The organism is Comamonas sp. GW821-FHT11H03 (assembly GCF_058807955.1).
In genome coordinates this window covers 1-56,485 of the sequence record NZ_JBXARF010000004.1, presented here as the reverse complement: position 1 = coordinate 56,485, position 56,485 = coordinate 1, and the positions used below count along the sequence as shown (strand labels likewise).

General features: G+C 59.4%; 49 protein-coding genes, 1 tRNA gene and 3 pseudogenes (1 of these 53 cut by a window edge). 35 read left to right on the top strand and 18 right to left on the bottom strand.

Annotation, left to right across the window (positions count from 1 at the left end):
• The 3 genes in view from AC1RTQ_RS10620 to AC1RTQ_RS10610 are tightly spaced (at most 18 nt apart) and all read left to right on the top strand, a layout consistent with a single transcriptional unit that may run on beyond the window.
• Nucleotides 1-1,226, top strand: partial view of an efflux RND transporter periplasmic adaptor subunit gene (locus AC1RTQ_RS10620; protein ID WP_492875566.1) — the 3' portion only. It extends 73 nt beyond the left edge of the window; the window shows 1,226 of its 1,299 coding nt (coding positions 74-1,299); the start codon falls outside the window, past its left edge; the stop codon is at nucleotides 1,224-1,226.
• 18 nt (nucleotides 1,227-1,244) lie between these two features.
• Entirely contained in the window at nucleotides 1,245-4,412 is a 3,168-nt protein-coding gene (locus tag AC1RTQ_RS10615) for an efflux RND transporter permease subunit (RefSeq protein WP_492875564.1), read from the top strand.
• Nucleotides 4,413-4,423: 11 nt separating this feature from the next.
• A complete protein-coding gene (locus tag AC1RTQ_RS10610; protein ID WP_492875562.1) occupies nucleotides 4,424-5,848 on the top strand; it encodes an efflux transporter outer membrane subunit in 1,425 nt (474 codons plus the stop codon).
• Between the two features lie 126 nt (nucleotides 5,849-5,974).
• On the opposite strand, the gene AC1RTQ_RS10605 is transcribed toward AC1RTQ_RS10610, so the two are convergent.
• Together AC1RTQ_RS10605 and AC1RTQ_RS10600 are read right to left on the bottom strand one after the other, a co-directional pair.
• Nucleotides 5,975-6,613 carry a TetR/AcrR family transcriptional regulator gene (locus AC1RTQ_RS10605; RefSeq protein ID WP_302090394.1) on the bottom strand — a complete coding sequence of 213 codons (639 nt, stop codon included), beginning with the start codon at nucleotides 6,611-6,613 and terminating at the stop codon, nucleotides 5,975-5,977.
• A gap of 170 nt (nucleotides 6,614-6,783) precedes the next feature.
• Nucleotides 6,784-7,284, bottom strand: a complete 501-nt coding sequence (locus AC1RTQ_RS10600; RefSeq protein ID WP_492875560.1) for a flavodoxin family protein — start codon at nucleotides 7,282-7,284, stop codon at nucleotides 6,784-6,786.
• A gap of 551 nt (nucleotides 7,285-7,835) precedes the next feature.
• On the opposite strand from AC1RTQ_RS10600, the gene AC1RTQ_RS10595 reads away from it, so the two are divergent.
• The 6 genes from AC1RTQ_RS10595 (at nucleotide 7,836) to AC1RTQ_RS10570 (ending at nucleotide 19,781) form a co-directional block, all read left to right on the top strand.
• Entirely contained in the window at nucleotides 7,836-10,976 is a 3,141-nt protein-coding gene (locus tag AC1RTQ_RS10595) for a bifunctional diguanylate cyclase/phosphodiesterase (protein WP_492875558.1), read from the top strand.
• 51 nt (nucleotides 10,977-11,027) lie between these two features.
• Nucleotides 11,028-11,357 carry a YnfA family protein gene (locus tag AC1RTQ_RS10590; RefSeq protein WP_302090396.1) on the top strand — a complete coding sequence of 110 codons (330 nt, stop codon included), beginning with the start codon at nucleotides 11,028-11,030 and terminating at the stop codon, nucleotides 11,355-11,357.
• Between the two features lie 251 nt (nucleotides 11,358-11,608).
• Entirely contained in the window at nucleotides 11,609-15,136 is a 3,528-nt protein-coding gene (gene smc, locus AC1RTQ_RS10585) for a chromosome segregation protein SMC (RefSeq protein ID WP_492875556.1), read from the top strand.
• Between the two features lie 36 nt (nucleotides 15,137-15,172).
• Nucleotides 15,173-16,513, top strand: a complete 1,341-nt coding sequence (locus AC1RTQ_RS10580; protein ID WP_492875554.1) for a cell division protein FtsZ — start codon at nucleotides 15,173-15,175, stop codon at nucleotides 16,511-16,513.
• Nucleotides 16,514-16,577: 64 nt separating this feature from the next.
• Nucleotides 16,578-18,704: an NAD-dependent DNA ligase LigA gene (gene ligA, locus AC1RTQ_RS10575; RefSeq protein WP_492875552.1), complete on the top strand. Its 2,127-nt coding sequence runs from the start codon at nucleotides 16,578-16,580 to the stop codon at nucleotides 18,702-18,704.
• 30 nt (nucleotides 18,705-18,734) lie between these two features.
• Nucleotides 18,735-19,781 (top strand): patatin-like phospholipase family protein, encoded by a 1,047-nt coding sequence (locus AC1RTQ_RS10570; protein WP_492875550.1) that lies wholly within the window; start codon nucleotides 18,735-18,737, stop codon nucleotides 19,779-19,781.
• Nucleotides 19,782-19,824: 43 nt separating this feature from the next.
• On the opposite strand, the gene AC1RTQ_RS10565 is transcribed toward AC1RTQ_RS10570, so the two are convergent.
• The 3 genes from AC1RTQ_RS10565 to AC1RTQ_RS10555 form a co-directional block, all read right to left on the bottom strand.
• On the bottom strand, nucleotides 19,825-20,175 hold the full coding sequence (locus tag AC1RTQ_RS10565) for a DsrE family protein (RefSeq protein WP_492875548.1): 351 nt from the start codon (nucleotides 20,173-20,175) through the stop codon (nucleotides 19,825-19,827).
• Nucleotides 20,176-20,250: 75 nt separating this feature from the next.
• A complete protein-coding gene (gene dsbG, locus AC1RTQ_RS10560) occupies nucleotides 20,251-21,129 on the bottom strand; it encodes a thiol:disulfide interchange protein DsbG (RefSeq protein WP_492875546.1) in 879 nt (292 codons plus the stop codon).
• Between the two features lie 23 nt (nucleotides 21,130-21,152).
• Nucleotides 21,153-22,520 (bottom strand): prolipoprotein diacylglyceryl transferase family protein, encoded by a 1,368-nt coding sequence (locus AC1RTQ_RS10555; RefSeq protein ID WP_492875544.1) that lies wholly within the window; start codon nucleotides 22,518-22,520, stop codon nucleotides 21,153-21,155.
• 238 nt (nucleotides 22,521-22,758) lie between these two features.
• On the opposite strand from AC1RTQ_RS10555, the gene AC1RTQ_RS10550 reads away from it, so the two are divergent.
• The 4 genes from AC1RTQ_RS10550 (at nucleotide 22,759) to AC1RTQ_RS10535 (ending at nucleotide 27,149) form a co-directional block, all read left to right on the top strand.
• A complete protein-coding gene (locus tag AC1RTQ_RS10550; protein WP_302090404.1) occupies nucleotides 22,759-23,433 on the top strand; it encodes a response regulator in 675 nt (224 codons plus the stop codon).
• Entirely contained in the window at nucleotides 23,433-25,256 is a 1,824-nt protein-coding gene (locus AC1RTQ_RS10545; RefSeq protein ID WP_492875542.1) for an ATP-binding protein, read from the top strand. Before AC1RTQ_RS10550 ends, AC1RTQ_RS10545 begins: the two co-directional genes overlap by 1 nt.
• Before the next feature lie 178 nt (nucleotides 25,257-25,434).
• Entirely contained in the window at nucleotides 25,435-26,154 is a 720-nt protein-coding gene (locus AC1RTQ_RS10540; RefSeq protein WP_302090406.1) for a c-type cytochrome, read from the top strand.
• A 17-nt stretch (nucleotides 26,155-26,171) separates the two neighbouring features.
• Nucleotides 26,172-27,149, top strand: a complete 978-nt coding sequence (locus tag AC1RTQ_RS10535) for a c-type cytochrome (protein ID WP_302090407.1) — start codon at nucleotides 26,172-26,174, stop codon at nucleotides 27,147-27,149.
• Between the two features lie 285 nt (nucleotides 27,150-27,434).
• On the opposite strand, the gene cyoE is transcribed toward AC1RTQ_RS10535, so the two are convergent.
• The 5 genes and pseudogenes from cyoE to AC1RTQ_RS10510 all read right to left on the bottom strand — a co-directional run bounded on the left by cyoE (nucleotide 27,435) and on the right by AC1RTQ_RS10510 (nucleotide 30,605).
• A complete protein-coding gene (cyoE, locus tag AC1RTQ_RS10530; RefSeq protein WP_302090408.1) occupies nucleotides 27,435-28,340 on the bottom strand; it encodes a heme o synthase in 906 nt (301 codons plus the stop codon).
• A 24-nt stretch (nucleotides 28,341-28,364) separates the two neighbouring features.
• A complete protein-coding gene (locus tag AC1RTQ_RS10525) occupies nucleotides 28,365-29,543 on the bottom strand; it encodes a COX15/CtaA family protein (protein ID WP_492876117.1) in 1,179 nt (392 codons plus the stop codon).
• Nucleotides 29,544-29,942: 399 nt separating this feature from the next.
• Nucleotides 29,943-30,095: pseudogene (gene rdgC / locus AC1RTQ_RS10520) on the bottom strand (recombination-associated protein RdgC); the annotation flags it as partial.
• 115 nt (nucleotides 30,096-30,210) lie between these two features.
• The gene (locus AC1RTQ_RS10515; protein ID WP_492875539.1) at nucleotides 30,211-30,384 is read right to left on the bottom strand and encodes a hypothetical protein; all 174 of its coding nucleotides are present in this window, start codon (nucleotides 30,382-30,384) and stop codon (nucleotides 30,211-30,213) included.
• Nucleotides 30,385-30,467: 83 nt separating this feature from the next.
• Nucleotides 30,468-30,605, bottom strand: a complete 138-nt coding sequence (locus AC1RTQ_RS10510) for a hypothetical protein (protein ID WP_492875537.1) — start codon at nucleotides 30,603-30,605, stop codon at nucleotides 30,468-30,470.
• A gap of 177 nt (nucleotides 30,606-30,782) precedes the next feature.
• On the opposite strand from AC1RTQ_RS10510, the gene AC1RTQ_RS10505 reads away from it, so the two are divergent.
• Nucleotides 30,783-31,214 carry a hypothetical protein gene (locus AC1RTQ_RS10505; protein ID WP_492875535.1) on the top strand — a complete coding sequence of 144 codons (432 nt, stop codon included), beginning with the start codon at nucleotides 30,783-30,785 and terminating at the stop codon, nucleotides 31,212-31,214.
• Nucleotides 31,215-32,270: 1,056 nt separating this feature from the next.
• On the opposite strand, the gene AC1RTQ_RS10500 is transcribed toward AC1RTQ_RS10505, so the two are convergent.
• Nucleotides 32,271-32,450 carry a hypothetical protein gene (locus AC1RTQ_RS10500; protein ID WP_492875533.1) on the bottom strand — a complete coding sequence of 60 codons (180 nt, stop codon included), beginning with the start codon at nucleotides 32,448-32,450 and terminating at the stop codon, nucleotides 32,271-32,273.
• Between the two features lie 403 nt (nucleotides 32,451-32,853).
• Between AC1RTQ_RS10500 and AC1RTQ_RS10495 the strand changes: the two genes are divergently transcribed.
• Nucleotides 32,854-33,063: a hypothetical protein gene (locus AC1RTQ_RS10495; protein WP_492875531.1), complete on the top strand. Its 210-nt coding sequence runs from the start codon at nucleotides 32,854-32,856 to the stop codon at nucleotides 33,061-33,063.
• The gene (locus AC1RTQ_RS10490; protein WP_492875529.1) at nucleotides 33,057-33,299 is read left to right on the top strand and encodes a hypothetical protein; all 243 of its coding nucleotides are present in this window, start codon (nucleotides 33,057-33,059) and stop codon (nucleotides 33,297-33,299) included. Before AC1RTQ_RS10495 ends, AC1RTQ_RS10490 begins: the two co-directional genes overlap by 7 nt.
• Nucleotides 33,300-33,325: 26 nt before the next feature.
• On the opposite strand, the gene AC1RTQ_RS10485 is transcribed toward AC1RTQ_RS10490, so the two are convergent.
• Nucleotides 33,326-33,664 carry a hypothetical protein gene (locus AC1RTQ_RS10485; protein WP_492875527.1) on the bottom strand — a complete coding sequence of 113 codons (339 nt, stop codon included), beginning with the start codon at nucleotides 33,662-33,664 and terminating at the stop codon, nucleotides 33,326-33,328.
• Nucleotides 33,665-33,750: 86 nt separating this feature from the next.
• On the opposite strand from AC1RTQ_RS10485, the gene AC1RTQ_RS10480 reads away from it, so the two are divergent.
• Nucleotides 33,751-34,323 carry a PLxRFG domain-containing protein gene (locus AC1RTQ_RS10480; protein ID WP_492875525.1) on the top strand — a complete coding sequence of 191 codons (573 nt, stop codon included), beginning with the start codon at nucleotides 33,751-33,753 and terminating at the stop codon, nucleotides 34,321-34,323.
• 122 nt (nucleotides 34,324-34,445) lie between these two features.
• The gene (locus AC1RTQ_RS10475) at nucleotides 34,446-34,910 is read left to right on the top strand and encodes a GNAT family N-acetyltransferase (protein ID WP_492875523.1); all 465 of its coding nucleotides are present in this window, start codon (nucleotides 34,446-34,448) and stop codon (nucleotides 34,908-34,910) included.
• A 277-nt stretch (nucleotides 34,911-35,187) separates the two neighbouring features.
• Here AC1RTQ_RS10475 and AC1RTQ_RS10470 read toward each other — a convergent pair whose 3' ends face one another.
• A complete protein-coding gene (locus AC1RTQ_RS10470; protein WP_492875521.1) occupies nucleotides 35,188-35,571 on the bottom strand; it encodes a c-type cytochrome in 384 nt (127 codons plus the stop codon).
• Nucleotides 35,572-35,697: 126 nt separating this feature from the next.
• Between AC1RTQ_RS10470 and AC1RTQ_RS10465 the strand changes: the two genes are divergently transcribed.
• The 3 genes from AC1RTQ_RS10465 to AC1RTQ_RS10455 all read left to right on the top strand — a co-directional run bounded on the left by AC1RTQ_RS10465 (nucleotide 35,698) and on the right by AC1RTQ_RS10455 (nucleotide 38,341).
• Entirely contained in the window at nucleotides 35,698-36,063 is a 366-nt protein-coding gene (locus AC1RTQ_RS10465) for a hypothetical protein (protein ID WP_492875519.1), read from the top strand.
• Nucleotides 36,064-36,353: 290 nt separating this feature from the next.
• Complete coding sequence (locus tag AC1RTQ_RS10460) at nucleotides 36,354-36,596, top strand: hypothetical protein (protein WP_492875517.1); 243 nt, start codon at nucleotides 36,354-36,356, stop codon at nucleotides 36,594-36,596.
• Complete coding sequence (locus tag AC1RTQ_RS10455) at nucleotides 36,593-38,341, top strand: methyl-accepting chemotaxis protein (protein WP_492875516.1); 1,749 nt, start codon at nucleotides 36,593-36,595, stop codon at nucleotides 38,339-38,341. Before AC1RTQ_RS10460 ends, AC1RTQ_RS10455 begins: the two co-directional genes overlap by 4 nt.
• A gap of 288 nt (nucleotides 38,342-38,629) precedes the next feature.
• Here the strand turns inward: AC1RTQ_RS10455 and AC1RTQ_RS10450 are convergent, their stop codons facing one another.
• Nucleotides 38,630-38,848, bottom strand: coding sequence for a hypothetical protein (locus AC1RTQ_RS10450; protein ID WP_492875514.1), 219 nt, complete (start codon nucleotides 38,846-38,848; stop codon nucleotides 38,630-38,632).
• Nucleotides 38,849-39,045: 197 nt separating this feature from the next.
• On the opposite strand from AC1RTQ_RS10450, the gene AC1RTQ_RS10445 reads away from it, so the two are divergent.
• The gene (locus AC1RTQ_RS10445) at nucleotides 39,046-40,779 is read left to right on the top strand and encodes a GGDEF domain-containing protein (RefSeq protein WP_492875512.1); all 1,734 of its coding nucleotides are present in this window, start codon (nucleotides 39,046-39,048) and stop codon (nucleotides 40,777-40,779) included.
• 94 nt (nucleotides 40,780-40,873) lie between these two features.
• Here the strand turns inward: AC1RTQ_RS10445 and AC1RTQ_RS10440 are convergent.
• Nucleotides 40,874-41,059 (bottom strand): annotated as a pseudogene (locus AC1RTQ_RS10440) (thermonuclease family protein); the annotation flags it as partial.
• Nucleotides 41,060-41,320: 261 nt separating this feature from the next.
• Here AC1RTQ_RS10440 and AC1RTQ_RS10435 point away from each other — a divergent pair.
• Nucleotides 41,321-41,394 (top strand) — tRNA-Gly (locus AC1RTQ_RS10435).
• A gap of 27 nt (nucleotides 41,395-41,421) precedes the next feature.
• On the opposite strand, the gene AC1RTQ_RS10430 is transcribed toward AC1RTQ_RS10435, so the two are convergent.
• Nucleotides 41,422-41,937 (bottom strand): site-specific integrase, encoded by a 516-nt coding sequence (locus tag AC1RTQ_RS10430; RefSeq protein ID WP_492875510.1) that lies wholly within the window; start codon nucleotides 41,935-41,937, stop codon nucleotides 41,422-41,424.
• Between the two features lie 72 nt (nucleotides 41,938-42,009).
• Between AC1RTQ_RS10430 and AC1RTQ_RS10425 the strand changes: the two are divergent.
• From AC1RTQ_RS10425 to AC1RTQ_RS10395, 7 genes and pseudogenes are all read left to right on the top strand, one after another.
• Nucleotides 42,010-42,810 (top strand): annotated as a pseudogene (locus tag AC1RTQ_RS10425) (phage terminase large subunit family protein); the annotation flags it as partial.
• Nucleotides 42,811-42,813: 3 nt separating this feature from the next.
• The gene (locus AC1RTQ_RS10420; RefSeq protein WP_492876115.1) at nucleotides 42,814-45,165 is read left to right on the top strand and encodes a terminase gpA endonuclease subunit; all 2,352 of its coding nucleotides are present in this window, start codon (nucleotides 42,814-42,816) and stop codon (nucleotides 45,163-45,165) included.
• A gap of 50 nt (nucleotides 45,166-45,215) precedes the next feature.
• Complete coding sequence (locus AC1RTQ_RS10415) at nucleotides 45,216-45,563, top strand: Mor transcription activator family protein (RefSeq protein WP_492875508.1); 348 nt, start codon at nucleotides 45,216-45,218, stop codon at nucleotides 45,561-45,563.
• 1 nt (nucleotide 45,564) lies between these two features.
• Complete coding sequence (locus tag AC1RTQ_RS10410) at nucleotides 45,565-46,227, top strand: AAA family ATPase (protein ID WP_492875506.1); 663 nt, start codon at nucleotides 45,565-45,567, stop codon at nucleotides 46,225-46,227.
• A 54-nt stretch (nucleotides 46,228-46,281) separates the two neighbouring features.
• Complete coding sequence (locus tag AC1RTQ_RS10405) at nucleotides 46,282-47,202, top strand: AAA family ATPase (protein ID WP_492875504.1); 921 nt, start codon at nucleotides 46,282-46,284, stop codon at nucleotides 47,200-47,202.
• Nucleotides 47,192-48,286 carry a hypothetical protein gene (locus tag AC1RTQ_RS10400; protein ID WP_492875502.1) on the top strand — a complete coding sequence of 365 codons (1,095 nt, stop codon included), beginning with the start codon at nucleotides 47,192-47,194 and terminating at the stop codon, nucleotides 48,284-48,286. The genes AC1RTQ_RS10405 and AC1RTQ_RS10400 overlap by 11 nt, the downstream gene beginning before the upstream one ends.
• Nucleotides 48,287-48,585: 299 nt before the next feature.
• Nucleotides 48,586-49,371: a Rha family transcriptional regulator gene (locus AC1RTQ_RS10395; protein ID WP_492875500.1), complete on the top strand. Its 786-nt coding sequence runs from the start codon at nucleotides 48,586-48,588 to the stop codon at nucleotides 49,369-49,371.
• A gap of 141 nt (nucleotides 49,372-49,512) precedes the next feature.
• Here AC1RTQ_RS10395 and AC1RTQ_RS10390 read toward each other — a convergent pair whose 3' ends face one another.
• On the bottom strand, nucleotides 49,513-50,454 hold the full coding sequence (locus AC1RTQ_RS10390; protein WP_492875498.1) for a hypothetical protein: 942 nt from the start codon (nucleotides 50,452-50,454) through the stop codon (nucleotides 49,513-49,515).
• 123 nt (nucleotides 50,455-50,577) lie between these two features.
• Here AC1RTQ_RS10390 and AC1RTQ_RS10385 point away from each other — a divergent pair, with 123 nt between their 5' ends.
• The 3 genes from AC1RTQ_RS10385 to AC1RTQ_RS10375 all read left to right on the top strand — a co-directional run bounded on the left by AC1RTQ_RS10385 (nucleotide 50,578) and on the right by AC1RTQ_RS10375 (nucleotide 53,373).
• Entirely contained in the window at nucleotides 50,578-50,856 is a 279-nt protein-coding gene (locus tag AC1RTQ_RS10385; protein ID WP_492875496.1) for a hypothetical protein, read from the top strand.
• Nucleotides 50,857-50,858: 2 nt separating this feature from the next.
• Nucleotides 50,859-51,674 (top strand): phage portal protein, encoded by an 816-nt coding sequence (locus AC1RTQ_RS10380; protein WP_492875494.1) that lies wholly within the window; start codon nucleotides 50,859-50,861, stop codon nucleotides 51,672-51,674.
• Between the two features lie 88 nt (nucleotides 51,675-51,762).
• Complete coding sequence (locus AC1RTQ_RS10375; protein ID WP_492875492.1) at nucleotides 51,763-53,373, top strand: Fic family protein; 1,611 nt, start codon at nucleotides 51,763-51,765, stop codon at nucleotides 53,371-53,373.
• Nucleotides 53,374-53,486: 113 nt separating this feature from the next.
• Here the strand turns inward: AC1RTQ_RS10375 and AC1RTQ_RS10370 are convergent, their stop codons facing one another.
• Nucleotides 53,487-54,254: a Rha family transcriptional regulator gene (locus AC1RTQ_RS10370; RefSeq protein WP_492875490.1), complete on the bottom strand. Its 768-nt coding sequence runs from the start codon at nucleotides 54,252-54,254 to the stop codon at nucleotides 53,487-53,489.
• 174 nt (nucleotides 54,255-54,428) lie between these two features.
• Between AC1RTQ_RS10370 and AC1RTQ_RS10365 the strand changes: the two genes are divergently transcribed.
• A complete protein-coding gene (locus AC1RTQ_RS10365; protein ID WP_492875488.1) occupies nucleotides 54,429-55,427 on the top strand; it encodes an IS5 family transposase in 999 nt (332 codons plus the stop codon).
• A 346-nt stretch (nucleotides 55,428-55,773) separates the two neighbouring features.
• On the top strand, nucleotides 55,774-56,485 hold a 712-nt coding region (locus AC1RTQ_RS10360; RefSeq protein WP_492875486.1), incomplete at its 3' end, for an ESPR domain-containing protein.

The following is a 56,485-nucleotide window of genomic DNA, read 5'->3' as shown; positions in this document are numbered from 1 at the left end:
GGCAGGGTCATCACCAGCAGCGCTGGACGCTGGCTGTGGGGGCCATGCTGATCGCCGCAGCGCTGGCGGGCTGCTCCAAGCCCGAGGCGGAGCAAAAAGGCCCGGTCAAGTCCGACCCCAAGGTCGGCGTGCTCACCTTGCAGTCGCAAAGCCAGCAGCTGGATGCCAGCCTGCCAGGGCGTACCCGTGCCTTCATGACGGCCGAAGTACGCCCCCAGGTTTCGGGCATCATTCAGCAGCGTTTGTTCACCGAAGGCGCTCAGGTCAAACAGGGTCAGCAGCTCTATCAGATCGATGCCGCATCGCTGAAGGCTGCCGAGGCGAGTGCAGCAGCCGCCGTGGCCAAGGCTGAAGCCAGCCAGCGCACGCTGGCGGCAACGGCGCGGCGCAATGCCGAGCTGGTCAAGATCGACGCGATCAGCAAGCAGGCCTTTGACGAAAGCCAGGCGGCGGCCGCCCAGTCCGCTTCGGACGTGGCCGTGGCCAAGGCCAATCTGGAAACAGCACGCATCAATCTCAAGTACAGCCGCATCGAGGCTCCCATCAGTGGCCGCATCGCGCTGTCTGCCGTCACGCCGGGCGCGCTGGTCACGGCCAATCAGGCCACGGCGCTCACCACCATCGTGCAGCTCGACCCCATGTATGTGGACTTCACCCAGTCCAGCACCGATCTGATGCAGCTCAAGCGTGATCTGGAGTCCGGCCGCTACCAGAAGGTGGAAGGCAACAAGATTCCCGTGCGCATCCAGCTCGACGACGGCAGCGACTACCCGCATCAGGGCAAGCTGGCCTTTGCGGGCGTGATCGTCAACGACACCACCGGCACGCTGACCCTGCGCGCCGAGGTGCCCAATCCCGACGGCATGCTCATGCCCGGCATGTATGTGAAGGCCTTGCTGCCGACGGCTCTGGCACCCGATGCCTTGCTGGTGCCGCAGCAGTCGGTAACCCGCGACCTGACCGGACGTGCCAATGTCATGGTCGTCAAGGATGGCGATGTGGTTGAAAAGCGCGATGTCGAGCTCGATCGCGCCGTGGGTGCTTTCTGGTTGCTCAAGACGGGCCTGAAAGCCGGCGAGCGTGTGATGGTGGATGGCTTTCAGCGCATCAAGCCCGGCGACAAGGTCCAGACCGTGGAGGTGGATCTGAAGGCCAAGGCCGAGCGCAAGAGCCAGCGTGGCGAGCCGCCTGTCCAGGCCGCTGCCGATGCGCCTGCCAAGAAGTAAGCAAGGCAGGCGACATACATGGCTCAGTTCTTCATCAACCGGCCCATCTTCGCGTGGGTCATCGCCATCATCATCATGCTGGCCGGGGCTTTGTCGATCAAGCTGCTGCCACTGGAGCAGTACCCCGAGATCGCTCCGCCCCGCGTGACCATCGGCGCCCAGTACACGGGTGCTTCGGCCGAGACGGTCGAAAACTCGGTGACGCAGATCATCGAGCAGCAGATCAAGGGCATCGACAACATGCTCTACATGAGCTCGACCAGCAATGCGTCGGGTCAGGCTCGCATCACGCTGACCTTTGCTCCGGGCACCAATGTCGACGTGGCGCAGGTGCAGGTCCAAAACAAGATTCAGGGCGCGGTCAACCGCCTGCCGGACTCCGTGAAGACGCGCGGCGTCTTCATCAACAAGGGCGGCCAGGATTTTCTGGTCACCTACAGTTTTTATTCGCCCGATGAAGATGTGACCGCCGTGGACATCGGCGACTACATCAACAGCAATCTGGTGGACATCATCGGGCGCATCGAAGGTGTCGGTGACATCAACGTCTTCGGCACGCCCTATGCGATGCGCATCTGGATGGACCCGGCCAAGATGGAGAAGTACGGGCTGATTCCGTCCGATCTGAGCAATGCGCTCAACGCGCAAAATGCCCAGGTATCCGCAGGTCAGCTGGGAGCCTTGCCTGCGGTGCAGAACCAGCAGCTGAATGCCACCATCACGGCGCGCACCAAGCTCAAGACCGTGGAGCAGTTCGAGAGCATCGTGCTCAAGTCTTCGAATGACGGCTCTGTCGTCACCATCAAGGACGTGGCCCGGGTGGAACTGGGCGCCGACAATCTGTCCATCCAGGCCAAGCTCAACGGCATGCCGGGCGCAGGCATGGGCATCATCTTGGCCGACGGTGCCAACGCCATGGCGGTGTCGGATGCAGTGGCCGCCAAGCTGGCCGAGCTCAAGCCCTTCTTTCCCAACCAGATCGACTATTTCGTGAGCTCGGACTCCACGCCCTTTGTGCGGGCCTCGATCAGCGAAGTGGTGCATGCGCTGGGCGAGGCCATGGTGCTGGTGGTGATCGTGATGTTCGTGTTCCTGCAGAACTTCCGCGCCACGCTGATCCCCGCCATTGCCGTGCCGGTGGTTCTGCTGGGCACCTTCGGCGTGCTGTCCGTGGCGGGCTTCTCCATCAATACCCTGACCATGTTTGCCATGGTGCTGGCCATCGGCCTGCTGGTGGACGATGCCATCGTGGTGGTCGAGAACGTGGAGCGGGTGATGCACGAGACAGGCAAGTCTCCCAAGGAGGCGACGCGCCAGTCCATGAAGGAAATCACGCCTGCGCTGGTCGGCATCGGGGTCACGCTGTCGGCGGTGTTCGTGCCCATGGCCTTTTTTGGCGGCTCCACGGGTGTGATCTATCGCCAGTTCTCCATCACCATCGTGGCGGCCATGGCGCTGTCCGTATTCGTGGCGCTGACGCTGACGCCGGCGCTGTGCGCGACGCTTCTGAAGGCCCCGGATCTCAGTCACGGAGATGGCCACGAGCGTCCCATACGCTCCGGGGTTCTGGGCATCAACGACCGGTTCTTCCGCTGGTTCAACCGCAATTTCGATGCGGCTGCCAACCGCTACCAGAGCACGGTGGCCTTCAGCCTGGGCCGGGCCAAGCGCATGATGCTGATCTTCCTGGCCGTGCTGGCCGCAGTCTGGTTGCTGATGGCCAAGCTGCCCACCTCGTTTCTGCCTGACGAGGACCAGGGCTTTGTCTATGTCAACGTCAATCTGCCGTCTGGCGCTTCGGACGCCCGTCTGCAGGAGGTCCTGGACCAGGTGCGCGAATATCTGGCCAAGCAGCCGGATGTGATCAGTTTCAACCAGGTTTCCGGCCTCAACGGCGACCAGAGTTCTGCGCGCGGCTTCATTCGCCTGAAGCCCTGGAGCATGCGGCCTCTGCCTTCGCAATCGGCCGCAGCCATTGCGAACAAGGCGACCCGGGAGCTGGCCGGCATCCGCGATGCCCGTGTGCAAGTGGTGCTGCCGCCTGCAGTGCGCGGCCTGGGTTCGAGCTCGGGCTACAACTTCATGATCAAGGACATCAACGGTGTGGGCCATGAAGCGCTGCTCGCCGCGCGTGATCAGGTACTTGGCGAAATGCGTGCCAACAATCTGCTGACGGCTGTGCGCACCACCAATCTGGAAGACGCCAGCGAGCTGCGCGTGGATGTGGATGACCGCAAGGCTGCCGCTCTGGGGCTGGCGTACACCGATATCAACAGCGTGCTCTCCAGCGCCATGGGCGGCACCTATGTGAACGACTTCCTGAACAACGGTCGCGTCAAGCGTGTCTACATCATGGGTGATGCGCAGTACCGCATGCTGCCCAGCGATATTGCCAAATGGACGGTGCGCAACAACAAGGGCGAGATGGTGCCTTTCGGAGCCTTCTCCAAAACCTACTGGGCCTACGGCTCGCCCCAGCTGCTGCGCTATAACGGCAGCCCTGCCTATGAGTTTGAAGGCCGTGCTGCAGCGGGCATCAGCTCGGGTACCGCCATGGAGACGGTGGAAGACATCTTGAAGAAGCTGCCCAACGGCATTGCCTACGAATGGACGGGAGCCTCCTTGCAGGAGCGCCAGTCCGGTGCGCAGGCGCCCATGCTGTATGCCATCTCGATTCTGTTCGTCTTCCTGTGCCTGGCCGCACTCTATGAAAGCTGGACGGTGCCGCTGTCGGTGATGCTGGCTGTGCCGCTGGGTGTGGTGGGCGCGCTGCTGGCGACCTATACGCGCGGCCTGACCAACGACGTGTATTTCCAGGTCGGCCTGCTCACCACCGTAGGTCTCGCGGCAAAGAACGCGATCCTGATCGTGGAGTTTGCGGTGCAGCTGCAGGAGCAAGGCAAGAAGCTGTTCGATGCGACGGTGGAAGCCGTGCGTCTGCGTCTGCGTCCCATCCTGATGACTTCTCTGGCCTTTGGTTTCGGTGTGATTCCGCTGGCCATCGGCACCGGCGCAGGTGCTGGTGGCCGCAATGCCATCGGCACGGCCGTGCTGGGCGGCATGGTGGCATCGACGGTGCTGGGCATCTTCCTGGTGCCGGTGTTCTTCCTGCTGGTGCGCAGCTGGTTCAAGAGCCACTCGCGCAGCGATGAGGCGCATGACGTCAACAAGGAGAGCGCAGCATGAGGCGCCTGAGCATGAAATTTTCGACCATGGCGGCCGCTGCGGTGACGGCCTTGCTGGCGGGATGCAATCTGGCGCCGGTCTATAAAACGCCTGATCTGCCCGTGCCCGAGACCGTCTCCGGCAATGCCATCCCGGCCCAGGCCAGCGAGGCGGCGCTGCAACAGGCCCAGGCTCTGCAATGGCTGCACTCGCCGCAGCTGCGCGAGGTGGTGGCGCTGGCGCTGAGCAACAATCGCGATCTGCGCGTTGCGCTGGAAAACATCGAGAAGGCCCGGGCCCAGTACGGCATCACCAGAGCCGACCTGCTGCCGGGCATCACTGCCCAGGCGCAGAGCAATCGCACGCGCACTGCAGGCGATCTGACGACGGCCGGGCGTTCCAGCATCACCGAGCAATACACGGCCCAGCTGGGTTTCGCCAGCTACGAGTTGGACCTGTGGGGGCGCATCCGCAATCTGAGCGAAGCCTCGCTGCAGCAGTTTCTGCAAAGCCAGGACAACCAGCGCAATGTGCAGATCGGTCTGGTGGCCGATGTGGTCAATGCCTGGCTGACGCTGGCTGCCGATCAGGCGCGCCTGCAGCTGGCCAAGGACACGCTGGACAGCCGCATCAAGGCTTTCGAGCTGACAAGGCGCATGTATGAGCTGGGCTCGACCTCCGGCCTGGTGCTGGCCCAGAACCAGACCACGGTCGATACGGCGCGCGGTGATGTGGCCAGTTATACCTCTCAGGTCGACAGAGATCGCAATGCCCTGCAACTGCTGGTGGGCGGCTCGGTACCTGCACAACTGCTGCCCACCGCCCAGACCCTGACGGGCGCGGCAGACACGGCGGCTCTCAAGGCTGTGCCTGTGCCTCTGCCCTCATCGGTGCTGCTCAGGCGCCCGGATGTGCAGGCTGCGGAGCGCAATCTGCAGGCCATGAATGCCAATATTGGCGCAGCCAGAGCGGCGCTGTTTCCCAGCATCACGCTCACCGGCAGTGTCGGTTCTGGAAGCAACGAGCTGGACCGCCTGTTCGGCAACAACAACAGCACCTGGAGTTTCATCCCTCTGGTCAAGCTGCCGATTTTTGATGGCGGGCGCAACCGCGCCAATGTGCAAGTGGCCGAAAGCAATCAGCGCATTGCGCTGAGTCAGTACGAGAAGTCCGTGCAGACCGCCTTCAAGGAGGTGGCGGATGTGCTGGCCGACCGCGCCCAGTGGGATGAGCGGCTGGCCGCCCAGACCAGCATGGTGGCCAATACGCAAAAAGCCTTCGATTTGTCGAATGCTCGCTTCAAGGCCGGCGTGGACAACTATCTGACGGTGCTGGATGCGCAGCGCAGCCTCTATACCGCGCAGCAGACCTTGATAGGCCTGCGCCTGTCGGAGCAACTCAACCGGGTGACCTTGTGGAAGGCATTGGGTGGGGAAGAGGCCGCACAGCCGGTTTGATGGAGGCAACTCGCTCCAGAAACAAAGCCGCAGCCCGAAAGACTGCGGCTTTGTTTTTGATAGCTACTATCGCTTTGCCAGTAAGCGATTAGGCCGGATTTCATTGAAATTCCGGCGCGCCAACACTCAAGGCATCTTGAACAGCAGAGCCACCTGAAGCCGGAACAGGGTCCCGGCATTCATGGGAACTTCGGGGTGAATCACGGTGTTGTTCATCATGGCCAGCCACAGAGGCGCGAGCAGCAACTCCGGATGCTGCACCAGCTCGGGTGCCTTGAGCTCGTTGCGTTGGGCGGCCAGCTGCGCGAGCCGGGTGAAATGCTCGAGCAAGGCGTCGTGGACGTAGCGGCGATACATCTGCGCCAGCAGCGGAAACTCCAGGCCTTCGGCGACGACCAGTCTGGCCGTGGCAGAGCGGCCGCTGCTGTCAATGACCTCAGCCGCGGCGCCCACGGTGCGCAGAAGATACTCGCCCACCGATTCATGCTCGTGCATGGGACTGGACTGCAAGGCCACGGCGGCCGAGGCGATATGTGTCTGGATGACGGCTTCGAACAGGGCTTCCTTGCTGTCGAAATAGCGAAACAGCGTGACCTTTGACAGTCCTGCGCGCTGTGCCACCGAAGCCGTGGTGCCACGCGCATAGCCGTGTTCCAGAAATTCTGCAAACGCAGCCGCCACGATGGAGCGGCGCGTGGCCTGAGTCTTTTGCGGACTGGGGCCGCGAGGCGTGCGCTTGGGACGTGCGGTGTCTGGTTCAATCATGGACGCAAGAGCTGGTGAAGTCGCAGACTATGCCTGCTTTGGGGGCGCGCATCGGGGAAAAGCATGTGCGCGCAATGATGGCACATTTATACAAGCCGATTCGAAGGCCCCATTCTTGCCCTTGTCTGGAGTCTGTCCTGTCCAGAATGATGCGGGTAAACCCTGGTTTTCTAGAAAATGCCCAAGGCCAGCCCCGTGGCCAGTGATTGCCCCAATTCTTCGCAGCGCTGCAAATCGGCGGCCTGTATCTGTTTGGGGGCGAGTATGGCCTCCGGTGTCTGGGCATGGGTGCAGACGATGAGTGGCTCTGCCACGGCCTTCAGACGCCAGCCGGTGGCAATGCGCTCCATCTGCCTAGCTGCGTTATGACCGTCACTGCCCGCACAGACCAGACTGGCATAGGGGCGGCCCTGTATCCGGTCGAGCACGCCGTAATAGCTTCGGTCGAAAAAATCCTTCATCAGGCCGCTGATGGCGGCCAGATTCTCCGGAGTCGCAAACAGATAGCCCTGGGCTTGCAGCAGGTCTTGAGGGCCCGCGTCGGTCGCGTGCAGCAAGCGGACCTGGACGGCGGCTTCCTGGCGCGCACCAGCACTGGCTGCTTCGACCATCTGGAGTGTGCCGCCCGTCAGGGAGTGGTAGACGATCAACAGGGTCGGGCGTTGGGGCATGGTTGCTTTATTGCCGGTGGCAAACCACAGGTGCCTGCACGCGGGAATAACCGGGTAGGGCGCTGCGGTTCTGCATAATTGTTGCTAAAAAGATACGGATTATCGTGGTTTGTAATGCGGCCTGAATGGGACTAAGCTCCGACAAATATTGACATTTGTCAATTTTGCGACCCGAAGTTGCTCTTGATTTTGCAGCGCTTTGTATTGGGTACACAAGCTTATGCCTATGATTTGATCTAAATCTAGATGCAATCATGCCAAGCCTTTCAGGGTAATCACTTGGTGTGAATGTTCTTTGGATGTAGGTTTGCTCCTACAAACTATGTCGATCCTCATGTTGGCTCATGGTGCCGCAGCCTTTGCTGAAAGGCGCCACTGCCGACTGGAGCCATCTCGCAACTCAGTAATCTTGTGTTTTTTGCATGTCGCAATTCGCAACTCAGCCAGTGATGAAAGTGCGTAAACCCTGGTTGGCGCTGCTGGCATTGGGTTTTGGAATTTCCTGTGGCGGTTTGGGGGGCTGGATGCTCCATCAACGCCAGGAGTCGCGCATGCAACAGCGCTTGCAGCTCAGTGCCGATATGGCGATACGAGCTCTGGAGCAACGCCTGGGTAGCTATGACCGTCTGCTCGTCAAGCTCGCCGAGCAAATGGGCAGCAATGCGGATGCGGGCCAGCAGGTGTTTGCCCAGCATGCCCATGCTCTGCTCAGTCAGGATAGTCTGGTGGGGCTGCAGGCCCTGAGTCTGACCCGTGCAGTGACTGCGGAGCTGCACACCGATCTTGCGCGTGATTCACAGGCCTTCGAGGTTTCCTACGTCTGGCCGCTGATAGGCAACGAGGCACTGGCGGGAAGCAACGCGCGTCAGCCGGCGGCGGCATTTCATTCCTTGATGCAGGCATGGAACTCTCGCCAGATGTCGATATCGGCTCCATTTCGCTTTCTGCAACTGCCCGATAGCCCCAAGGGCGTGGTGTTGCAGGCTCCGTTGTGGACTGAAGCAGAGGAGGGGGGCGCCGCCGCTATCGGGGAATCTTCCCGAAAGCCGCTCGGAACGCTCAATGCACGGATCCGTCTGGGCGAATTTGCGAGGGGGCTGGTTCCGGCCAACCTCTACCCTCAGGTAGCCTTCAAGCTGGTGGATCTCAGCCCAGCCGATCCATCGCCAAAGGCCGGTGGGGACCACAAGAGACTGAGCACGCCGCTGTCGATGCTTGCCGGTGGTTCGGAGATTTTATTCACTGGCTCACTGTGGGCGGAGGCGGAAACCCATCCCGAATTTGCCTTGATCAAGCCGCTGGAGCGGCAGATACAGGTGTATGACCGCATCTGGTCGCTGCAGTTCAAGCCCGCGCTCAGCACTCAGAGACGGCTTGAGCGGTATCTGCCCTGGCTGGTATTGAGCCTGGGCCTGCTGGCGGGGCTGCTGCTGGCTGCCTGGGTCTCGGGCTGGTGGCAAAGCCGCTGGAGCTGGAGCCGGCGCCTCAAGTTCAGTGCTCAGGCAAGGCAGGAGAGTGATGCGCGCTTTCATGCCATGTGCGAGCAGGCTGCCATGGGCGTGCTCGAGCTTGATATCGCCACGCGCAGCGTACTCAAGGTCAACCAGCATTTCTGTCGGTTGCTGGGCTATGAGACCCAGGAAATTCACAGACGCAGCGTGCTGGAGCTGGTCATGCCCGAAGACCAGGCGCACTGTGCGCAACTGCTTGAAGGACTGGACTTGCAGCAGTTCCAGCACAACGCGGGCGAGTATTGCCTGCGTTCCAAGGAGGGCGCGCCAGTCTGGGTTGAACTCAATGCGTTTCTGACCGGACGTCATGAATCCCGGCGCCTGCAGGTGCTGGTGCAGGACATCAGCGGGCGCAAGCGCCTCGAGCAGATGGAGCGGCTGGGTCATCAGCAGTTGCGCAATCTCATGCAAAGACTTCCGGTGGGTCTGGTCATGGAGGATCTGGATGGGCGCCTGGTCTACTGGAACGAAGAGTTTCTGCGTCTGGCCGGCCATGGGGGCAAGCCCAGCGTATCAACCCAGCAGTGGTGGGAGCGCATGTTCCCCGATGCCGCTGAGCGCGAGCGCGTCATCCAGCGCTGGGAAGTCGCCAGGGCTCAGGCCCGCCGGACGTTGCAGCTGAGCCAATCCGAGCGTGCCGACGGTGTGCAGGCTCAGTGGGACGAGCTAGCCACCGAGGCGTCGGCTTGCATGGTGTCTGCGCAGACATTGATGCTCAGGGGGATAGACGGTCTGCGACGTCCGGTTGCGGTCAGTGCCGTGTTGCAAGCCGAGGGGTGCTTGATGGTGCTGCAGGATCAGAGCCAGCGTATGGCGGCCGAGCAGGAGGTCCGCCGTCTGGCCTTCTATGACGCCTTGACTGGTCTGCCCAACCGGCGCCTGCTGGCTGATCGGCTGCAACAGGCTCTGGCCGTGGCGCAACGCAAGGCGCATTTTGGTGGTGTGGTGCTGCTGGATATCGATAACTTCAAAGCCTTCAACGAGACCTATGGTCTGGATCAGGGCGATTTGCTGCTGCAGTCGATGAGTCAGCGCATCCGTGGTCTGCTTCCTTCAGGGGCCACGATTGCTCGCCAGGGCGGCGATGATTTTGTACTGCTGATCGAGGACCTTGGCAGCGATTCCGTCGCGGCTGCCGCCAGGCTGGAGCAGCAGGCCGACCAGTGGCTGAGCCGATTGCGTGAGCCCATAGAGATCGTCGGTATTCCGCGCTCCATCACCGTCAGCATGGGCCTGAGCCTGTTTGGCGAGGCAGAACTGACGGGTGAAGAGGTACAGCGCCGCGCTGAAATGGCCATGTACCAGGCCAAGAGTCAGGGGCGCAATGTCAGTTGCTTCTTTGACCCACAACTGCAATCGGCGCTGCAGGAGCGCCGTACGCTTGAGCAGGACATGCGTGCCGGTCTGCAGGCCGGTGAGTTCGAGCTGTTCTATCAACCCCAGGTGGAGATGGGCAAGGTGATTGGCGCCGAAGGACTGCTGCGCTGGAAGCATCCTGAAAAAGGCTTCGTCCCCCCTGCACATTTCATTCCGCTGGCCGAGGAAACCGGCGTCATCCTGCCCCTGGGCGACTGGGTGCTGCAGGCCGCCTGCCAGCAACTGGCGAAATGGGCCAAGCACCCCCGCTATGCGCAACTGGTGCTCTCGGTCAACGTCAGTCCCAAGCAGTTCCATCAAAGCGGATTTGTCGAGCAGGTGCTCAAGGCGCTTGCCGAGCATGGGGCCGATGCGCGTCGGCTCAAGCTGGAGCTGACCGAAGGCATGCTGGTCTCCGACGTGGACGACACCATCGCCAAGATGATGCGTCTGAAGTCCTACGGCATCGGATTTTCGCTGGACGACTTTGGCACCGGCTACTCCTCGCTGTCCTATCTGAAACGGCTGCCGCTGGATCAGCTCAAGATCGATCGCAGCTTTGTGCGTGACGTGCTGACCGATCCCAATGACGCGGCCATTGCCCGCACCATTGTGGCTCTGGCCAAGAGCCTGAGTCTGCATGTGATCGCCGAAGGCGTGGAGACCCAGGCGCAGTGTCGTTTTCTCGAAGGCATACGCTGCTATGCGTGGCAAGGCTATCTGATGAGTCCGCCCGTGCCGGTCAGCGAGTTCGAGAGTCTGGTCACCAATGGCAATGTGCCGGGATCTCCGATGCCAGCTCTCAGTCCGGTGTCCATGCGTTGAGGCAGTTCATGCTCTCTACAATGCCCGCATTTCGCTGTGTGAGAGATTGAATTGCCTGAAATCAAGACCCTGCTGCTATTTGTCCTGACCGCCGTGGCGGAGATTGTGGGCTGCTACTTGCCCTGGCTCTGGCTCAAGCAAGGCGGCAGTGGCTGGCTGCTGCTGCCCGCTGCGGTCAGTCTGGCCTTGTTTGTCTGGCTGCTGACTTTGCATCCCTCGGCCTCTGGTCGTATCTACGCGGCCTACGGCGGCATCTACATCAGCGTGGCGCTTCTGTGGCTGTGGCTGGTGGATGGCATCAAACCCAGCGCCTGGGATATGGCTGGGGTGGCCGTCTGTCTGCTGGGGGCGGGCCTGATCGCTTTTCAGCCGCGCGCTTGAGGCGCTCGCTGCTCTCTTGTCGGATCAGAATCACCCCAATCCCTTGCCAATCCAGCGCAGGCAGCTATGGTTTGCGTGTATACAGCAATCTTGGCTGACGAGGGGGCAGGCCGCGTTATGATTCCCGCCTGTTGACGGTTGCGAGCAAGAACAGGGCTTTTTCAAGTTTTGCGTTTGTGCAACCGCTTTTGCCGTTTTTCTTTCCCAATCACAAGCCTTTGCTGGCCAGCCTCTAGACCGACACCGACACCGTGCGCCTGAATTCCATCAAGCTCTCCGGCTTCAAATCCTTTGCCGAGCCCACCAATTTCATTTTGCCGGGGCAGATGGTCGGCGTGGTGGGACCCAACGGTTGCGGCAAGTCCAACATCATGGATGCGGTGCGCTGGGTGCTGGGAGAGAGCAAGGCCAGCGAGCTGCGTGGCGAGTCCATGCAGGACGTGATCTTCAACGGCACCACCCATCGCAAACCTTCCAGTCGTGCCAGCGTGGAGCTGACCTTCGACAACAGCGACCACCGTGCGGGCGGTCAGTGGGGGCAGTTTGGCGAGATCGCCGTCAAGCGCGTGCTCACGCGCGAGGGCAATAGCAGCTACTTCATCAACAACCAGCCCGTGCGTCGTCGCGACGTTCAGGACGTGTTTCTGGGTACGGGGCTGGGACCGCGTGCCTACGCCATCATCGGCCAGGGCACGATCAGCCGCATCATCGAGTCGCGCCCCGAAGAGCTGCGCCTGTTCCTCGAAGAAGCGGCCGGGGTTTCCAAGTACAAGGAGCGTCGTCGTGAGACGGAAAACCGCCTCTCGGCCACGACCGAGAACCTCACCCGTGTGGAAGACATTCTGCGCGAGCTCAATGCCAATCTGGACAAGCTGGAAAAGCAGGCCGAAGTTGCGGCCAAGTACAACGGCCTGAACGCCCAGGTCACGCTCAAGCAGCACCAATTGTGGTTCATGAAGCGGGCCGATGCCGAAGCTGAGCAGGACCGCGTGCGCATCGAAGGCCTCAAGGTCGTCAACGAGCTTGAAGAGCGCATGGCCGATATCCGCAACAACGAGAGCGGGCTCGAGACGCTGCGCCAGTCGCACTACGACGCCAGCGATCAGGTCAACCAGGCCCAGAGCAAGCTCTACGAAGCCACTGCCGAGGTCGGCAAGCTGGAGGCCGAAATCCGCTATGTGGTCGAAGGCCGCCAGCGCGTGCAACTGCGTCTGCAGCAACTGGCCGAGCAACTGCTGCTGTGGAGCAGCCGCAGCGAAGAGGCACAGGGCGAGATCGAGAACATCGAAGGCGCGGGCATGGATGCCGAAGAGCAGGCCGAGATGCTGGCTGCCCAGCTCGAGGAGCAAAGCACCCGCCTGCCTGATCTGGAGGATTCTCTGCATAAGGCGCAGAAAGCCGATGCAGACCAGCGCAACTCGGTGGTGCAGGTGCAGCAGCAGATTCAGGTGCTGGCCGCCGAGCAGCGCAGTCTCGATGAGCAGCGCCGCCAGTTTGAAACCCGTTATGAACGTTTGCGGGCCGACCGCAATGCACTGGAAACGCCGGACGAAGCGCGTCTGAACAATCTGCAGGTACAACTGGCCGAGGCGCAGGAGCTGGCCGAGATGGCCGATGCTGTCCTCAATGAGTTGCAGGACAGCGTGCCGCAACTCGACGAGGACAGGCGCGCACGCCAGCAGGCCGTGAATGCCGAAAACAGTCGTCACGCCGATCTGTCTGCGCGGCTGGATGCGCTCAAGGCCTTGCAGGAAAAGGTCAAGACCGATGGCAAGCTTCAGCCCTGGCTGGCCAAGCATGGGTTGGACGGCATGCAAGGCCTGTGGAGCCGCATCGCCATCGAGTCGGGCTGGGAAAATGCGCTGGAAGCCGCACTGCGCGAACGTCTGGGTGCGCTGGAAGTGGGTCGCCTCGACATGGTGCGCGGTTTTCTGGGCTCGGGGGGGCAGGACGCTCCGCCGGCCCGGCTGGCCTTCTTTAGCCAGGCTCAGGCAGCCGGTGCTCCGTCAGCTGCGCGCTTTGCGCGTCTCAGTGATCTGCTCAAGATCAATGACGCCGGCCTGCGCGCCGTGCTGGTGGACTGGCTGACGGGTTGCTATACCGCGCCCACGCTCGACGAGGCCCTGACCAAACGCGCCGATCTGCAGGCCGGCGAGACCATTTATGTGCCCACTGGTCATGCGGTGACCGCGCATAGCGTGACCTTTTATGCGCAGGACTCCGAGCAATCGGGGCTGCTGGCGCGGGCGCAGGAAATTGAGCACTTGGAAAAGGAAGTCCGCGCCCAGGCGCTGATCGCCGATGAATCGCGTTCGGCTCTGGTGCGCGCCGAAAGCGCTTATGCCGATGCCTCCCAGCGTCTGGTGTCCGCACGTCGCGAAGCGAGCGAGTCGCAAAGCCGTGCCCATGAGCTGCAGGTCGAGACCCTGCGCCTGTCTCAACTGGCCGAGCAGGCGCGGGCACGCAACGCGCAAATTTCGGCGGATCTGTCCGAAGTTGAAACCCAGCTCTCCGATATCGAAGAGCGCAAGGTTGCCGCCGAGGCACGCTTTGAAGAGCTGGACATGCAGCTGGCCGACAGCCAGGAGCGCCATGCCCAGCTGGGCGATCGCGTGCTGGAGGCCGAGCGCCGCCTGAACGAATCGCGCGAGCAGTTGCGCAGCCTGGAGCGTCAGGCCCAGGAAGCGACCTTCTCGCAGCGCACGCTGCATGCGCGCCGTGCCGAGCTGTCACGCACCATCGAAACCGCCAGCCAACAGGCCAAGTCCCTGGCCGATGAGCAGCAGCGCGCTCAGGACGAACTGGCAAGGCTGTCTGACGCCGCGGCGCAGGGCGGTCTGCAGGATGCACTGGATCTGAAGATGCAGCGCGAAAAAGAGGTTGCCGAGCGCCGCAGCGAATATGAGGATCTGACCAACAAGCTGCGTGCCAGCGACGAGCGCCGCCAGAGCCTGGAAAAGGCACTGGATCCGCTGCGTCAGCGCATCACAGAATTCCAGCTCAAGGAGCAGGCCGCGCGTCTGGGTCTGGAGCAGTACAGCAATCTGCTGACCGAAGCCGAGGCTGATCTGGCTGCTGTGGCTCAGTCGATTGCCGAAGGCAATGTGCGCATGCACGGCCTGCAAGGTGAAATCGACCGCCTGCACCGCGAAATCCAGGCCCTGGGGGCCGTGAATCTGGCCGCGCTGGATGAGTTGAGCCTGGCGCGTGAGCGCAAGACCTTCCTTGATGCGCAGATGGACGATCTGACCAAGGCCATGAATACTTTGGAAGAAGCCATCCGCAAGATCGATGCCGAGACGCGGGATTTGCTGACCGGCACCTTCGACATCGTCAATCGCCATTTTGGCCGCATGTTTCCCGAGCTTTTCGGTGGGGGTCAGGCCAAGCTGGTGATCACCGGCGACGAAATTCTCGATGCCGGGGTACAGGTGATTGCCCAGCCGCCCGGCAAGAAGAACCAGACCATTCACCTGCTCTCGGGCGGCGAGAAGGCGCTGACCGCGATTGCGCTGGTGTTTGCCATCTTCCAGCTCAACCCAGCGCCATTTTGTCTGCTGGACGAGGTGGATGCGCCGCTGGACGATGCCAATACCGAACGTTATGCCAAGCTGGTTTACAGCATGAGCAAGGGAACCCAGTTCCTGTTCATCAGTCACAACAAGATTGCCATGGAGATGGCCGAACAGCTGATTGGTGTGACCATGCAGGAACAGGGCGTTTCACGAATTGTTGCGGTGGACATGGAGTCCGCCCTGTCCATGGCTGAGCTATCCTGAGCCCGGTCATCCCCTATTGAAGAACCGTTTTCTCACATGAGTAACTTGCAAATCAGTCTGGCCGTCCTGGGAGTGGTGCTGTTGGCGCTGATCGTTGCCTACAACTCCTGGACTGCCCGCCGTAACGCGCCCAGGCGGGCCGAGCCTGAGGAAGAAAGCACAGATCCTCAGCGCCTCGAGCCCGGAATGAACACCGTCGGTCATGGTGCGGACCTGACCAAATACCAGCATGAGCCCGTGCTGGGGGATTTCGGCAAGGCCATTCCCGGTACCGAGCCCCTGCAGTTGCCCGAGTCCGCAGGTCGCTTTGCCGAAGCCGATGCCGAGCTGGCCCGTCTGGTAGCGCGCGAAGCCCATGAGGAAGCGCAGCGCCAGGAAGCCCTGGCGGCCGCCCAGCACAAAGCCGAGGAGACAGAGGCTGTGCAAGAGGTGACCGCTCAGCGCACGGATGCGGGCATTGCTGCCGTGACTGAGCAGGCCGCACAAGCAGTGGAGCCCATGCTGACGGATGCTCCTTTGGCAGCGTCGATTCCTCCCGCCCCGTCCGTGGAGCGTCGCGGCCATCTGGATGCGTTGATCGATGCGATTGCTCCGATTACCGTGGCCCAGATTGTTCCTGGTGAAGTGGCCTTGCAGGCCCAGCCCAGCACCCGCCGTGCCGGCAACAAGCCTTTTGCCATTGAAGGCATGAACCAGGACAGCAAGCAGTGGGAGCCGTTGCAGACCGGCCAGCGCTATCTGGGCTTTCAGGCAGGTGTCCAACTGGCCAACCGTACCGGTGCACTCAACGAGATAGAGTTTTCGGAATTCGTCACCAAGGTGCAGCGCTTTGCCGATGCGCTGGGAGCCATGGCCGACGTGCCCAATATGCTCAATGAGGTCTCGCGGGCACGCGAGCTCGATCAGTTCGCCAGCGAGCATGATGCGCAGCTGAGTTTTATGCTGCGTGCGCGTCAGGCATCCTGGAGTGCTGGTTATGTGCAGCAAAATGCCCAGCGCCTGGGCTTTGTCATCACGCCCATGCCGGGCCGCATGGTGCTTGCCTCGCCCATCCAGGGCCTGCCGCCGGTGCTGGTGCTGAACTACGATCCCCAGGCCGCCATGGGCGATGATCTGGATCAGTCAGTCGTGCGCGAATTCCTGCTCAGCCTGGATGTGGCCCAGGTGCCGCGTGGACAGCAGCCGTTTGCGCACCTGCGTCAGGTGGCGGAGCAACTGTGCCAGACCATGGACGGCGTGCTCTGCGACCAGAACGGCTATCTGCTGCCGGTCTCGGCGCTGGACCCGATTCAGCACGATCTGGAGCTGCTCTACGACAAGCTGGACAGCGCGGAGCTGTCGGCCGGCTCACTTCTCGCCAGAAGGCTTTTCAGCTAAAACAAACAGGGCCAACGATGTTGGCCCTGTTTATCTCAGACATTGAATTTCCAGCGGGCAGAGCATGACCGAGAATTTAGACCTTTTTTCCGCTGAACCCCAGGGCCAGAAGCCATCGACAGCTATCAATGCCGGGGTGCCCGAAAGCGTGACGAGCAAGGCTGCAGCATTGCGCGCCCAACTCCATCAATGGGCACATGAGTACTATGTGCTTGATGCGCCCACGGTTCCCGACGGGGAATATGACCGCGTCTATCGGCAGCTCGAAGCGCTGGAGGGGGCTTACCCCGCACTCGTTACGCCGGACTCTCCGACGCAGCGCGTGATCGGTGCGGTGCTGGACGGTTTGACTCCGGTTCGCCATGCCGTGCCGATGCTGAGCATCCAGACAGAGACCGATAACGAGGCCACGGGTGCGATTGCGTTCGACCAGCGTGTGCGCAAGGAGCTGGGGCTGGATGAATCCGCTGCCGCCATCGAATATGTGGCCGAGCCCAAGTTCGATGGCCTGGCCATGAATCTGCGTTATGAAAATGGCCGCCTGGTGCAGGCCACCACGCGCGGCGATGGTGAGGTGGGGGAGGACGTAACGCACAATATCCGTACCATTCGCCAGATTCCACTGTCCCTGTCCGCGGGCCGCAATGTGCCGCCCGTGGTTGAAGTGCGCGGCGAGGTGCATATGGCCAAGGCCGATCTGGAAAGGCTCAATGCGCGCCAGCAGGCCGCAGGTGCCAAGACCTTTGCCAATCCGCGCAATGCGGCGGCCGGATCGGTCCGTCAGCTCGACTCGAATATCGCGGCTCAGCGTCCTCTGTCGTTCTTCGCCTACGGTCTGGGCGAGATCACGCCGCCGGAGCAGGGCGGGCCGGACTTCGGCACGCACTACGCCATGCTGCAGATGCTGAAATCCTGGGGCTTTCCGGTTGCACCTCAAGTCAGTATTGCGCTGGGTGCTTCTGAACTGGTCGCGTTTCACGAGCGCATCGGCGCCGAGCGCGCCAACCTGCCCTATGAAATCGACGGCGTGGTCTACAAGGTCAACAGCCTGGCCCTGCAGCGTCAGCTGGGCTTCAAGTCGCGCGAGCCGCGCTGGGCCGTGGCACACAAATATCCGGCGCAGGAGATGCCTACGCTCATGGAAGCCATCGATGTGCAGGTGGGGCGCACGGGCAAGCTGACGCCCGTGGCGCGCCTGGCTCCTGTGCAGGTGGGCGGTGTGGTGGTGACCAATGCCACGCTGTCCAATCTGTTCGACATCCGCAAGAAAGGTGTGCGCGTGGGCGATCAGGTCATCGTGCGTCGCGCGGGCGATGTGATTCCCGAGGTGGTGGGACGGGTGCCAGGCAAGCGGCCTGCTTATGTGCCCAACTTCCGCATGCCCAAGACCTGTCCCATCTGCGGCAGCGAGGTGGTGCGCGAAAAAGGCGAGGCCAATCACCGCTGCACGGGCGGCCTGTTCTGTGGCGCGCAGCGCAAGGAAGCAATCTTGCACTTTGCTCATCGCCGTGCCATGGACATCGAAGGTCTGGGCGACAAGCTGGTCGACCAGCTCGTGGATGCCCAGGTGGTGCGCGTGCTGCCTGACCTTTACCGGCTGGGTCTGAGCTCGCTGGCAGCGCTCGATCGCATGGCCGAGAAGTCGGCCCAGAACGTGCTGGCTGCCCTGGAGAAATCCAAGCACACCACGCTGCAGCGCTTTCTGTTTGGTCTGGGCATTCGCAATGTAGGCGAATCCACGGCCAGGGATCTGGTCAAGCATTTCGGCAAGCTCGACGCCATCATGGACGCCAGCGTTGAGGAGTTGCTGCAGGTCAAGGATGTCGGGCCGGTGGTGGCCGACAGCATTCACACCTTTTTTGCCCAGCCCCATAACCGCGAGGTGGTGGAGCAACTGCGCGCCTGCGGTGTGCACTGGGAGGAAGGCGAGCCGGCCGAGAAGGCGCCTCAGATTCTGGCTGGGCTGACCGTGGTGCTGACCGGCACCTTGCCCACGTTGGGCCGCGACACCGCCAAGGATATGCTGGAGGCAGCGGGTGCCAAGGTTTCGGGTTCGGTCAGCAAAAAGACCAGCTATGTGGTCGCAGGGGCGGAGGCGGGCAGCAAGCTGGCCAAGGCCGAGGAGCTGGGCGTGCCTGTGCTGGACGAAGCTGGCATGCTGGCACTGCTAAGGGGCGAGCAGCCCGGTTGAGTCGACTGTAGAAGCAGCAAGGAGGGCCACATGAATAAATTGCGACGCAAACCCGTTGTGGGCCTGGCCCTGGGCAGCGGCTCCGCAAGAGGCTGGGCGCATTTTGGCGTGCTGCGCGCGCTGCGCGAGGCCGGTGTCAGCCCCGACGTCATCTGCGGCACTTCCATTGGCTCATTGGTCGGTGCAACCTATGCGGCCGGAGAAATGGATGCCTTCGAGAGCTGGGTGCTGGGCCTGGGCAAACGCAAGGTCTTCGGCTTCATGGACTTCAATCTGGGCGGCGGATTGCTCAAGGGCGAGAAGATCCTCGAGTTCTGGCGCGAGAATTTCGTCCAGGAAACCGTGGAGCAACTGAGCATGCCGTTCGGCTGCGTCGCCACCGATCTGCAGACAGGTGCCGAGGTCTGGCTGCGCAAGGGCTCGATTGCCGAGGCTGTGCGCGCGTCCATCGCCTTGCCCGGCCTGTTCACGCCCGTGATGCGGGAGGGGCGACTGCTGGTCGATGGCGGTTTGGTCAACCCGGTGCCGGTGTCGCTGGCGCGCGCTATGGGCGCTGACATCGTCATCGCCGTCGATTTGAATGCCGACATCATGCGCAGGCATATGAAGCCCGTGGACATGAGCGAGAGCGAGCTCAATCTGCATGCCCGTGAGCTCAAGGTCTCGCAACTGCATCTGGAAGAGGAAGAGCCCCCGGTACCGCTGGGCCAGATTCCCGAAGCTCTGGCGGCGAATGGCTCACCGCTCGGTTGGACGGGCGCATGGAAGCGCAGCATGACGAGCGTGAAGACATTGTCCTCATCCGTCATGCGCAGGGGGCGCAAGGGGGAGGGAGATGTCGAGGACGATGCTTCTGCGCCTGTGCCCTCGCTGGTCAATGTGGTCATGGCCAGTGTCAACATCATGCAGATGCGCATCACCCGCAGTCGTATGGCGGGTGACCCGGCCGAGGTGCTGATTGCTCCGCGCCTCTCGCATGTCGGGCTGATGGACTTCTACCGTGGGCGCGAGTCCATCGATGAGGGCTATGCCGCAACCCAGCTGGCATTGCCTGCGCTCAAGGACTGGGGTCTTTAGCCCGGGGCGCACGCGGCTCTGGAGTGCCGAGGACGCAGCCTGCTCAGCTGCGGATATAGGTCCAGCCATCCTGCTGCATGCGGGCGATGGCTTCGACGGCGCCCATGGGCAGCACCTGAATATTGTCCGGTGCGCCGATGCCAGCATTCCTGAGCGTGTTGGGGCACAGCAGCACATGTGCCAGAGCCGGTCCCATGTCGTCCGGCTGCTCCAGTACGGCTTGAACGGCCTGGGCATTGACGACAATCCAGACCTCCAACTCAGGGTTGGCGGCTTTCAGGTTCTTGAAGTTGCCGCGTGCGCGCAGCAGTGCTTGCGTGCTGGGGGCGTGCAGCACGATGCGAGTGTCGGGGTGCAGGGCGGGCAGCAGGGTGTTCCAGTCGGGTTGGCTCATGGTATTTGGGCAGATTTGCTATCGAAATGATAGCTTTTTGCAAATTCTGTGTAAGGCTATGCGGCGGTTTGAATCCTAATGTGCGGGCGACTTGGCAGGAGCTTTGTCCATCAGCTCGTCCAGCAGCCCGGGAGGCATGCCGGTGCGGATCTGCACCACTCCCTGGGCATTCTTCCAGATCGTCGCGGGTGTGGCACGCAGGCCTGCATTGCTCATCAGCGCGGCGTTGTTGGTCAGTGCGTCGCGGGCCGACAGGGGGATGCGCTGCAGCGGTGCAATACCCAGGGCATCGGGATTCTTGCCATGAGCGTCGGCATAGGCCATGGCGTGGCTGGCAAGAGCTTGCTCGGGTGCCTTGGAGGCCAGAATGGCGGCAGCCTTGCCTTCGCTGCTGGGGCGCAGCATGCCCACCAGAATATGGCGCAACTGCAACTGGCCAGCTTGCACCAGTGGCCTGGCATCGCGCCAGAGCTGGTTGCAATAGGGGCAGTTGGGATCGGTGAACACGTAGGCGATGCGGGCGGCATCGGGCCTGCCGTCGCCAATCCAGTGCGTACGCTCTAGATCGGTCCAGAACTCCTGACCCATGGGCTTTTGCACGGCATTGTGCAAGGCCTTGGCGTTGACATCCTTGCCCTGGGCATCAATGACGGTGCCAATCACCCAGTGCTTGCCGTCAGGCATTCGGTAGATGGGAATGGGCTGCTGGTCGCGGTAGGCGGCCCAGGCCTTGAGGCCGCCGGAGCTCTGCATGGGGCCTACGATCTGCAGGCCTTGCTCGGCGAGAAACAGTGCTGAGGGCAGGTCGCTGCTTGCCGCACTGCTTGCTGCAGCGCTGCTGGCGGCAATCACGTCGCGGGTATAGGCGACGGCCACCACGGTGGCTGCGGCTGCAGCGAAGATGGGGAGCGTCAGCGCCGCCAATTGGCGTGACAGGGGCTGTAAACGTGGCACGATAAACCTTTGTCCATCTTGAGTCATGGGGCCTGTGTTGGAGGCGCAATGATGCGCAACTGCTCGCTCAGGCTGGCGCGGGAGAGCTCCCCCGTACGCGTGGACCGCAGGTGTCCGTTCGCGTCATAGAAATAGGTGGATGGCAGGGAGCGTTGCTGCCAGTGCTGACCGGCAAGCTGGTCGGGGTCCAGGAGCACCTGGGCAGGGGGCAGAGGCATGGACTGCAAATAGCGCAGCACTGCAGCGGCGTCTTCACCCTGGTTGATCCAGATGAAACGCACGCCTGGATGGTCTTTTTGCGCCTGGGCCAGTACCGGCATCTCGCGCTTGCAGGGTGGGCACCAACTGGCCCAGAGGTTGATGACCAGCGGTTGACCGCCGTAGCTGCGCAGATCCGTGGGCTGAGTGGCTGCGCTGACCAGCGTCAAAGAGGGGAGTGAAGACTCCGGAGGCTCAACCCAATTTCGCAGTGCGTAGGCTGCCATCAGGATGAAGGCACCCACACCCAGGGACTGCAGTACGCCACGTTTCAGGAGCGCATGGCTGCGGCAGCTCCAGGCTGCCCAGACAGCCGCCACCAGCAGTCCGGCCCAGAGGTTCCAGCCACCGTCGCGAATATCCAGAATCTGCAACACGCTGGCGGGAGATGCGCTCACGGGTGCCCAGTACTCGGGCCACCATTGCACGACGTAGGCCGTGCGCGCCGCCAACAGTCCAGCAAGCGTGGCCTGAAGCAGCAGAGTCTCTACAGGCTGATTGCTTTGACGCTGCCTGAGTCGCCCCCACCACTGGCTGGCAAGCAATGCCAGGAATGCGGCAAGAGCCATGGTGGGCAGAGCGAGAGGGCCTATCCGCACACTGGCGGGCAAGGCCAGTGCCTGCAACAAGCCGGGTTGAGCTGCTTCGGTATTGCCTTCGTTCAGGGCTGGAGTCGGGGCATCCGCATTCCTGTCCATGCCTGCTTGAGCGGCGCTGATGCTCTGCTGCTGTACCGGGTAGCAGATGCCTACCTCGGCACAGCCTTGCCATTGCAGCTCCAGCGGCCATTGCGTCGACCGTTCAGGCAGCGCGGCCTGAATGCGCAACTCCCGGTGAAAGACCTGCACACGGCCAAAAAAAGCATCGCTCAGGGTCTGACTTTCAGGAATCTTCAGCGGTATTGGCTGACCCTGAGCATCGAGTATGCGCAACTGGTCGCGGTAGAGATAGTGACCAGGGGCAATGTTCCAATGCAGCTCCAGCAGGCGGCTGCCATCAGCCTCTGTCTTGATGGCGCTTTGCTCGGGGCGGACCAGCTCGAAAGCCTGTTCTGCAGTCAGGATTTCGGGTTGCGCAGAGGGCTTGTCGGCATCCAGGCTGGGCAGGGCCAGCGGCTGTGCCCAGGCAGTCATCCCCGTCAGCAGGACTGAAAGCAGAACGAGGGCTGCGGCAGGGCGAAGAGACATGAATGGTGGAGGCTGAGCGTCTTGGATGAGGCAGTCGCGCATTTTGGGTGGAAGGGATTAAGTAGGGGTTAACGCTGCGAAAAGATAAATCTGCGATGCTCGGCCGATTCGGATAAACAAGGCGCGTAACGGGTACTCACATCTCTGGATGTGATGGTGCGGGTGGCGGTTGCGCAGTGAAAAAATGCATGTGCTGTTAGTGGAAGATAACGCTTTGGTCGCCAGCGGGGTGAAGGCGGGCCTGCAGCTACAGGGCTTTGGCGTGGACGTGGTGGGTTGCGCCAGCCAGGCTGATGCGGCGCTTAAATCCTCCCACTTCGATGTGTGTGTGCTGGATCTGGGGCTGCCCGATGAGGACGGTCTGCATCTGCTGGCGCGGTGGCGCCGGCAGGGGCTGGAGCTGCCGGTGCTGGTGCTGACCGCACGTGATGCAGTGGGCCAGCGGATCGAAGGCTTGCAGACCGGGGCCGACGACTATCTGGTCAAACCCTTCGATCTGCACGAGCTGGCGGCGCGGCTGCATGCGCTGCTGCGCCGGGCGGCGGGGCGTACCGTGGACTGGATTGTGCTGGGCGATGTCAAAGTGGATCTGGCCGCCGGCCAGGCCATGCGTGAGGGCAGCATCGTGGACCTGTCGCGTCGTGAATGGGCGTTGCTGCGCGCACTCCTGCAGTCGCCGGGGCGAGTGCTGAGCCCCGAGCAACTGCGCGACAGCCTCTATGGTTACAGCCTTGATGTGGAGAGCAACGCGGTCAATGTGCATGTGCACCATCTTCGTCGCAAGCTGGGCTCGGACATGGTGGAGACCGTGCGTGGCGTGGGCTTCAGATTAGGGCGCGTGCAGGCAGGCAGTTGCTGATGCGCAGCCTGCGGGTCCGTTTGCTGGTCTGGCTTTGTCTGGCGCTGTGCACTTTGTGGGGCGGTGTGGCCGCCTGGATGTTTGCCGGCATGAGGCATGAGTTGCGCTCCGTGCTCGACGACCGACTGATTGCATCGGCCCGCATGGTGGCAGGCATTGTCCACCAGTTCAAGCCGCACAACGCCAGTCCCGAGGACTGGGGTCCCATGCTCAATGTGGTGGCACGTGATGGTGTGGCTTGCGAGGTCAGCATGATTCGCAGCGAAGTGCATACCGCACCTGCGCATGATGCTATGGATTCTGAGGCAAATGCTGCGTCGGACGAAGTGGGCGGAAAGGCGGCTCGCCCTGCACTGATTCCTGCATCTCCGTTGGATGTGCCGCGCGCCGGAACCGTAAAGACCGACCGTTCCGGGGATTCCGCAAATACGGCTCCCGAGCGGGCGACCGAGCCTGCCGATTCTCATGTGCTGGCTCGCACTGCGGGTGCGCCCAGCTTCCAGGGGCCGCTGCCGCTGGGCTTCTCGAGCATCACCAAAGGCGGCAAGCCCTGGCGCACCTATGTGTTTGAGGAGCACGGTGTGCGCATTGCGACGGCCGACCGCATCGATGTGCGCGAGGGACTGATCCATGGTTTCGCCTACACCATCATCCTGCCCTTTGTGCTGGCGCTGCTGGCCAGCATGGTGTTGATGTGGTGGGGGGTGACGCGCGGGCTGCACCCTCTTGAGTCGCTGCGCCAGGAGTTGAGTGAGCGTCCGCCCGGAGATGATTCTCCCGTGGTGCAAGGCAGGCAGGTCAAGGAGCTGGCGCCACTGGTGCAGACCATCAATCACTTGCTGCAGCGTGTGCACAGAGCCATTGAGCGCGAGCGTCGCTGGAGCGACGATGCCGCCCATGAACTGCGCACTCCGTTGACTGCCGTCAAGACCCATGTGCAGGTGGCGCAGATGGCGGTGGCCAATGCGGGGTCTCAGATGGTGGCGTTGAGGGATCAGCCCGGCGCTGGCACAGTGAGTGCTGTTCCCAGGCCGATTTCGGAGACCGCGCAGTGGCAGATGACCCGGCAGGCGCTGGAGCAGGCGGGGGAAGGCGTGGAGCATTTGCAGCACACGCTTGAGCAATTGCTGCTCTTGGCCAGGCTGGATTGTCAGCCGGTGAGCGAATATGCAGGAGGTTCTCGTGCCATGGCTTGCGGTAGCGAACCCGCCTGTGCTTGGGAGGCTCTGGAAAAAGCCTGGGGGTTGGCCGCCACGGCCATTCCTTCGGGCTCGCAGCGCCTGCGCTGGTTGCCTCAGCAAGCCCTGAATGACGCCAGGCTGCAGGACTTGCGCGTGGCCGTGCCTCAGCCCCTGCTGGTGTCGGCATTGCGCAATCTGCTGGAAAATGCCTTGCGCTATGGGCGGCAGGCAGCTGACGAGCAGGGCGACTCCGCGGTGCTGCTGGGCCTGCGCCATATTCCGCAGCTGGCGCAGGTCGGCGGCGACAAGCTACAGGCGACGCTTGTGAATCCTGCCGGTTATGTGGAGTTCACGGTGGTCGACCATGGGCCAGGGCTGAGCAGCGAGGACTGTGCCGTGGCGACCCAGCGCTTCTGGCGCAAGCAGCATCAGGCCCATGGCAGCGGTCTGGGGCTGGCGATTGTGCAGCGCATTGCACAGTGCAGCGACGGTGAACTGGAGTTGCTGCCTTTGGCGCAGTGGCAGCAGCATAAGGGCTATGCGTTCGAGCCAATGCAAGACGGACTGGCGCCAGAAGCAGTGACGGGGCTGGTGGTGCGTTTATGCCTGCCGGTGAAGTCCTGTGCTGCGCCGCCTGATTAGTCAGCTTGGGGCAATTGTTTGCAGCATTAATTGGCTCTTAATCTTCTGTGGGTATCTTCGGGCAATGTGCTTGCTGTCATCGGGCTGCTTTGGCTCGCGACATGCTAGGTCAAACGTCGGCGTTCAGCAAACGCCTGATGTGCGGCAGATCTGAGCCGCTTAAACCTCCATTCCCAAGATGAATCGCTTGAACACAAAGACTCTGCCCCGGTCGTGGGTGGCTGTCGGCATTTCCATGCTGATGGCGACCAGCGCCTGGGCTCAAGAACCTGCTGCCGCCAAGGCTGCATTGAGCGGCAATGCCGCTGCCGGTGCAAAGATTGCTCAGTCTGGCTCGGCCGGCGGTGCGGCTGCCTGCGTCACCTGCCATGGTGCCAAGGGCGAGGGCCAGCCTGGCTTCCCCGCACTGGCGGGTCAGCACGCCGGTTACCTGGAGCGTCAGCTGAACCAGCTGGCGGCTGGTGCTCGTCAGTCGGCTGTCATGGCTCCCATGGCCAAGGCCTTGAGCGAGCAGGAACGCGCGGATGTGGCCGCCTATTACGCCAGCCTGCAACTGCCCATCAAGAGCGTGCGCGGTGCCTTGCCCGGCAAGAGCGACGATAGCGGTGCCTGGTTGGTCGAGCGTGGTCGCTGGGCCGACGGCATTCCTGCCTGTGCGCAGTGCCATGGTCCCGGTGGCGTGGGCGTGGGCAAGGACTTTCCGGCCATCGGCCATCTATCTGCCGACTATATGCAAAGTCAGATCGATGCCTGGAACAAGGGGCAGCGCGAGGCCGGCCCACTGGGACTGATGGGAGCTGTGGCCAAGAAGCTCACGGCCGATGACGTCAAGGCCGTTGCTGCGTACTACCAGCGCCTGCACAACCCCGCTGCTGCCGCAGCAACCACCAAGCCTTAAGAGTTCGGGAGTTGACAATGTCGGACAAACAACAAGCTGCTTCCAAGAGCTCCAATCTCGCTGAATACGCCGTGGTGGCCTGCCTGTTCGCAGGTCTGGGTGGCGCGCTCTGGTATGGCATGAGTATCAGCAGCCCCAAGAAAGCCGAAGAACCAGCCAAGGTGGCCGCGCCTGCCGCAGAAGCCAAGGCCGTGACAGTGGCCGCCAAGCCTGGCGAATTCACACCTCCCGGCGTCAGCGACTACCCGGAAGGCCCCATGGGCGAGTGGGTGCGCCGTGGCGAAGCGATCTTCACACGCACCCCGGTCAATGCCGTAGGCTTCTCGGGCAACCCGCTGAGCTGCACCAATTGCCACCTCGATGCGGGTCGTTTGAAGGGCGCTGCCCCCATGTGGGGGGCATACCCCATGTATCCGGCCTATCGCAAGAAGACCGACCATGTGGACACTTTTGCCGAGCGCGTGCGCGGCTGCTTCATGTACTCCATGAATGGCAAGGCGCCGGACGACGGCCATGACATTCTGGTGGCACTGGAGTCCTATGCCTACTGGATGGCTCAGAAGGCCCCCACGGGCGAGAAGTTGCCTGGTGCAGGTTTCAAGAAGGCGGGAAAGCCCGAAGAGACTCCCACCTATGAAGCCGGTGCCAAGGTTTATGAAGCCAAGTGCGCGCTATGCCATGCTGCGGACGGCAAGGGCCAGTTTGTCGGCGATGTGGCCGTGTTCCCGCCGCTGTGGGGCAAGGACTCCTATAACTGGGGTGCGGGCATGCATGACATCGACAAGGCTGCCAACTTCATCAAGAACAATATGCCTTACGGCAATGCAACGCTGAGCGATCAGGAAGCCTGGGATGTGGCGACATTTATCAACAGCCAGGAGCGTGGCCAGGATCCTCGCTTCAACGGCAATCTCCAGGCAACGGCCGAAAAGCACCATGGCACATACTCCATGTACGGCAAGGAAGTGAACGGCAAGCTGCTCAAGGGTCTGTAAATGGACGCTTGATCGGAGTCCGCTGGATGCCACTCAAGGCCAGCCCTGTAGTCGGGGCTGGCCTTTTTGATGATCGGGGTCGTCAGAATGCGTGTCCAGCTAAGTAGTCGTCGAGCCATCGGCGGTACGTTGCGCCCTGTTCACGGGGCCCAGGGCTTGCAGGGCTGAACAAGATCCATTGAATCTGCACTCAAACGCAGACTCGGAAAGCACGGAAAAATCACTTTTTGATAGTCGTAAAAAAGCCCGGCGAGCCGGGCTTTTGCAATGGTAGGGCTTGAAAGGTCAGGCCATGAACAGGTAGTGATCCACGAGCAGGGCGAGAAACAGCAGGCTCAGGTGAAGCAGTGAAAAACGGAAGGTGCGGCGCGACAGCTCGTCCGAGTAATTGCGGTACAGGGCCACGGCATAGGCGATGAAGCCTGCACCCAGAACGACAGCCGCGAACAGGTACAGCCAGCTGCTCATGCCGTACATGAAGGGCAGCAGACCGGCCGCAAACAGCACAACGGTGTAGAGCAGAATCTGCAGGCGCGTGTATTCGCTGCCATGGGTCACGGGCAGCATGGGCAGGCCGGATTGGCGATAGTCCTCCACGCGGTACAGGGCCAGGGCCCAGAAGTGGGGCGGAGTCCAGAGGAAGATGATGAGGAACAGAATCAGTGCCTCGGGGCCGACATTGCCTGTCATGGCGGCCCAGCCCAGCACGGGCGGCATGGCGCCTGAAGCCCCGCCGATCACGATGTTCTGTGGCGTGGCTGGCTTGAGAACCACGGTGTAGATCACCGCATAGCCGACAAAGGTGGCCAGTGTCAGCCACATCGTCAGAGCATTGGTCCAGACCAGCAAAATCGTGGCGCCAATCATGCAGAGAATGGCCGAGAAGGCCAGTGCCTGCTGACTGGAGAGTTCGCCGCGCGCCGTGGGGCGCCAGGATGTGCGCTTCATCTTGGCATCGATATGACGCTCCACCAGGCAATTGAAGGCCGCAGCGGCAGCCGCTACCAGCCAGATGCCGGCGCAGGCAACGCCCATATGTATCCACTGATTGGCCGTTGGCCAACCGGGAACGGCCAGCACCATGCCGATCAGGGCGCAGAACACGATGAGCTGCACCACGCGAGGCTTGGTCAGTGCATAGAACTGGCTGATTCGCGAGGTGTTGTTCAACAAGGATTCACTTTGACTCATGCAATCACTCTTTTACGCTATGCCTCAGGCTGGGCGGCGCGCCATTTCGAGCCCGGGGGCGGCGACGGCATTTGCGCGCGTCACGGCCAGACTCCAGACCACAGTCGTTACCAGGGCCGCGGCTCCACCGGTGTGGAGCACGGCCGCAACCAGGGGCCAGTCCAACACCACATTGGACAGACCCGTCAAAACTTGCAGCACTGCAAAAAATCCCAGCAGCCGGCGCTGCTTGGCCAGTGCAGGAGCATGGTGCAATGCCCACCACAGAGCAGCCAGTGCCAGAACCACCACATAGGCCGCCAGACGGTGGGTGTAGTGAATGGCGGTCAGCGCTTCGAAGCTGATGTTGCTGCCGTCCTTGAGCATGCCCAGAGGGCGCCAGATCTGCAGTGCTTCGGTAAAATTCATGGCTGGCCACCAGCTCTCCTGACAGCCGGGGAAGGTCGTGCAGGCCAGCACAGCGTAATTGGTGCTGACCCAGCCGCCCAAGCTTACCTGGGCAATGAGCAGTGCCAGGCAAAGCCACAGCACGATGCGCAAGCCTCTGGCGATCAGGGCCGGAGAGCGGCCAGCTTGCTGCTGGCTCAGGCCCGATGCGGGAATGGCCAGCAATGCCAGCAAGCCAGTGCCGCCCAGCAGGTGCAGGGTGACGATGGCCGGAAACAGTTTCATGGTGACCGTCAAGGCGCCGAAAGCGCCCTGTATGCAGACCCATACCAGAGCCAGAGTCGGCCACCAGGGGTTGGCAGCGCCTCTGAAAGAGGTGTGTTGACCCGTTAGCCTGGCCGCCCGTGCCTGCTTCCAGCTCATGACCGTCATGGCAATGATGAGCACGCCGACCGTGGTCGCCAGATAGCGGTGAATCATTTCCACCCAGGCCTTGCCATGGGTGACCGGGCCGGTCGGCATGGCTGCTTGCGCTTCGGAGATCTGGGCATGGGCGGCGATAGGACTGGCCGTGCCATAGCAGCCTGGCCAGTCAGGGCAGCCCAGGCCCGAGTCTGTCAGACGTGTGAAGGCGCCGAATAGAACCAGATCGAAGGTCAGGAACAATGTCAGCACGCATAGCGCCTGAAGGCGCCTGCCGGAACCCGAGCTGCGATTGCGCCACCAGACCCAGCACAAAGGCCCCAGGGCCAGCGCCAGACCGAAAGCCATCAGCTCCAGCGCAGGAGCCAGGTCATAAAGCTGCTGCTCTGTCATGCCGCAGCCCCGCAGGCCGGCTTCCATCGTCCAGCCGCCTGTGCTTCAGACAGGGCGCGGCGGTCAGCGGCCAGGAAAAAATCGCAGAAGCAAAGCGGCATGATTCGGCAGGGGCGGTCAGTACTGAGCCAGTATTTACAGAAATTATTGAAGATCTTGGTCAAGCGCAAAAACGAGAGGAACCAGCTTGCCCGCAGCGAGCCTTGCGTGCTCCAGAGCCAGGACTCTGCTCGACGCTTGGAGCGGCAGTTGAATGCAGGCTCTTTGATCGCGCACAATTTTACCCATGTGATTTGAGGCTAGGCAGTCGTGACCGGAGTGTCCCTAACAATGAGGAAGAAAGGCTTGTTCTCAATACCCTGCTCTCGGGAAAACTCCGAGGCAAAAAATTGCCAAAATGCTCCGATAGCGCATCACCCACTGCCCAGCCACAGACTCTACCAGCGGGCCGTGCTGCTCGCCGCGCGGTGGCACCCAGCCCACGGAGCGCCCTTGCGTGGCGCCGCACTCCTCAAAGACTGTCTTCTGCAGGACATCCTCCAGCACCTGCATATCGCCTTGTCAGCCCTTGGCAATGCGGTAAATGGTCATGCTCTTGAACAGCAGGACTCCAGAAAAGAGAAAGCCACCGGATCGGTGGCGGGGTGCTTGGAGTAGGGCGCTGCGGTCACGGCAGCACCTTCAGGCATTGCACGGTCTTTTCGTCCAGCCATTCGGCATGCATGCCGGGGCAGGCGCACTCGCACTCGTCGCGCAGGCTCTGGGCGATGGTCTGGTGCTCATCTGCCTGGGCATCTGGTACGGCCAGCCATGCAAAACCCAGGCAGATGGCAACGATCAAGATCAGGGCTTCAAGTAGCTTTGTCGTGTTTTCATCCCTTAGCGCCTATGCAGAAAGCGCGAGCAGCTATCAAATTTGAATTATCAGATGGGCCCCGCCTCAGGCGTGAGCGCCATGACCACGGCCGCGCCGACCAGGCAGAATAGGCCGAAGCCAGTGAGTGCCCATTGCGCGGCGAGCAGTAGCTTGGTGGTGTGGGCAGTGGTTGGAGTCGAATGCATGGAGTCTCCTGTGGGCAAAGAAAAAGCCCGTGAGCGTTGGCTGCGGGCTTTGGTTGAGAGTGGCGCTTTGCGCGGTGATTAGGTGGTCAAGTTCATGTCGCACCGCTGGAGCTGCGCTGGTCAATTGGCTCGATTAGCTTGATATGCTGACAAGTCATCAGAATTAATGGGGAAGCTATGTCGAGTTTGGGATCGATCGCGCTTGTCGTTGGTGGAGCATTGAGCGCGTTTGCCGCTTTAGCGCATTTGGTGTGTATCGCAATTGGCGCTCCCGCATACCGGGTAATGGGAGCGAGTGATCGGATGGTCCGAGCTGCCGAGCAAGGCAAACCTCGGCCAGTACTGATAACGCTTTTCATCGCAATGATATTGTTCATCTGGGCTGGCTACGCATTGGCAGGGGCTGGCGTCATTGAGCCTCTGCCGCTAACCAAACTCGCTCTCACAGCTATCTGTGCTGTGTATCTGGTGCGGGCGGTTGCTTTCCCATTTCTCAAGCCGGTGTTCCCTGAAAACACGCAGACTTTTTGGCTGGTGTCATCTGGCATCTGTCTTGTGATTGGGCTGTTTCACTTGGTTGGCCTCGTTGAGTTGTGGGGCGCGCTCTAAGCATTTTTCTGATCAGCATGCAGTGCCTTGCACAAGCGCTCTTGATGACAAAAGAAAGCCCGCTAGCGGTTGCTGCGGGCTTGAATAAAGAGCCGGTGACCCTTTCGGGCCATGCCTGGGGAAGAGGTCAGAAAGGGAGGGAGGAAAGATCCCAGGCCCGGCGTAACAGGTAGATGGGGTCGAATTCTGCTTGATGCTTTTCAGGCGATCAATAGGAGTTCGGCTTACCTAAAACAGGTGGTGTGCCATCTGGTGTGGCCACTCTCGCCACGCCGCGAAGATCGCGCCGAGTTCCTAATTGACGGCAACACAGGCGAAGTCCAGAGTTGCCGTACCTGCTTGAGTGGTCACGCCAGATAGCCCCCGCTACTTTCCCGGGGTGTTCATGATGGGCACCTAAGACAGGTGCGATTACCCTCTTGCAGTATTCCGCCAATCCCTTGCAGGCCTGGTTTGTAAGAACCGGGGAGCCGACCCCCGGTACCATCAAGAAAAAGAGTGGATCACCGGGCTTTCGGTCTGTCGGTGGCGGCATCTCGGATTGCCAAACTCCACGGCCGGTTGCAGTTTTTCAGCGTCGCGCTCTTTCTGGATGGCCCCGCTATAGCCCTGTGGGATAGGGCACATGCATGCCACATGCTGGCTAAGCGCTCACATTTCAGAATCTCCAGAAGCAAAAAAGCACCTTGTGGTGGCTTCGGTGCTCTTCGCTAACCCATTGGCAACGCAGCTTGTCAGTGGTGCATCAGAAAGTACTGACCTTTGCCGCTATTGCCTACGTTGCTGCTGCTGCTCTTCCTCATTCTTTTCTTTCGGGACACGAGGCTTGTCTTGTTGCTGTGGAGCTGGTAGCCCATCGGTAACAAAAAACATCAGTTTCAAGGTGTCCCAAAAGGTTGGGGTAGAGATGGGAATGGGGTTACCTGACAAATAGAGCTCCGGTCTAAGGTGGCTGGTCAAGATTGACTGCCTTGTCCCAAGGTACTCTTTTAAATGACCTTAAACGGTGCCCTTGAAAAATAGACGCTCGCCATGTTGTCGAATCTGCAGCCGCGATCAGTCGATGAAGCCAAGGTCGCGCAGTGCTTCAGTCTCCTGGGTGTACTCAGCGTCCTTGATCAGCAGCGTGCCGTCTGGGCCATAGATATTGCGCTGGGGCACACCCATGGCCTGCGCAACGCGTTCGACTCTGTAGCCGTGTCGCTCCCAAATTTCGGTGGTGTTTATGCGTGTCATGGATTCACTTTACCCAAACCGAAGCCCCGCAAGCAATGCTCTGGTTTGCGCCCTGATTTCGCTCAGGGGCTGGCGCTGCTTGCTGGGTGGGCTTCCCGCTCTACTGCAGCCGCCCTGGCATTGAAGGCTGCCCTGTGGCCTATGACAACTATCGATTGCTTGAGCACGGAGGGCGCGAGGCCCACTGCGAGTACGGCATTGAAGCCGCCGCTTCACGCGCGAACAGATCCTGAAGGCCGGGCTCTGGTCCAGGAAGCTGCCCATGTGGGCCTGAGAAGTGTAAGAGCGAATATCCTGAAGCATCAATGAATTCCACAAAAGCAAGGCACACCTCTGGAACATCGACACACCGCGTCCGTGATGGGGCGTGGATCTTGGCACCACGGAGGAAACGCCGATGCTCATGTTGGTGTTTGAAGCAATCAGGCAGATCAACGATGCCGGCGGCGAGCCCACGCGCGAGCGCATTGTCGCCATGACGGGGCTGAAACTCACCACGGTGGATGACCAGATCAAGGTGCTGCGAGGCGAGGGCATGATCAGCCCGCATAAGCAGTGCTACTGGCCGCTGCACCAGCATGTGAAGTTGTCAGTGTCATGGAGGACATGCTGAGCAGCATCCGTGATTGCTCCATGGCAATGATCGGCATTGATCTGGTGTTCTCGACCTTCTACAGCAAAACCTTCGCAACCTGGCATGAGCGTCTGAAAGCCGCCATTGAAACCGTTGGCAAGTCCGGTAAGGACTGGCTTGACGCGCTGCGCAACAGCTCTCGCTACAAGGTCTGTGTGAACACTGCAGCAGCCGCCAACCGCACCCGCGTGCAGATGGCCTTAGCAGGTATCTAAAAATGAAGCCCCATATGGGGCTTTATTTAAAAGTTGCCTTTTTCGTGAAGTCTTTGAATCTCAGAATCCATACCGCGTGGATTCAATTTAAGGATGTTTGAGATTCTCTGTGTATTCTGGTTGAAAAATCTGCAATACCCCTCTTTTTGTGCTTCATCCAAGCGCGGCGTTTTGAGGGTGAAGTCTGATAAACTATCCTGATGCGCCTTGATGTAGTAATCGGGAATTTTTATATCTGCTGCCAGGGTTTTAATCAAGGTTTCAATATTTTCTTTGGTTTCTTGACATATTTGAGGAAGCTGTGGGGCTGGTGTGCAGCAGGCTGCGAAAGTCAGGACAACTAAAGGGTAAAGCAGTAACTTCATAAAAAATCTTCAACAAACCTTGGTAATGAATCAATTCAGCCGCGCACGGAAATATGCGCAGCTCACACCTTGCGTGAAGGATAACCATGTTCAACCTGCTTCCCGGTATCGGCCTGTTCCTGGACAAGCCCAATCGCGAGCGGAACATGACGGAAATCATTGGGCCTGCTGGTGATCTTGTGGCGCGCGGCTTTGGCGGAGCGCGCCAGGCGGCAAAGGGTGTGGCGAATTGGGATGCATCTGCTGTTGGCAGAGGGATGCTGGAATGGGCGCCCACCGCAGTGAGCAACCTGGCCAAGGGTGCCGACATGGCGGCCACGGGCATGTACCGCGACACCAAGGGCTACAAGGTGATCGATACGACTCTGGCGAAAGCGATCGGTTTACAGCCCAAGAGCGTGGCTGAGGTGCAGGAGGCCAATCGCTTCATGCAGCGCAGCAAGTCGTTCTATATCCAGACCAGCTCTGACATCAAGGCGCAATGGGCAGACGCGCTATGGCGCAAGGACGAGGCCGCCGTGCAGCGGGTGCGCGAACGCCTGGCGGCGTGGAATCGCGACAACCCCGAGCAGCCCATTGTGGTGAAGATGCCGGATGTGTGGAAGCGCGTGCGCGAGATGGGCCAGGACCGCAGCGACCGGTTGAATCCGCCACCCTAAGAAGTCATATGGCATCAATCGTCAAACCTCAGTAGCTGGGTGATATTCTGTTGTAGTCTCTTGTCTGGTGAGTGTCCTCAGATAGGAGCGAGATCAGTGCAATCCTCAAATATTAATCGATTATGAATATTCGTCGCGCCAAAGCGGAAGATGCAGAAGCAATAAGTGCGCTAATCAATACCTTCGCTGATCGTTTTACATTAGATTCCGATGGGATTGGTGCTGAGCGCTTCCTGGATTCGATCACGCCATTGGGCATCGAGAGCATTGTCACCGCTCTAAACTTCTACTATTTGATTGCAGAAATTGATGGGCACCTGGCAGGCGCTGTCGCATTGCGAGATGGCCGTCATCTTTTTCACCTCTTCGTTGCACCAGAATATCAACGCAGCGGCATGGCCCGCACGCTTTGGCTTGCAGTGAAAAAAGGGGCTTCGGATGGAATTGAAGCCTTTACTGTAAATTCGAGCGTCAACGCAGTTCCCGTATACGAGAGATTCGGGTTTAGGACGACTGGATTGCGCACTGAAATGAATGGTATAGCCTTTGTGCCGATGAAAGCAGATGTCACGGCGAGCTCGCTCTAGGGATGCAATCAAGCTCTCCTGTGCGGAATCACTGTTAGAAATGGAAGCAAAGGCGGCTGTATGCCCGACCGGTGAAAGGCTGTTTCTTGCCGGTGGGAGAGTGGCGAGAAGACCCAGCGCGGCCAGTCAATCTGGTGATTGACGTTGGCATCTAAAGCCCGTGCGAACCCATTGCTGCGATATAGAGTTGAAGCTGAGGCTTAACTGTTCAGACGGCGATTGTCGGCTGCTGGCCGAACTGCGACTGTCGCTGTTCGAGCCATCGCGGTCAGACATTTCACCGACTCTTGTAAATGACGTCACTCATGTATTTGTTTAAATCGCGAAAATCCTGAACAGTCCAGGCGTGAGGGGCCAGCCTCATCCCGTTCTCCCGCAAAGTTCTCGGAATCAGGTCTCCATTCGGACGAAGTATCACCGATGAGACAATAACGCCCGGATACTCATCGAGACGCTTTTTGAAGGCAGCAGCTGTGAGATCGGGCGTTGGAGGAGTGCTTCGCTTGGCCAATGGCCCGGTGCCCTTGATATCTGCACCGTGGCACATCGCGCATCTCTGCGTGTAGAGATTTTTCCCATTGCTGTTCTGCGCGAAGGATGGTGATGGTTGGCTCAATACCAGCGCTCCAAGAGAAGCGATGAATAACGCTCTTGCTTTCATATTGCCTTGTCATATCACGCAGATTGCTCCGCCGAGTATAGCTTGAAGGCTCACTGAACCTAGCCCATCCTCGAATGAGGGTGTGCGCACGAAGTCAAAGCAAACAATACATTCACAAGACGATTCATGTTGAAAAAATTCACCGTTGGTCTGTTGCTGCTCGCGGCCTCATCAATAATGTTCGCAGAGACGCGAGCTGGTCCTGCGATCACGATAAATTTCGATTATCGCCCTGAGGATTACAAGCGTGTCTGGGTCTTATGGATCCGCCTAGACAAGGCTTTGAGGCGTTCTGGAGCGGGTGAACTGAATGAGCCAGAGCTTCACGCGGATGGCAACGACGGGTACTTTGGTATTCGTGGGCAAGATGCTGAACGACTATACCGAATAGTCGCGCCGATCCTGAAGTCGTCAGCGTTGATGCAAGGGGCCGAAGTCACAAAGAGGTCGGCCACGGGCCAGTTTGTTTTCTCGATACAACAAGGGCGCTAAATCGCGACATTGGGCATGGATATGCAAAGCGTTAATTTAGCCACACGCTGCATGCGAGGAGTCACCTGCCGCCGATACATGGCGTGGCCCTTCGACTGCCCCTTCCGCCTACATTGAGCGACCGATCTTGGCGCTTTTGCCATTCAGGAACTAGACCGTGAATGCATCGGAACAGCCTGAGACGGTCGCCTGTGGGAATACCTCCAAGGACAGCTACTGGCCGTTAGCGACTGTTTGCAGTACCCCTCTAGGGTTCGACCGTTGAACCTGGTTTCGGAACACTCCGGGGCATGAAAAGAGCTATCGCATCAATGCTGGCTCTGCCGGGCATTCACCTGCATCTGAGTGCCAAGCAAAAACAGGACATCGCCATCGCGGCAGTGCAAACCACGCCAGGAGCCGCATCGGCCGGTGCAGCGCGGCTGGGCGGGCTTCCTCTCTGCGCGAAAAACGCCTGCAAAGACGCAATGTTCAAGGGATTGGCTTTGCCTAGTGAGCAGAAAATATGTGCTTCTGTGCAGGTTCAAAAATGAAAATTTCAACACGATTAATCTTGCTGGTGGGCGTCATGTCCATGCTACTTCTGGGCATCGGCCTACTTGGCCTACGTGGTATGGGGGGCAGCAACGATGGCCTGAAAACTGTGTACGAAGATCGCACAGTGGCACTAGGGAAGCTGGGACAAATCCAAAGCCTGATGATGACCAATGCTTATCTGGTCAGCGCTGCAACGCTGGATGCGAGTCCAGAGGTGGTCAAAGAGCTCACCAGTGCGGTTGAGGCAAACATAGGCAAGATCACCCAGACTTGGAACGAGTACATGGCCACCTACCTCACACCGGAGGAGGCCGTGATTGCCAAAAAATTTGCCGAGGCCCGCGGCAAGTACGTTAGTGAGGGTCTGAAGCCCACAGTGGCGGCTCTCCGTGCAGACAATATGCAGGAGAGCCAGCGCATGTCTAACAAGGTTCTGCGGGCGCTATACGCTCCCGCGAAAGAACAAATAGACGCGTTGATCCAGCTGCAATTGGATGTGGCCAAGTCGGAATACGATGGCGCGTTGGAGCATTACGCTTCAGTGCGCATGTTTTCCACGGCGTCGATCGTTCTTGGACTGCTGTTTGCTGTCAGCATCGGATACTTCCTCATCACTGGGATTTCGCGCTCTCTCAAACAGGCCGGAGATCTTTCCCGCGCTATTGAAGCTGGCGACCTGAGTGCGCAGGTGACGATCACTGGCAAGGACGAGGTTGCCAGCCTGCTGCATACCCTGGTGGCCATGCGTGACAGCCTCACCCGAGTGGTATCCAGCGTGCGCCAGGGAGCGGAGGGCGTTGCCACGGCGAGCTCGGAGATCGCTGAGGGTAACCAGGATCTCTCTGCCCGTACCGAAAGCCAGGCTAGTGCGCTGGAGGAAACTGCGGCGTCCATGGAGGAGCTTGACTCCACGGTCAAACAAAATGCCGAATCCGCCAGCCAAGCCAACCAGTTGTCCTTGAATGCCAGCAAGGTGGCTGTGCAGGGTGGTGAAGTGGTCGGGCAAGTGGTCGAAACCATGAAGGGCATCAATGAGTCCAGCCGCAAGATTGCCGACATCATCAGCATCATCGACAGCATCGCATTCCAGACCAATATCTTGGCCCTCAATGCGGCCGTGGAAGCCGCACGTGCTGGCGAGCAGGGGCGAGGATTTGCAGTGGTGGCCAGCGAAGTGCGTTCTCTGGCTGGGCGATCGGCCGAAGCGGCCAAAGAGATCAAGACACTGATCGGCGCAAGCATGGAGTGGGTCGAACAAGGCACTGCCTTGGTGGACCAGGCGGGCGAAACAATGACCGAGGTGGTGAACTCTATACGTCGAGTCACCGACATCATGCGCGAAATCAGTGCCGCCAGCAGTGAGCAGAGCGCCGGTGTCTCGCAGGTGGGCGAAGCTGTCATGCAGATGGATCAGGTCACTCAGCAGAATGCCGCGCTGGTGGAGCAGATGGCCGCAGCAGCCAGTAGTCTCAAAGCTCAATCCCAGGATTTGGTGCAAGTGGTGGCAGTGTTCAAGCTCAGCGATGGTGTGAGCCACTCCGCTGAGCGGAAAGCGCTCAGCTCCTCCACTAAGCCGGTGACAGCCCAAGTCCCTGCGCCGAAAGCACCGACTTCTCCAATCCCCGCGAGAAAGACTGTTGCAGGGGCGAAGAATTCGTCAGCTGCTTCCGTGCCCGCCCGCATACCTAAGGCAGCGCCTATCGCCTCCATGACCAATGAGGATGATTGGGAGGCTTTTTAACGGTAGAAGATTCGAGCCTGCTTTCTTGCAAAAAGCGGCGCTCGCTCAGGCCTCTGCCGACCTGCACTCGGAGCTCAAAAAGGTGCGGGGGAGTGCGCCACGCTTGCCGGGCCTGGCCCGAAGAAAACAAGCCCGCCTTCAGCGGTTACCACAAGCAGCCATCCGGATTCGACTTCTTCTGTGATGTAGTCGCTGGCGCTGCCAGGCAGGATGCGCTCATTGGGAAAGCCACATCGCCCAGGTGTGCGCAACAAGGCGGAGTGCCAGTCTTCATCGACCATCATCGATCTACGGCTTGCGCACTGAGCTTGGCAATGTGTTTTTATGCGCGCGTTCCCAGTATTCGTCCAGTGTGTCAGCCACCTCGATGACTGTGAGCGTTCCCTTGACCGGGGTGGTTTCTGGGTGTTCCTTTTTGATCATCTCCTCGGAGCAGAGGTGCCTCGTGGTGCGCCACTTACCGAGATGGTCTTGATAGCACCAGTTGTAGTGATGTTCGATGTGCATGGGAACTCCTCTTGAGCTGTATATTCATGCAGTATCTGAGGCGTCTGACTTGTTAGTCCGTACGCATGTGCAACCGCAACCACACCCCGTCAGAGATCAAGATTGAGCGCCGCTTTCGCATCGGCAGGGAATCTCCGGGCTGGTGGAGGAATAAGCGCAACAGCAGCGCAGCGGCAGCGCCGACAATATTGGGCACCATGCGCCTGAGTCGTCTTTTCCTTTGCACCACCGTGCTGCTGCTCGGTCTGGTCTCATTGATGCTCGTGCGAACGATGTGGACCGACTGGCTGGACGTGCGCCGCGCTGAAGCCGGTCTGGAGGCGATGGAGTTGGCCTATGCGGCCATGCAGGTCGCCGAACACGCCTCGGCCGAGCGCGGTCCGGTCATCCCGGTGCTCAACGACCCGCCCTCGGACGCATTGCGCAAGCGCCTGACGCAGTTCCAGCTGGCGACCGATGCAGCTTTCGACGTGGCGCTGACGCGGCTGCGTCGACGAGAAGAGGCCGAGCTGCTGACCGCCTTGCCGGCGCTGGAGCGGGCGCGCACGCAGATGCAGGCAGCCCGGCAGGAGCTTGAACGGGTGGCAGCACTGCCCCAGGCCGAGCGCGCGGCCGTCGACAAACGCAGCACCCGGCAGGTCATCGACCAGATGTTCGAGGTTGTCGACACGGTGCTGGAGGCGGTTACCCTGCTGTCGGCTAGCGCCGAGCGCATCCACCCCAGCCTGTCGCTGCCGCTGGTTGGCGCGCGCTACGCCGCCGAGCTGCGCGAGCATGCAGGCCGCTTGGGCTCGCAATTCACCGCGCCGCTGGCCAGTGGCTCGCCGCTCGGGCTGCAAGAGCGCGACGGCATCCCCCGCCTGCTCGGCCGCATTGAGCAGCTCAAGGCCCTGCTGGATGTGAAGGCGCGCACCAGTTTGTCCGATCCGCGCATCGACGCCGCGCTGCAGGCTCAGCAGGAACACTATTTCGGTCATAGCCTGCCCTTCATCGCCGAGATTACCGCCCGCAGCCTGGCCGGCCAGCCCTATGGAATGAGCTCGGCACAGTTCATCTCCCGCTATGTCCCGGAGATGCGCAGCATCGTCGAGCTGCGCGACACACTGCACGAGGTGGGCCGCGAACAGGCCTGGGGGGAGGTGGCGGCAGCCTGGCAGCGGCTACGCTTCAATGCGCTGATTGGCTGCTGCATCCTGGTGCTGGAGGTTGGCGTCTTCATCACGCTGCGCCGCCGTGTGCTGGCGCCGCTGCTACTCATCACCAGGCATATGATGGAGCTGATGCGCGGTCGGCTGAACCAGCAGCTACCTGCGGTCCAGCGCAGCGACGAGATCGGCGAGCTGCAGGCCGCGGTGCTTGCATTGCAGGCCAGCCTGCAACGCACCCGGGAGCTGGAGGCCGAGCGCGAGACCCTGATTAGCGAGCTTCGCCTGCTTAGCCACCGCGACCATCTGACCGGGCTGATGAACCGCCGCGCCTTCGACGATCAGGCGCCGGCCCAGTTGGCCCAGGCCGAACGTCATCGTTGGCCGCTGGCGCTGCTGCTGTTTGATTTGGACCATTTCAAGCGCATTAACGACCAGCATGGTCACGAGACCGGCGACCAGTTGCTACAACATGCGGCGCAACTTGCACAGGCCCAACTGCGCAGAGGCGATCTGCTGGCCCGCTATGGTGGCGAGGAGTTCATCGCGCTGCTGCCCGGTTGCGATGACCAGGCGGCACTGGTGCTGGCCGAGCGCCTGCGCCAGGCCATGCAGCAGCCGCTGCACCGGCCCGATGGCAGCATACTGAACCTGAGCGCCAGCTTTGGCCTAGCGGTGCAGCCGGCTGGCCTCCAGTCCTCGCTGCCCGAACTCTTCAGCCGTGCCGACGCCGCACTCTATGAGGCTAAGGCCAAAGGCCGCAACCGGGTGCAGTTGGCGCTCTGAGCTGGCCGCGTTCTGCCGCACCAGTCTGTAAAGCGGGGTTTGCTCCGGGCGATGGCGCTGGTGGTGGAGTGGAACGCCATCCTTGCCACTGTTAACGATCTGTCTTGGTGCAGCGCAGCTCAGCCTCTTTCTGGAAGGTCAGCTTGGCCAGCGCTTGCCGGGCGCGATCCCCGAACGGCTGCTTGCGCTCAGGGGTGCCGATGCCCTGCAGTCTCACCTTGACCTGCTCGTATTGTCCAGGCTCGCCGCATCGGGCGGTCAGGGTATCGCCGTCGGAGATGCCGACGACAAGGCTGAGAAGCGGATTGGTGAGCTGTGGGAACTAAGAAGCAAAGTGCACCGTTGCAAGGATTTCAGCGTCGGCGCTCAAGAGCCTCAATGGCCGAAAAATCTATACTGAAACCTATGCCCACTGGTAGAGTGCAAGCGCGCTTCATTAGGTTTCGCTGTGCTAGAATTTTCCGATGCACTAAATTGTTTTTCCTAGGAAAGACAACGATTTGCGGCAGATTTTGCAATGAAATCATGCGGTTATCAGTGTGCGGGCGTCGTTCAATGGTAGGACTCTTGCTTCCCAAGCAAATAACGTGGGTTCGATTCCCATCGCCCGCTCCAGATTTACCCTTCTAGAACAAAGACTTATCACGATATTTGTTTTTTCGGGGGAGTTCCTGGGGAGTTTTGTCCGATAAAGGACTCCAGCTTCGCCTGCTCGATATCCCCCTGACCGTCGTCCAGCCACTTGGAATAGACGTTCAAAAACATCTCCACCGAATGCCCCATCTGCTTGGCTGCATAGGCCGGCGTCGCTCCTGCCATGAGCAGCATCGTCGCATAGGTGTGGCGCATGTTGTTGGGCGGGCGGTAACGAATGCCCAACGCCTTGAGCATCGGCACCCAGAAGGGGTTGCGAAAGCGCTTGTCGTCTGCCCAGGGCTCGCCATGCGTTGGGTCGACGAAGACCATTTTTGAATCCTTGGGCAGTGCCTGGCTCATGGCATCGCCGGCCACGTCGCCAAATTGCGCCTTCGGGGTCTGTTCCTTCTGCCTTTCCAATGCGTCCAGGGCCCGGCTGATCGTGCTGCGCATCAAGGCCGACGCGCGCAACGAGTGGATCCGCTCCACCTCCCAGCTGGTCAACAAAGAGGTCGAAGCCATGACGCAGCTCGACGCAGACGAGACCGCCGCATTTGATATCAGGGCAGGCCGCGTTGAGGAGGGCGACGCCGCATGAGCGCACCCCTCAGCCCCGAAGCCATGGCCGCCATCCAGGCCGCCGCCGCGCTCGGCCTGTCCAGCCTGCGGGCCGATGCGCCGCAAACCCTTAGCGAATGGACGGCAGAGCACTTTCTGCTGGCGGGTGAATCCAGCCACCAGAAGGGCGGCTGGGTCGGCTGGCCCTTTCAGCTCGGCATTCTCGACTTCATGAGCGACAACCGCATCGAAGAGCTGGCCGTCAAAAAGAGCAAGCGCGTGGGCTACACCAAGATGATCACCGCCTTCGTCGCCTACAACATCGCCCACCGCCGCCGCAAACAGGCGCTGTGGTAGCCCACCGACGACGACCGCGACAGCTACGTCAAGAGCGAGATCGAGCCCGTGCTCGACGGCGTGGCCGCCGTGCAGGCCGCGCGCCGCCAGGGTAAGGGGGTGGAGGACACCATCAAATACAAACCCTTTCGCGACAGCGTGCTGCACCTGCTGGGCGGCAAGGCCGCGCGGGCCTACCGCCGCATCACCGTGGCCGTCTCCATCCTCGACGAATGGAGCGCCTTCGACCAGAGCATCGAGAAATCCGGCGACCCCGGCAGCTTGGCCAAGGGCCGGCTGGAAGGCGCGCCATACCCCAAGTTTGTCGGCGGCAGCACGCCCCGCGTCAAAGGCATGTGCCATGTAGAGCGCGCCTGCGAAGAATCCGACGCCTACGTCCAGTACCACATCGAATGCCCGCGCTGCAGCACGGAGCACCCGCTCGTATGGGGCAGCAAAGAGCTGCCCTACGGCTTCAAATGGGTCAAAGGCCAGCCCGCCAGCGTGCACCATGTCTGCCCTCATTGCCTGGAGAGCATCACCCAGGCCGACTACCTGCCCGGCGGCTGGCCGCTCACCGGCACCTGGGTCTGCAAAAAGACCGGCCGCCGCTACGGCGCAGACCGCATCTGGCGCGATGCTGCAGGCCAGCCCTGCCGCCCCCCGCGCATCCTGGGCGTGCATGTCTGGGCCGCCTATAGCCCCCAGCGCACCTGGGTCAGCATCGTCGATGAATTCGAAAAGGCCCACCGCGCCCTGCAGGCCGGCGACGTGGCGCCCATGACCGGCTTCACCAACGAAACCCTGGGCGAGACCTGGGAGCTCAAAGGCGACAGCAGCGACGAACACGCCCTGCAGGCCCGGGCCGAAGACTACCCCCTGGGCCGCGTGCCCGCCGGCGCGCTGCTGCTCACCGCCGGGGTCGATGTGCAGCGCGACCGATGGGAGATCGCCATCTGGGCCTGGGGCCGTGGGCTGGAAAGCTGGGCCGTTGCCCACCAGGTCATCCAGGGCAACCCCGCCAGCGAGGCCGACTGGGAGCCCGTCACCCAATACCTGCAGCAGCGCTACGTGCAGGCCTGGCACGGCGGCAGCCTGGGGCTGTCTGCCATCAGCATCGACTCGTCCGACCAGACCCAGGCCGTCTACAACTGGGTGCGCAGCGCGCAAGGGCAGCTTGCCGGCCTGCGCGCCATCAAGGGCGACAACAACGACAACCGCAACATCGTGGGCCCCAGCAGCCTGCAAGAAGTCAACTACCGCGGCCGCAAGATATCGCACGGCATCAAGCTCTGGCTGGTGGGCGTGGACAGCGCCAAAGACCTGTTGCTGGGCCAGCTCGCCATCGACAAACCCGGCCCCGGCTACGTGCATACCAGCCAGAAGCTGCCGCGCGAATGGTACGAACAGCTCACCGCAGAGCAGCGCGTGCTGGCCAAGGTCAACGGCAAGGATGTGTACCGCTGGGTCAAGCGCAGGCCGCGCAATGAGGTGCTGGACTGCTTTGATGCTGAAACCGAAGTTCTCACGCACGGCGGCTGGCGGCGTTGGACCGATGTAGGGTACGAAGACCTGTTGGCGACGGTAGACCTCTCTACCGATCTGATTGAGTACCAAAAGCCATCGCTACTGATCGACAAGCCCTATGGCGGCGACATGGTGCAACTCAAAGGCAAGTCCATTGATGTGCTGGTCACGCCCGGCCATCGCATGGTGACCTTGAAAAAGCAGAACAGAACGATTGCTCCCGGCGTGCGGAAATGGGACTTTGATTTGCCGCCGCAAATCACGTTGGCCAAAGACTTGACCGTGCACCATGCACTCAAGATTGCGTCGAACTGGGTAGGGGATCAGTCGGACACCTACGTCATCCCCCAGTCTGTGTCCTCGCAAAACCGCATTCTCTTGCCAGAGGTGGTTGTCGATGCCCACGACATGGCGGCCTTCTTCGGGTGGTGGGTGTCCGAAGGCTCTGTGCAGGAAGTTCGTAGTAAAACACAGGGCAATGTGCGCAGGCGTGTCACGCTTCACCAAGTCAAGCCAGAGCGCCGCCGCGAGATCGAAGCACTGCTGTCCCGTCTGCCATGGAACTTCCATATCTCCCCGGACAGGTACATCCTCACCTGCATGCAAGCCTACGACCTGGTTGCGCCGCTGGGGCGCTTGCAGCATGAGCGCCGGGTGCCGCAGTGGATCAAGGATGCAAAGCCTAGCGTCATAGAGGCATTCCTCACAGCGGCCATTGCTGGTGATGGCTGGGTCCAGCAGCGTGAGAACCACCATCGACTAAGCCGCGCCTATGCCACAACGTCTCGTTTGCTAGCGGATGACATGCAGGAGCTGTTCATCAAAATTGGAAACGCCGCCTCGATGCGTTTGGTGCAGCCCAAACACCGCCCCATCATCAGAGGACATGAGTCGCCAGCGATTCCAAAGCTCCAGTACCACGTCTATGAGCGACTTGCCTCGCGCGCCTATCTGGACGGCGGCGGCAACGGCAAGCGCGGCTATATCGGGCAGATCGTGCAATACGAAGGCCGTGTGTACTGCGCCACGGTACCTAACGGCACTTTGATCCTGCGCCGTGGAGGCAAGACCTTTATTGCAGGCAACTGCCGCAACTACGCGCTGCACGCCGCCATGTGCCTTGGCATCCATAAATGGCCGGAGGCCCGCTGGCTGCAGCTGGAGCAGACCGTGCAGCCCCCGCAAGACCTCTTCAACACCGCCCCGGCCCAGGCCGCGCAGTCACAGCCGCAAAGCGATGAAGCAGCGCAGCCACGCGCGCCAGCACGGCCCAGCCCGTCGCGCCAGCTGGCGGACGAAGAGCTTTTTAGCCCCATCAGTCTCTATTAATAAAACCAATGCAAACGCAGGCGCCACAAGCACAACCAGCTATCAAAACAATGAACGACAAAGACGCAACATCCACCCCTTCGGTATCCAGCCACAACAGGCTGGACCCCATCGCCGTGCTGCGCGAAGAACTCGCCGCCGCCGCGCTATGTCATGGCGTGGAGCGGGTGGAGGATCTGACGGAAGAGCTGGTGCGCCGCTATGTGCAGCGGCTGGGTGGGGTGCAGGTGTATGTGCCTATTGAGCGCACGCTAAAGCGTGAGCGTTTGGCTAGAGAAATACGCACCAGCTTTGATGGGCGAAATGCGCGTGAGTTGGCGCAAAGGTTTGGGGTGAGCGTGAGGCAGGTGCAGAGGATTGTTCTGGCAGGTTCTGATTCGTCCTCTACTTGGATGTGATATGTTTCAAGGTGAAACACTGTTTGGAGGGGGCATGGCGGTATTAAGAAGTTTAGGCATAAAGAACCTGCGTAGTTTGAAAAATATTGAATCGGTACCAATATCGCCGATTACTGTTCTGATAGGGAAAAATAGCGTTGGTAAAAGTACATTTGCCAGAATATTTCCGCTAATTAGACAAAGTGTAGAGAGAAAAAAAAGATCACCAATATTGTGGTTTGGTGACTATGTGGATTTCGGTTCATTATCTCAAGCTATACATAGAGGGGAAACGGATCTCTCATTTAAATTCTCATTAAAATTAGATGAAAGTGACAATAATAATGATAAAAGTGAGAGGCCGGATGTTTTTTTAAATCAAGGAAATAGATCAACTTATCTTTTTAATGAGGCGGTTGTTGAGCTTGTTCTGTGTACCGGTGTTGATGGTAAGGCAGCATTTCCAAAATCAATTTGTGTTGAAGTTCAGGATTTCAATTTTGAAATAAAATTCAATGATGATAATGGATTTTTGAGTGTTATTGGTATCTATATAAATGGGAAAATGCAGTCCCTGCCACAAGGGTATAAAGCGTTTTCATTCCAAGGTGATGTCTTGCCGAATGTTATATTTGGTAGGTTAGAGCAAAAAACTAATCCAGACGGATCACAAGAGTCTCATTAAATCGTTGCTAGGAATCCTTGGAAATCAAGAATTGTTAATCAAATAAGTTACTGGGTGCATGGTAATGTTAGTCTTAACACAATCAGAAGAATATCATCCCAGGTAAAACTCGGCTCAGTACAGGATATAATAAAATCTGTCGCATCAATTGGTGGTCCGAATTCTTGGAGAGATCTTTCGAGATTTACGCAGGCGGGAAAGGAAGATTATTCAAAGTCATTCCAAGAAGCTATTCTTGCAGATGTTTTTCCTGAAATTGTGGAAAGAATTGATGGGGCTTTAAAAAAATACTTCTCATCGGTACGTTATTTAAAGCCTTTAAGAGCTACAGCTGAACGATACTATCGCCGTCAGGATTTGGCAGTTCATGAAATCGACCCTGAAGGTAGAAATCTACCAGTTTTTCTAGATAGCCTAAGTCTTTCTTCGCAGTTTAGCTTTAGAGAATGGATATCAAAAAGTTTAAAAATTGATGTCTTCCCTCAGCGTGAGGGTGAGCAGATTATGGTGATGGCGAGGGGGGAAAATGATGACAAACCATTCAACATCACGGATATGGGATTTGGTATATCACAGGTCCTTCCAATTGCAGCCCAGCTTTGGGCAATCAATGGCCGTCACAAGGATTTGGGTTCGTCATCCGCTGTGGTGATTGAACAGCCGGAGTTGCATCTTCATCCAGAGTATCAGGCTAGATTGGCTGACGTTTTTGCTGCTGCTGTTAAACAAAATAATGGTAGTAGGGGGAACACATCATTAATCATTGAGACACACAGTCAGCACCTGGTTAATAGGTTGGGGAGGCTTGTCGAAGAAAAGGTTATTTCTCCAGAGGATGTGACCATTCTTCTCTTTGAACCGAGTGAGAGTGAACAGAAATCCACTAGTGTACGAATATCAAGCTTCGATGAGGAAGGTGTTCTGCAGAATTGGCCATTTGGTTTCTTTGAGCCAGGAGAGAATAATGTGGCTTGAACTAGATGAGTCGTTAGTGGGGCTGTATCCGGTTGCAAATGCATCGCAGTGTGCTGCACTTGAATCTATAGCGTTGTCGGTATTTCATGGGAAAAATTTCCTATATGCCAAAAAGCGTACTCTGGATTGGATGTGTGCTCAGGATTTAAGTGGTGCTGCTAAGTCTGTTTGCCTGAAACTAAAAAATAGATTGTCTGAATATTCCGCCTTGAGAGAATTTATAAGACTGAAAGTTATGATTGTTTCTAGCGAAAGAGAGTTGGTATTTAATGATTCCGGGTTTTGGGAAGTGCCTTTTTCTGCAATAGAAGATAATCCGGTTTCTGGGTGTACTCTTTTGACGGAAAATCTTATGGATGCTGAAATATATCTGTTGGCGGCAGAGCACTATAAAAAGCATCGCAATATTAATGGGTTAATTCATAATTTGACAACTTCTGGTGGTGGTGGAAATCAAATCTACCCATCATTTATGAACTTTGTTAATCGTAGAGAGACCTTTTGTTTGTCGGTGACAGACACAGATAAAGATTATCCAGGGGCGGAGTCGAACTTGGTAAGCAGGAACTGTAAAGATCTTGCAGAAGAGAGACGATGGATTGCAACCCATTTTGATGTGCCGGCAAGGGAGTTGGAAAATTTACTTCCGATAAATTTAGTCGAAGATGCAATATTTGATGATGGAGGTGCGGTAGATTTGCACGTTCGATTTAACAATATAAAGTCTAAGATTGAAGATGATGTCGCTGCTTGGCTATATTGCGATCTAAAAATGGGTACTAGGTTCTCATGGGCTTACGGTAACCATGGCAATCATGAAAAGAGCTCCTTTTGGCGCACTTTTTTAGAATCAAAAAACCCGGCGGCACATGGGTGTAGTAACGGTTGCGATGATGGCTGCGATTGCTTTATGGTTGACTCTCTTGGAGAAAGAGTTGCTGAAAAGTTTCTTGATTTTTGCAAGAAGATTAGTAGCCATAAACAATATGAAAGAATGAAGACTTCAAGCAATGCGGATCAATGGCTCTCGGTTGGGAAAGCGGTCTTCGACTGGGGAGTCGCAGTTCCTAAATCCAGAAGTTAGGTCATGTAATCCTCTGCGATCTTCTGGTACAGTGTTCGTGTCACGCCCGTAAGCGTGATCTGGGCTTGGCGGCCCGGAACTACACAGGCGCAGCAGCCGCGCCATCACTTCATGGTCTGCGGCTTTTTGCTTTTATGAGCATGCCTGCGCGCGCATGGCTCCGCTTTACGGTGGGCCGTGTGGGGACACCCGCGAGGGTGTGCCGGTCCTGTGTCCGGTCCGCCAACCCTGCACGGTCCATCACCTTTGCTTGGCGGCTGAGGCGATGGGTTCAAACACTTGTCGCACAGGAGCCCGTCATGGCTGACATCACCATTGGTTCGTCCGTAACTGCCGCATCTGCTCGCCCCGAGCTTTCGATTCACGACGGCATCGTCACCACCACCAGCAACCAAATCGCCGCGCACTTCGGAAAGCAGCACAAGGCTGTACTGCGAGCTATCCGAAATTTGAGTGGTGTGGTGGAGGAAGATTTCTATCAGCGTAACTTTGTGCCGATACAAATCAGCACCGACCTTGGCATGGGTCGTACCCGCAAAGACCCCGCTTATCGCATCACACGCGATGGCTTTGTTTTCTTGGTGATGGGGTTCATCGGCAAGGAAGCCGCAGCATGGAAAGTTGCCTACCTTGCAGCCTTCAACCGCATGGAGGCTGAGTTGCAAAAGCCCGCGCAAGACCCGCAGCGTATCCAGCTCGCCCAGCGTCTGGCCACCCAGGCGGCAGCGCAGGTCACGCAGGCCGTGTTTGACGCCGTCATGGCAGCTGACAACACCGACTGGCGCCACGCCCGCTATCTGCTCAACCTGGGCTACGACCGCGAAGGCCAGCCCAGCGTGCCCCATGCCCAACCCATTGGCGACGACCAGATGATCGTCTCCTTCAACGCACTGCCTGAGCGTATTGCCAGCGGCGAGATCCTGTCCGCCACCGACGCCCAGCTCGCCACTCTGGCCACGGCCTGCACCCAGCGCCTGACCCAACGCGCCCAGCACCGCGAAAAGCAGGCCGCCAAGCCCAGCCTTCCTGCAACGCAGCCCACAGGCAGCTTGCCACCTGGCACGCTGATGATGACCTTCAAGTAGTCGGTTTTGATAGCTACTAGCGCTTGATGGATAAGCGCTAGAGGCTGATTTGGCTTGAATTCTTTGATCCAACGAAAAAGCCCCTGCTGGCTTTGGCTGGCAGGGCTTCTTTATGGTCGCTCTGGTTGTGTGAGCTGTGTCTCAAGAGTTGTCTGAGGTCGTCTTGTGCTTGGCTGAGGCATTGTCGCTAGGCGCAGATGGCTGGCGGATCAATGCAAGGCAGACTGCTGCAATGAGTGTGCCAAGGCCTGGCTCGCGTCTTGGCGAGGGTTGGAGTGTTTCTGCGGGGGCTTGTGCCACTGGAGGCGGAGCTGGTGGTTCCATGCGATGGAGCAAGATGAGATCGCGTAGCAAGTAATCCAGGGTAATTTGTCGGTTATGCAGTACAGGGAATATGGACGAAAAGAGGTACAGGACTAGCTCATAGATTTGGCGCAAAACTTGGTATGCAACAACGCACGCAACAAATGTCACGACGGCTAGCTGTGCCAATGCCTTCAAAAAAGTCCATGTACCTTCATCACCCATTGTCTCCATAAAGTTCAAGGCTTCATTCTTGCCAAGAAAAGCGATAACCAAGCCAATCAGCGCTGTCATGAGTGTCAGTAGCCGTGCTTTGGAATCAGGGTCGTAGATTTTGGGAAATAGCTCGTCTAAGTCTTTGTCAGAGGTCGAGCGGCAGGCCTTTTCCAAGGCCCGAAGTTCAATGATTTCTTTGGCCGTTGCCATGAACTTCCACGCCGGCCTATCAAGTAGGGCCTCTAGCCTTGATCTTTTGGACATGGTAAGGCGCTCAATCGGCCTTAGATCACTGTCTTCGCTGGTCGTTCGCACAGTGAGTTTGAAACGTTCGAATGCAATTAGCCCGCAAGATAGAAGGAAGGCAACCTCTGTTCCCAAGAACTGCCAGAACGGCTTGTCTTCTGATGGCATTTCAGCGAAGAAAAATTCGTAGCCAAAGTAGAAAAACAGTGCGAATAGGAAGATCGATAAATACCAGTGGTAGCTCTTGAGTCCGGGAAACGAGCTTCTTGGCTCGAACTCCTTGAAATAAGCGGCGGCTAACTTGTAGTAGTCGTCCATTTCCTCTCCCTCAAAATATTGTTTTCTGTGTCTATTATCTTATCTTTGCTATTAATTTGATTGTTGATGTTATTGCTGGATAAGCGTTCGTAGCCTGCGACATGTTTTTGTGACAGCCGTCACATGGCTTTGTCGCAGCCATCCGCCGACCATCGGCGCATGGGTCTCTACAGCCACCTCACCACCGAACAGCTCACCGCCCGGCGCGACAGTTATCTGGCCGCCATCGATGCGCGCCTGACTGGCCCCACGCAGGCCAGCCACAGCACCGACGGCGTGGGCGCGCGCTCCGTACAGTTCAATGCCGACACGACGCAGCTGTGCCCCGCCATTGACGACATCAACGCCGAACTGGCCCAGCGCAACGGCCAGGCCGTGCGCAAGCCCATCTACCTGGTGTAAGCATGGGCCGCAATACACGCCAGAACCAATCAAGTCGCCAAAGCCGCAGCCGCACATCGTTTGCGGCGTCGCTGGGCGCAGCGCCGCTCAAGGGCGGGGCGGCCATGTCTGCCTACCAGGGCGCATCGCACACCGATCTGGCGCTGAGTGACTGGCAGCCCATGGCGGGCAGCGCCGATGCCGACCTGCTGCCCGAACTGGGCACACTGACCAGCCGCACCCGCGACCTGGCCCGCAATGACGGGCTGATGGCCGGCGGCCTGCAGACCCATCGCGACAACGTGGTAGGCGCGGTGCTGCGCCTGTCTGCCGTGCCCGACTACCGCCTGCTGGGCTGGACGCCCGAGCAGGCCCGCGAGTGGGGCAACAAGGTAGAGGCGCACTTTCGCAGCTGGGCCGACACCACGGATTGCTACGCGGCCCGCTCGCTGGATTTGCTGGGGCTGACAGTGCTGCCCCTGGGCGGCGAGATGGTGAACGGCGATGCAGTAGTCATCCCCAAATGGCTGCCCCGGCCCGACAGCCCCTGGGCCACGCGCCTCAGCGTGATCGAGGCCGACCGGCTGGAGACCCCGCCGTACCTGGAGTGCATGGCCCGCATTCGCCGTGGCGTGGAGCTGGACGGCGAGGGCGCGCCCGTGGCCTACCACTTTCGCGCTGCGCATCCAGGCGATGCGCTGTACCTGCGCGGCGACGAGGCGCAGGACCTGAACCGCTGGGGGCGCGTGATCGACAAGCGGCGTCCGCGCTGTCCACCCTGCAAGCATCTTCAAGCCAAGTTCACTGAAGTAAAATCGATTTTGTGCAAACTCAAATAAATCTAATCGTTTTTATGCATCGAAAAACGACTTTAGTGGATTGAGTTGAATTCGTAATCGATGCTTCGGACCTTGTCTTGGGGAAAATATGACCGAATTAGCTGACAACGCGGTGGGTGCAAACTGGCTTATAGAGCAATTCGGCCTCCAGTTGATTGGCGACTTGCCGGTCCACAGCCGCATCGGAACGCGACGGACAACAACAGGTACCGACATTCGTCACGAGATATATCTTGAAGCCATGCGACCGGCTGATGCGCCTGCAGCGCATTTGCAGTTTCACCTGCGCCATGAAGTGCCGCACCTGGAGCTTCTATCCCGTCTTTTTGCCAAATCCGGTCCAGCCTTTGTACAGGAATGGATCAACTCCGAGCCCACAGGGCAGTATTCTCGTCGTGCAGCGTTTCTGTATGAGTGGTTGACCGAAGATCCGCTCACCCCTCCTGAGCGGTTGGGCGGGAACTATGTCGATGCACTGGATGATTCCAAGCAAGTCACGGCATCTGCCCATGCCGTCTTGAAAAACTCCCGCTGGCGGGTGAACGACAACATGGCAGGTACCCGCCATTTCTGCCCGATCCTGATCAAGACACCGGCCTATGCCGCCGCCGAGGGGCTTGATGTAAAGCAACTGTTCACGGGCCTTACCGAGGAATTTGGAGAAGAGCTTTTGCTGCGGGCCGCAGCCTGGATGACGCTGCGTGAAAGCAAGAGCAGCTTCATCATTGAAAGGGAGGGCGATCGGGTCAGCCGCATCCAGCGCTTTGCCGATGTGATGGGGCGGCGCACTGGCGAAGGGCAAGCCCCTCTTACGGATGAGGCATCAGCCGAGTTGCAACGTGAAATCTTGGGCGATGTGACAACGCTGGCCCAGTTCGGCTTTCGCAAGTCCCCGGTCTTCGTCGGTGAGAGCGTGAACCACAACGAAATCGTGCATTACGTCGCACCGGTTCAGGACGATGTGCCCGCCATGATGGAAGGTCTGCGCGCATTCATCGAGCGCACGCAGGGCCAGTCCCCTGTGATGCGCAGCGCCGTCGCAGCCTTTGGCTACGTCTACATCCACCCCATGGCTGATGGCAACGGCCGGGTGCACCGGTTTCTGATCAACGATGTGCTGCGCCGGGATGGTGTGATACCCGCGCCGGTCATACTGCCCGTGTCTGCCGTCATCACAGACGACACGGCGGAACGTCGGGCGTATGCGCGCGTTCTGGACCTGGTTTCTGCACCCCTGATGCGCAATATCCGCGAGTTGTACTCGTTCGCGCAGACCCGGACGACCTACCCGGATGGCGTGGTCTCCAACTTCGAATTTCAGGGCTGCGATACGGCCAGGCCGCTGTGGCGTTACATGGACCTCACCGGGCATGTTCAATACATGTCCAAAATCATCGAGCGCACCGTGACCGAGCAAATGCGTGAGGAGTCCAAATACCTCAGAAGCCATGCCGTGGCCCGCAGCGCTCTCAAGGAAATTATTGAAATGCCCGACCAGCAGGCGGATCGCCTGCTGCGCTCGATCGAGCAAAACAAAGGCGTTTTAAGTGGCGTTCTCAAGAAGGAGATGCCCATTCTCGAAAAGCCTGGCCTGTGGGATGAAATTGTCGAGGCTGTGCAGACCGCCTTCAAGAACGAAAACCCGCCGGATCCGCTGGTGGTTGAGCGGTATCACCCTGCAAAACCTGCAGGCAAGTAATTTTTGCAGAGATTTCGGCGAGGAATTGCCAAGGAAACAGCCTCCAGCGCTTACCCATCAAGCGCTGGAAGCTATCAAAAGCAGACTATCTGAACGTCATGCGCAGCAGGCCTTCATCGGGCGCAGGGGGCTGCTTGGCTGACAGGGCCGGTGTAGACGTGGGGGCGTTGGCCGGGGTACACCGGCAGCGTCACCTGCTTTTCGCGGTGCTGGGCGCGCTGGGTCAGCCGCTGGGTGCAGGCCGTCGCCAGCGTGGCCAGCTGGGCATCGGTTGCGCTCATGATCTCGCCGTCGGCAATGCGCTGCGGCAAGCTGCTGAAAGACACCACCATCTGGTCTGTCGCAATCGACTGCGCATAAGGCAGGGTGGGGCGGCCCTGGCTGTCGTAGTTCAGGTTCAGCAGATAGCGGCTGTGCTGCCACTCGTCTGCGTCACCTCCCATCACCGCGTTGAACACCGTGCGGTGCACCTGCGCCGCGGCCTCTGCGGCCAGAGAGAAGGCCAGCTCCATGCGCTGTGTGTCCGCAGCCTGGTGCAGTGCAGCCTCCATGCGCTTAAAGTCGTCGATATAGGCAACCTTCCAGCGTTGTGCCTCTTTGCCGGTAAAGCCCATGGCCAGCAGCGTGAAGTCGTCGCGAGTGATTCGGTAAGCCGGAAGCGTGCGTCCTGTTGAGTCCGTGAAATCGCTCAACGCAAAATTGCGTTCAGTGAATTCGGCAGGGGCGTCGAGTCTTTTTTTGGCGCGAATCACATCAGCGTGGCGTTTACCAAAGTGCTCTGCGATTGGAAGGCTGGTGGTGGTGACTGTTCCGTGATCGACGGAAAGCTCGGGACGAGCGGAGAGGTGGGTTGCGGACGAACCAATGCAGCTGTCAGCCATGATGAGGCTCCTACTGAACAAGGCATGAACCCATCACCTTCCCGACCAAGAGCAGGTGGTGGACCGTGCAGGGTTGGTCGACCGGCAGTAGGACCGGCACACCCTCGCGGGTGTCCCCACACGGCCCACCGTAAAGCGGAGCCATGCGTGCCGGGTGCGGCAGCATTTTGGCTCATGCAGCAAACTGATCTCGGCTTGAACCTCTCCACCAAGAAGACACGCAAACGCGAATTCCTTGAACAGATGCAGCAGGTTGTGCCCTGGAGGGATATGGTGGAACTGATTGCACCATACGCTCCAGAAGGGCGCAAAGGCCGACCACCGTTTCCCGTTGAGATGTTGCTGCGCATCCACTTCATGCAGCAGTGGTTTATTACCCTCAGCGATCCTGCCATGGAGGAAGCGCTGCATGACATGCCACTGTTCCGGGACTTTGCAGGCTTGTCATGGGACAGCGCTACTCTCGATGAGAGCACCATCCTGCGCTTTCGCCATTTGCTGCAAACGCACAAGCTGGCGGAGCAGATTCTGCAAACCGTCACAGACCTGCTGGAGGGCAAAAAGCTACTGCTTCGTACCGGCACCATCGTGGATGCCACACTAATTGCAGCGCCCAGTTCCACCAAGAACAGCACCAGGTCTCGTGATCCAGAGATGCACCAGACCAAGAAAGGTAACCAGTGGCACTTTGGTATGAAGGCCCACATTGGCGTGGATGCAGACTCAGGGGTGGTGCACACCGTACGAGGCACTGCAGCCAACATCAACGATGTAGTTGAAGCCAACAGCTTGCTACACGGACAAGAAACCAATGGATATGGCGACGCTGGCTACCAAGGTGCTGATAAGCGTCCCGACATGCCTGCGGCCACACCTGAGCGCAAACTGCGTTGGCATATTGCGATGAAGCGCAGCAAGCGCAAGGCCCTGGATCTGATGGAGCCGATCTCAGCCTCGCAGGAGCAACTTGAGCAGGTCAAATCCAAGATACGGGCCAAGGTCGAGCACCCATTCCGGGTCATCAAACGGCAGTTTGGTCATGTCAAAGTTCGCTACCGAGGCTTGAGCAAGAACACTCAGCAGTTGCATACCTTGTTTGCCTTGGCCAACTTATGGATGGCCCGTGGCCGGTTGCTTGTGAACATCCAATCCAAGCCAGTGATAACAGCCTAAAAAGGCAATATGCCCGCGAAGCGCGGGCATATTGGGGGGGAGAGGAGAGTCGCCAAAAATAGCAGTAGACGCTTTTATGGTGACTATCACGCTCGGAACTGCTTTGTGCAGAGGTTCCTTATCAAAAATGGCGCCTACAAAAGTGCTGTTTTTTTCGAAAAATCACTGATTTCAGTGATGTCTTGTACACACTTTTTCCTTTAAGCTTGCAATGTAATTAATTGTCAATTTAGAAACGAATTGGTTGATGTAGTAGGAGTTGCAAGTGCGGCTTCGCAGGTCTGCCGCAGCCTACCTCTCTCGGAATTGACGCACTTCACTATCAATTAGACGAGAGGTAAGGCCCGTGAATCAGGTCCATCGTGTGGTATTTAACGCTGTGACAGGCGTGTGGCAAGCCGTCAGCGAAATCGCAAAAGGCTGTGTGAAAAGTAGCCGCTCTTCTGTGGCGCTTGGCGGTGTAGCGGGAGTTGTTCTAGCCGGTGCGCTAGGTAGCGGATCGGCTTTGGCTGCAAATGAGCAAGAGTTCTATTGGGACCCTGCTCAGATTGGCGTTCCTCCGGGATCGGGCGGTACCGGTGTGTGGGATAACTCCAATCCTATCTGGACCGATGGTTTTGGTATCACTTCATGGTACGGCCCTGCTGTTGCAGTCTTTCAAGGCGCTGCGGGTGCTGTTCTCGTCACCAATCCTACAGACGTCGTAGGGCTGAAGTTCGCCGCCAATGGCTATGTGCTGAATGGGGCCCCTCTTCAACTCATGAATGGCTTGAGTAGCGGCTTCTTTGATGTCAGTGTCGGGTCCAGCTTCACTGCTATGGTCAATGGCTCTCTTCAGGGCAACGGCTCACTTCGTAAGCTTGATACGGGCACCCTTGTGCTTAATGGCGCGAATTCCTATTTGGGAGGAACCTCGCTGAATGCTGGCTCACTGGTGGTCGGCAGCAACACAGCGCTGGGTTTTGGTGGATTGACTACGATGGCCGGCACCACGTTGGATGCAACCACGGCAGTGACCCTGGCCAACGCGGTTGCGCTGGCGGGCGGGCTGACCATCG

Coding starts and splice junctions, on each gene's coding strand:
- AC1RTQ_RS10615 (WP_492875564.1), top strand. CDS start 1,245: ATGGCTCAGTTCTTCATCAACCGGCCCATCTTCGCGTGGGTCATCGCC.
- AC1RTQ_RS10610 (WP_492875562.1), top strand. CDS start 4,424: ATGAAATTTTCGACCATGGCGGCCGCTGCGGTGACGGCCTTGCTGGCG.
- AC1RTQ_RS10605 (WP_302090394.1), bottom strand. CDS start 6,613: ATGATTGAACCAGACACCGCACGTCCCAAGCGCACGCCTCGCGGCCCC.
- AC1RTQ_RS10600 (WP_492875560.1), bottom strand. CDS start 7,284: ATGCCCCAACGCCCGACCCTGTTGATCGTCTACCACTCCCTGACGGGC.
- AC1RTQ_RS10595 (WP_492875558.1), top strand. CDS start 7,836: ATGCAACAGCGCTTGCAGCTCAGTGCCGATATGGCGATACGAGCTCTG.
- AC1RTQ_RS10580 (WP_492875554.1), top strand. CDS start 15,173: ATGAGTAACTTGCAAATCAGTCTGGCCGTCCTGGGAGTGGTGCTGTTG.
- ligA (WP_492875552.1), top strand. CDS start 16,578: ATGACCGAGAATTTAGACCTTTTTTCCGCTGAACCCCAGGGCCAGAAG.
- AC1RTQ_RS10570 (WP_492875550.1), top strand. CDS start 18,735: ATGAATAAATTGCGACGCAAACCCGTTGTGGGCCTGGCCCTGGGCAGC.
- AC1RTQ_RS10565 (WP_492875548.1), bottom strand. CDS start 20,175: ATGAGCCAACCCGACTGGAACACCCTGCTGCCCGCCCTGCACCCCGAC.
- AC1RTQ_RS10555 (WP_492875544.1), bottom strand. CDS start 22,520: ATGACTGCCTGGGCACAGCCGCTGGCCCTGCCCAGCCTGGATGCCGAC.
- AC1RTQ_RS10550 (WP_302090404.1), top strand. CDS start 22,759: ATGCATGTGCTGTTAGTGGAAGATAACGCTTTGGTCGCCAGCGGGGTG.
- AC1RTQ_RS10545 (WP_492875542.1), top strand. CDS start 23,433: ATGCGCAGCCTGCGGGTCCGTTTGCTGGTCTGGCTTTGTCTGGCGCTG.
- AC1RTQ_RS10540 (WP_302090406.1), top strand. CDS start 25,435: ATGAATCGCTTGAACACAAAGACTCTGCCCCGGTCGTGGGTGGCTGTC.
- AC1RTQ_RS10535 (WP_302090407.1), top strand. CDS start 26,172: ATGTCGGACAAACAACAAGCTGCTTCCAAGAGCTCCAATCTCGCTGAA.
- cyoE (WP_302090408.1), bottom strand. CDS start 28,340: ATGAGTCAAAGTGAATCCTTGTTGAACAACACCTCGCGAATCAGCCAG.
- AC1RTQ_RS10525 (WP_492876117.1), bottom strand. CDS start 29,543: ATGACAGAGCAGCAGCTTTATGACCTGGCTCCTGCGCTGGAGCTGATG.
- AC1RTQ_RS10510 (WP_492875537.1), bottom strand. CDS start 30,605: ATGCATTCGACTCCAACCACTGCCCACACCACCAAGCTACTGCTCGCC.
- AC1RTQ_RS10505 (WP_492875535.1), top strand. CDS start 30,783: ATGTCGAGTTTGGGATCGATCGCGCTTGTCGTTGGTGGAGCATTGAGC.
- AC1RTQ_RS10500 (WP_492875533.1), bottom strand. CDS start 32,450: ATGACACGCATAAACACCACCGAAATTTGGGAGCGACACGGCTACAGA.
- AC1RTQ_RS10495 (WP_492875531.1), top strand. CDS start 32,854: ATGTTGGTGTTTGAAGCAATCAGGCAGATCAACGATGCCGGCGGCGAG.
- AC1RTQ_RS10490 (WP_492875529.1), top strand. CDS start 33,057: ATGCTGAGCAGCATCCGTGATTGCTCCATGGCAATGATCGGCATTGAT.
- AC1RTQ_RS10485 (WP_492875527.1), bottom strand. CDS start 33,664: ATGAAGTTACTGCTTTACCCTTTAGTTGTCCTGACTTTCGCAGCCTGC.
- AC1RTQ_RS10480 (WP_492875525.1), top strand. CDS start 33,751: ATGTTCAACCTGCTTCCCGGTATCGGCCTGTTCCTGGACAAGCCCAAT.
- AC1RTQ_RS10475 (WP_492875523.1), top strand. CDS start 34,446: ATGAATATTCGTCGCGCCAAAGCGGAAGATGCAGAAGCAATAAGTGCG.
- AC1RTQ_RS10470 (WP_492875521.1), bottom strand. CDS start 35,571: ATGAAAGCAAGAGCGTTATTCATCGCTTCTCTTGGAGCGCTGGTATTG.
- AC1RTQ_RS10465 (WP_492875519.1), top strand. CDS start 35,698: ATGTTGAAAAAATTCACCGTTGGTCTGTTGCTGCTCGCGGCCTCATCA.
- AC1RTQ_RS10460 (WP_492875517.1), top strand. CDS start 36,354: ATGAAAAGAGCTATCGCATCAATGCTGGCTCTGCCGGGCATTCACCTG.
- AC1RTQ_RS10455 (WP_492875516.1), top strand. CDS start 36,593: ATGAAAATTTCAACACGATTAATCTTGCTGGTGGGCGTCATGTCCATG.
- AC1RTQ_RS10450 (WP_492875514.1), bottom strand. CDS start 38,848: ATGCACATCGAACATCACTACAACTGGTGCTATCAAGACCATCTCGGT.
- AC1RTQ_RS10445 (WP_492875512.1), top strand. CDS start 39,046: ATGCGCCTGAGTCGTCTTTTCCTTTGCACCACCGTGCTGCTGCTCGGT.
- AC1RTQ_RS10430 (WP_492875510.1), bottom strand. CDS start 41,937: ATGGCTTCGACCTCTTTGTTGACCAGCTGGGAGGTGGAGCGGATCCAC.
- AC1RTQ_RS10415 (WP_492875508.1), top strand. CDS start 45,216: ATGAACGACAAAGACGCAACATCCACCCCTTCGGTATCCAGCCACAAC.
- AC1RTQ_RS10410 (WP_492875506.1), top strand. CDS start 45,565: ATGTTTCAAGGTGAAACACTGTTTGGAGGGGGCATGGCGGTATTAAGA.
- AC1RTQ_RS10400 (WP_492875502.1), top strand. CDS start 47,192: ATGTGGCTTGAACTAGATGAGTCGTTAGTGGGGCTGTATCCGGTTGCA.
- AC1RTQ_RS10395 (WP_492875500.1), top strand. CDS start 48,586: ATGGCTGACATCACCATTGGTTCGTCCGTAACTGCCGCATCTGCTCGC.
- AC1RTQ_RS10390 (WP_492875498.1), bottom strand. CDS start 50,454: ATGGACGACTACTACAAGTTAGCCGCCGCTTATTTCAAGGAGTTCGAG.
- AC1RTQ_RS10385 (WP_492875496.1), top strand. CDS start 50,578: ATGGCTTTGTCGCAGCCATCCGCCGACCATCGGCGCATGGGTCTCTAC.
- AC1RTQ_RS10380 (WP_492875494.1), top strand. CDS start 50,859: ATGGGCCGCAATACACGCCAGAACCAATCAAGTCGCCAAAGCCGCAGC.
- AC1RTQ_RS10375 (WP_492875492.1), top strand. CDS start 51,763: ATGACCGAATTAGCTGACAACGCGGTGGGTGCAAACTGGCTTATAGAG.
- AC1RTQ_RS10370 (WP_492875490.1), bottom strand. CDS start 54,254: ATGGCTGACAGCTGCATTGGTTCGTCCGCAACCCACCTCTCCGCTCGT.
- AC1RTQ_RS10365 (WP_492875488.1), top strand. CDS start 54,429: ATGCAGCAAACTGATCTCGGCTTGAACCTCTCCACCAAGAAGACACGC.